39 protein-coding genes and 1 tRNA gene are annotated in these 40606 nt (G+C 75.5%); 15 read left to right on the top strand and 25 right to left on the bottom strand.

Annotated elements, in window-relative coordinates:
* Both AB6N23_RS04550 and AB6N23_RS04545 read right to left on the bottom strand, forming a co-directional pair.
* On the bottom strand, positions 1-1217 hold a 1217-nt coding region (locus AB6N23_RS04550), incomplete at its 3' end, for an AI-2E family transporter (protein ID WP_412864907.1).
* An 86-nt stretch (positions 1218-1303) separates the two neighbouring features.
* Positions 1304-2545 (bottom strand): cystathionine gamma-synthase, encoded by a 1242-nt coding sequence (locus AB6N23_RS04545; RefSeq protein ID WP_412864906.1) that lies wholly within the window; start codon positions 2543-2545, stop codon positions 1304-1306.
* Between the two features lie 97 nt (positions 2546-2642).
* Here AB6N23_RS04545 and msrA point away from each other — a divergent pair, with 97 nt between their 5' ends.
* Both msrA and AB6N23_RS04535 read left to right on the top strand, forming a co-directional pair.
* A complete protein-coding gene (gene msrA, locus AB6N23_RS04540) occupies positions 2643-3320 on the top strand; it encodes a peptide-methionine (S)-S-oxide reductase MsrA (protein WP_412864905.1) in 678 nt (225 codons plus the stop codon).
* A 260-nt stretch (positions 3321-3580) separates the two neighbouring features.
* Positions 3581-5140 (top strand): ATP-dependent DNA ligase, encoded by a 1560-nt coding sequence (locus AB6N23_RS04535; RefSeq protein ID WP_412864904.1) that lies wholly within the window; start codon positions 3581-3583, stop codon positions 5138-5140.
* 25 nt (positions 5141-5165) lie between these two features.
* On the opposite strand, the gene AB6N23_RS04530 is transcribed toward AB6N23_RS04535, so the two are convergent.
* Genes AB6N23_RS04530 through AB6N23_RS04515 form a run of 4 tightly spaced genes read right to left on the bottom strand, consistent with a single transcriptional unit; the run spans position 5166 to position 8294 of the window.
* The gene (locus AB6N23_RS04530) at positions 5166-5708 is read right to left on the bottom strand and encodes a hypothetical protein (RefSeq protein WP_412864903.1); all 543 of its coding nucleotides are present in this window, start codon (positions 5706-5708) and stop codon (positions 5166-5168) included.
* The gene (locus AB6N23_RS04525; RefSeq protein WP_412864902.1) at positions 5702-7471 is read right to left on the bottom strand and encodes an alpha/beta hydrolase; all 1770 of its coding nucleotides are present in this window, start codon (positions 7469-7471) and stop codon (positions 5702-5704) included. The genes AB6N23_RS04530 and AB6N23_RS04525 overlap by 7 nt, the downstream gene beginning before the upstream one ends.
* The gene (locus AB6N23_RS04520; protein ID WP_412864901.1) at positions 7468-7770 is read right to left on the bottom strand and encodes a DUF6317 family protein; all 303 of its coding nucleotides are present in this window, start codon (positions 7768-7770) and stop codon (positions 7468-7470) included. The genes AB6N23_RS04525 and AB6N23_RS04520 overlap by 4 nt, the downstream gene beginning before the upstream one ends.
* On the bottom strand, positions 7767-8294 hold the full coding sequence (locus tag AB6N23_RS04515; protein ID WP_412864900.1) for a hypothetical protein: 528 nt from the start codon (positions 8292-8294) through the stop codon (positions 7767-7769). The genes AB6N23_RS04520 and AB6N23_RS04515 overlap by 4 nt, the downstream gene beginning before the upstream one ends.
* A 184-nt stretch (positions 8295-8478) precedes the next feature.
* On the opposite strand from AB6N23_RS04515, the gene AB6N23_RS04510 reads away from it, so the two are divergent.
* From AB6N23_RS04510 to AB6N23_RS04500, 3 genes are all read left to right on the top strand, one after another.
* Positions 8479-9228: a CPBP family glutamic-type intramembrane protease gene (locus tag AB6N23_RS04510; protein WP_412864909.1), complete on the top strand. Its 750-nt coding sequence runs from the start codon at positions 8479-8481 to the stop codon at positions 9226-9228.
* 62 nt (positions 9229-9290) lie between these two features.
* Positions 9291-10553: an FAD-binding protein gene (locus tag AB6N23_RS04505; protein WP_412864899.1), complete on the top strand. Its 1263-nt coding sequence runs from the start codon at positions 9291-9293 to the stop codon at positions 10551-10553.
* A 74-nt stretch (positions 10554-10627) separates the two neighbouring features.
* Complete coding sequence (locus AB6N23_RS04500; RefSeq protein ID WP_412864898.1) at positions 10628-11338, top strand: aspartate/glutamate racemase family protein; 711 nt, start codon at positions 10628-10630, stop codon at positions 11336-11338.
* Between the two features lie 32 nt (positions 11339-11370).
* On the opposite strand, the gene AB6N23_RS04495 is transcribed toward AB6N23_RS04500, so the two are convergent.
* The 4 genes from AB6N23_RS04495 to AB6N23_RS04480 all read right to left on the bottom strand — a co-directional run bounded on the left by AB6N23_RS04495 (position 11371) and on the right by AB6N23_RS04480 (position 13512).
* On the bottom strand, positions 11371-11541 hold the full coding sequence (locus AB6N23_RS04495; protein WP_412864897.1) for a hypothetical protein: 171 nt from the start codon (positions 11539-11541) through the stop codon (positions 11371-11373).
* Between the two features lie 57 nt (positions 11542-11598).
* Positions 11599-12030 carry a hypothetical protein gene (locus AB6N23_RS04490; protein WP_412864896.1) on the bottom strand — a complete coding sequence of 144 codons (432 nt, stop codon included), beginning with the start codon at positions 12028-12030 and terminating at the stop codon, positions 11599-11601.
* Positions 12031-12063: 33 nt separating this feature from the next.
* Positions 12064-12996, bottom strand: coding sequence for a transglutaminase-like domain-containing protein (locus AB6N23_RS04485; RefSeq protein ID WP_412864895.1), 933 nt, complete (start codon positions 12994-12996; stop codon positions 12064-12066).
* Between the two features lie 111 nt (positions 12997-13107).
* The gene (locus AB6N23_RS04480; protein WP_378204669.1) at positions 13108-13512 is read right to left on the bottom strand and encodes an FKBP-type peptidyl-prolyl cis-trans isomerase; all 405 of its coding nucleotides are present in this window, start codon (positions 13510-13512) and stop codon (positions 13108-13110) included.
* A gap of 102 nt (positions 13513-13614) precedes the next feature.
* Here AB6N23_RS04480 and AB6N23_RS04475 point away from each other — a divergent pair, with 102 nt between their 5' ends.
* The gene (locus tag AB6N23_RS04475) at positions 13615-14475 is read left to right on the top strand and encodes an alpha/beta fold hydrolase (RefSeq protein ID WP_412864894.1); all 861 of its coding nucleotides are present in this window, start codon (positions 13615-13617) and stop codon (positions 14473-14475) included.
* Positions 14476-15063, top strand: a complete 588-nt coding sequence (locus AB6N23_RS04470) for a TetR-like C-terminal domain-containing protein (RefSeq protein WP_412864893.1) — start codon at positions 14476-14478, stop codon at positions 15061-15063.
* Between the two features lie 42 nt (positions 15064-15105).
* Here AB6N23_RS04470 and AB6N23_RS04465 read toward each other — a convergent pair whose 3' ends face one another.
* From AB6N23_RS04465 to AB6N23_RS04455, 3 genes are all read right to left on the bottom strand, one after another.
* A complete protein-coding gene (locus tag AB6N23_RS04465) occupies positions 15106-16101 on the bottom strand; it encodes an acetylxylan esterase (RefSeq protein WP_412864892.1) in 996 nt (331 codons plus the stop codon).
* Between the two features lie 97 nt (positions 16102-16198).
* The gene (locus AB6N23_RS04460; RefSeq protein ID WP_412864891.1) at positions 16199-17605 is read right to left on the bottom strand and encodes a cystathionine beta-synthase; all 1407 of its coding nucleotides are present in this window, start codon (positions 17603-17605) and stop codon (positions 16199-16201) included.
* Between the two features lie 139 nt (positions 17606-17744).
* Complete coding sequence (locus AB6N23_RS04455) at positions 17745-18584, bottom strand: Bax inhibitor-1/YccA family protein (protein ID WP_412864890.1); 840 nt, start codon at positions 18582-18584, stop codon at positions 17745-17747.
* A gap of 219 nt (positions 18585-18803) precedes the next feature.
* Between AB6N23_RS04455 and AB6N23_RS04450 the strand changes: the two genes are divergently transcribed.
* Together AB6N23_RS04450 and AB6N23_RS04445 are read left to right on the top strand one after the other, a co-directional pair.
* Positions 18804-19748 (top strand): ABC transporter ATP-binding protein, encoded by a 945-nt coding sequence (locus AB6N23_RS04450; RefSeq protein WP_412864889.1) that lies wholly within the window; start codon positions 18804-18806, stop codon positions 19746-19748.
* Positions 19745-20614, top strand: a complete 870-nt coding sequence (locus AB6N23_RS04445) for an ABC transporter permease subunit (RefSeq protein ID WP_412864888.1) — start codon at positions 19745-19747, stop codon at positions 20612-20614. Before AB6N23_RS04450 ends, AB6N23_RS04445 begins: the two co-directional genes overlap by 4 nt.
* A 141-nt stretch (positions 20615-20755) precedes the next feature.
* Here AB6N23_RS04445 and AB6N23_RS04440 read toward each other — a convergent pair whose 3' ends face one another.
* The gene (locus AB6N23_RS04440) at positions 20756-23920 is read right to left on the bottom strand and encodes an efflux RND transporter permease subunit (protein WP_412864887.1); all 3165 of its coding nucleotides are present in this window, start codon (positions 23918-23920) and stop codon (positions 20756-20758) included.
* Between the two features lie 189 nt (positions 23921-24109).
* Here AB6N23_RS04440 and AB6N23_RS04435 point away from each other — a divergent pair, with 189 nt between their 5' ends.
* From AB6N23_RS04435 to AB6N23_RS04425, 3 genes are all read left to right on the top strand, one after another.
* The gene (locus AB6N23_RS04435) at positions 24110-24988 is read left to right on the top strand and encodes a siderophore-interacting protein (protein WP_412864908.1); all 879 of its coding nucleotides are present in this window, start codon (positions 24110-24112) and stop codon (positions 24986-24988) included.
* A 142-nt stretch (positions 24989-25130) separates the two neighbouring features.
* A complete protein-coding gene (locus AB6N23_RS04430; RefSeq protein ID WP_412864886.1) occupies positions 25131-25538 on the top strand; it encodes a PLD nuclease N-terminal domain-containing protein in 408 nt (135 codons plus the stop codon).
* A gap of 94 nt (positions 25539-25632) precedes the next feature.
* Positions 25633-26079 carry a nuclear transport factor 2 family protein gene (locus AB6N23_RS04425; RefSeq protein WP_412864885.1) on the top strand — a complete coding sequence of 149 codons (447 nt, stop codon included), beginning with the start codon at positions 25633-25635 and terminating at the stop codon, positions 26077-26079.
* Here AB6N23_RS04425 and AB6N23_RS04420 read toward each other — a convergent pair.
* A complete protein-coding gene (locus tag AB6N23_RS04420; protein ID WP_412864884.1) occupies positions 26027-26878 on the bottom strand; it encodes a cupin domain-containing protein in 852 nt (283 codons plus the stop codon). The genes AB6N23_RS04425 and AB6N23_RS04420 overlap by 53 nt on opposite strands.
* A gap of 138 nt (positions 26879-27016) precedes the next feature.
* Between AB6N23_RS04420 and AB6N23_RS04415 the strand changes: the two genes are divergently transcribed.
* Together AB6N23_RS04415 and AB6N23_RS04410 are read left to right on the top strand one after the other, a co-directional pair.
* Positions 27017-27562 (top strand): carboxymuconolactone decarboxylase family protein, encoded by a 546-nt coding sequence (locus AB6N23_RS04415; protein WP_412864883.1) that lies wholly within the window; start codon positions 27017-27019, stop codon positions 27560-27562.
* Between the two features lie 56 nt (positions 27563-27618).
* Positions 27619-27831 (top strand): hypothetical protein, encoded by a 213-nt coding sequence (locus tag AB6N23_RS04410; protein ID WP_412864882.1) that lies wholly within the window; start codon positions 27619-27621, stop codon positions 27829-27831.
* Positions 27832-27834: 3 nt separating this feature from the next.
* Here the strand turns inward: AB6N23_RS04410 and AB6N23_RS04405 are convergent.
* The 7 genes from AB6N23_RS04405 to eno form a co-directional block, all read right to left on the bottom strand.
* Positions 27835-27908 (bottom strand) — tRNA-Leu (locus AB6N23_RS04405).
* A gap of 123 nt (positions 27909-28031) precedes the next feature.
* Entirely contained in the window at positions 28032-29561 is a 1530-nt protein-coding gene (locus tag AB6N23_RS04400) for an NAD(P)/FAD-dependent oxidoreductase (RefSeq protein WP_412864881.1), read from the bottom strand.
* Between the two features lie 112 nt (positions 29562-29673).
* Complete coding sequence (locus tag AB6N23_RS04395; RefSeq protein WP_412864880.1) at positions 29674-31260, bottom strand: hemolysin family protein; 1587 nt, start codon at positions 31258-31260, stop codon at positions 29674-29676.
* Positions 31261-31635: 375 nt separating this feature from the next.
* Positions 31636-32589 carry a Ppx/GppA phosphatase family protein gene (locus AB6N23_RS04390; protein WP_412864879.1) on the bottom strand — a complete coding sequence of 318 codons (954 nt, stop codon included), beginning with the start codon at positions 32587-32589 and terminating at the stop codon, positions 31636-31638.
* 72 nt (positions 32590-32661) lie between these two features.
* A complete protein-coding gene (locus AB6N23_RS04385) occupies positions 32662-33243 on the bottom strand; it encodes a DUF501 domain-containing protein (protein ID WP_412864878.1) in 582 nt (193 codons plus the stop codon).
* 164 nt (positions 33244-33407) lie between these two features.
* Positions 33408-33881 (bottom strand): FtsB family cell division protein, encoded by a 474-nt coding sequence (locus AB6N23_RS04380; protein ID WP_412864877.1) that lies wholly within the window; start codon positions 33879-33881, stop codon positions 33408-33410.
* Between the two features lie 512 nt (positions 33882-34393).
* A complete protein-coding gene (gene eno, locus AB6N23_RS04375; protein ID WP_412864876.1) occupies positions 34394-35674 on the bottom strand; it encodes a phosphopyruvate hydratase in 1281 nt (426 codons plus the stop codon).
* 148 nt (positions 35675-35822) lie between these two features.
* On the opposite strand from eno, the gene AB6N23_RS04370 reads away from it, so the two are divergent.
* A complete protein-coding gene (locus AB6N23_RS04370; protein ID WP_412864875.1) occupies positions 35823-36635 on the top strand; it encodes a putative protein N(5)-glutamine methyltransferase in 813 nt (270 codons plus the stop codon).
* A 25-nt stretch (positions 36636-36660) separates the two neighbouring features.
* On the opposite strand, the gene AB6N23_RS04365 is transcribed toward AB6N23_RS04370, so the two are convergent.
* From AB6N23_RS04365 to AB6N23_RS04355, 3 genes are all read right to left on the bottom strand, one after another.
* A complete protein-coding gene (locus AB6N23_RS04365; protein WP_412864874.1) occupies positions 36661-38742 on the bottom strand; it encodes an endo-1,4-beta-xylanase in 2082 nt (693 codons plus the stop codon).
* Between the two features lie 96 nt (positions 38743-38838).
* On the bottom strand, positions 38839-40233 hold the full coding sequence (pntB, locus tag AB6N23_RS04360) for a Re/Si-specific NAD(P)(+) transhydrogenase subunit beta (RefSeq protein WP_412864873.1): 1395 nt from the start codon (positions 40231-40233) through the stop codon (positions 38839-38841).
* Between the two features lie 4 nt (positions 40234-40237).
* Positions 40238-40606: proton-translocating transhydrogenase family protein (locus AB6N23_RS04355; protein WP_412864872.1), on the bottom strand; the 369-nt coding region annotated here is incomplete at its 5' end.

Genomic DNA, 40606 nt, shown 5'->3' with positions numbered 1-40606 from the left:
GCGCGCGCCTCGGCGCGCTCGGCCTGCGTCGCGGACTCGGCCTCCGCCGCCGCGGCGAGCGCCCGCGCGAGCACGGGGTGCGCGCGGGGCCGGATGGGTACGTGGTCGCCCGTGCCGAGCTGCGGGAACTTGTCGTGCCCGTGCAGGTACAGCACGACGGTGTTGAGCACCGCGGCCACCGGCACGGCGAACAGCGCACCCACGATGCCGGCGGCGAACGAGCCCGACGCGACGACGAGCAGCACCGCGACCGGGTGCAGCGACACCGCGTGCCCCATGAGGAACGGCTGCAGCACGTGCCCCTCGAGCTGCTGCACGAACAGCACGACGAGCAGCATGATCAGGGCCGACACCCAGCCCTGCGTCACGAGCGCGACGAGCACCGCGATGGTGCCCGTGACGATCGCGCCGACGAACGGGATGAAGGAGCCGAAGAACACGAGCACCGCGAGCGGCACCGCCAGCGGCAGCTGCAGCAGCACGGCGCCGAGCCCGATGCCGACGGCGTCGACGCCCGCGACGAGGATCTGCGTGCGCGTGTACGCGCCCAGCGTCACCCAGCCACGCCGCCCCGCCTGGTGCACCCGCTCGCGCGAGCCGCGCGGCAGGAGGCCGACGACCCACGCCCAGATGCGCCGGCCGTCGATGAGGAAGAAGAGGGTGCAGAACAGGGCGACGAGCGTGCCGGCGAGGACGTGCCCGACCGTCACCGTCACCGACAGGGCACCCGTGGCGATCTGCTCGCTGCTGCCCGCGAGCGCGTCCTGCAGCTGGTCGACGTACCCGTCGAGGTCCGACGACCCGAGCTGCAGCGGCCCGTCCGACAGCCACGCGAGCAGGGTGTCGACGCCCTCCTGGGCCTGGTCCCACAGGTCGACGATGCCGCGCGCGATCGAGCGCCCGGCGAGCGTGAGCAGCCCGCCGACGACCCCGAGCAGCAGCACGAGCGCGACGCCCGCGGCCGCGCCGCGGGGCAGCCGCACCCGGCGCTGCAGGAACGTCGCGAGCGGCGAGAGCAGCACGGTGAGGAGCAGCGCGACGACGACCGGGACGACGATGACCTTGAGCACGGCCAGCAGCCACACGCCCGCCGCGACGGCGGCGAGGATGACGAGCACGCGCCACGACCACGACGCGGCGGCCTGGACCGACGGCGGCACCGGGTGCGGCGGGCGGTCGGCGAGGACGACGGCCGGGGCGGCGGGCCCGGACGACACGGGGCCGGACGGCACGTCCGCGGGCGACGGGGCCGGCGACGCCGCGTCGGGACGGACGTCGGGACCGGCGCCGGGACCGGCGTCGGTCACGCCGCGCGCCCCAGGCCCGCCGCCTCCAGCGCCTGCGCGAGGTCCGCGAGCAGGTCGTCGACGTCCTCGATGCCGACCGACAGGCGCACGAGGTCGTCCGGGACCTCCAGCGCGGTCGCCGCGACGGACGCGTGCGTCATCCGGGCCGGGTGCTCGATGAGCGACTCGACGCCGCCGAGCGACTCCGCGAGCGTGAACACCCGCGTGTGGCCGCACACCGCGACCGACTTCTCGGCGTCGCCCGTGCGGAACGCGACCATGCCGCCGAACCCGGTCATCTGCCGGGCGGCGACGTCGTGGCCGGGGTGGTCGGGCAGGCCCGGGTAGAGCACCTCGGTGACGCCGGGGTGGTCGAGCAGGAACCGGGTGATGCGCTCGGCGTTGGCCTGGTGCCGGTCCATCCGGACCGCGAGCGTCTTGAGGCCGCGCAGCGTGAGCCACGCGTCGAACGGGCTGGCGACGGCACCGGACGCGTTCTGCAGGAACCCGACGGCGTCGCGCAGGGACGTCGTGCCGGTCGGCCCCTCGAGCCCGGCGGGCAGCTGGGCGCCGTCCGCGACGACGACCGCACCGCCGACCACGTCGGAGTGCCCGCCGATGTACTTGGTCGTCGAGTGCACGACCGCGTCCGCGCCGAGCGCGAGCGGCTGCTGCAGGTACGGCGTCGCGAACGTGTTGTCGACGACGAGCACCGCGCCCGCCGAGCGCGCGTGCACGGCGATCGCCTCGACGTCGGCGATGCCGAGCAGCGGGTTGGTCGGCGTCTCCGCCCAGAGCACCTTCGTGCGGCCGGGCTGGATCGCCGCGAGCACCGCGTCGGGGTCGAGCATGTCGACCGGCGTGTGCTCGATCCCCCACGGCTCGAGGACCCGCGCGATGAGCCGGTAGGTGCCGCCGTACGCGTCGTTCCCGATCACCATGTGGTCGCCGGGCCGCAGCACCGAGCGCAGCAGCGTGTCCTCCGCCGCGAGCCCGGACGCGAAGGCGAACGCCGCCGCACCGCCCTCCGCGGCCGCGAGCGCCTCCTGGAGGGCGTCCCGCGTCGGGTTGCCCGAGCGCGAGTACTCGTAGCCGTCGCGCAGGCCGCCGACGCCGTCCTGCTTGTACGTCGACACCTGGTGGATGGGCGGCACGACGGCGCCCGTCCGTGCCTCGGGGTCCTGGCCCGCGTGGATGGCGCGGGTCGAGAAGCCGGTGGTCGACCAGTCGTGGGGCTCGGAGGCGGGGTGGCTCGTCACGGTCCCAGGCTAGGCCGTGCGCCGGGGCCCCGGGGGAACACGCACGGGCCCGTGCGGGTTCTACGTGGCGGACACCTGGGGAGAAGGAGAGACGCTCATGGCCTCGCTGTTCGAGACGCTGCTCGGCACCTCGCTGCGCACGCAGATGGTCGAGCCCGACAAGGCGCTGAAGGGCCGCGACGGCTACCCGTACGCGATCCCCGAGACGCACACCGTGCTGGGCACGCCCCTGCAGGGCCCGTGGCCGGAGGGCACCCGCGTGCTGTACCTGGCCTCCGGGTGCTTCTGGGGCGCCGAGAAGGAGGCCTGGCAGCTGCCGGGCGTCGTCACCACCGCCGTCGGGTACATGGGCGGCTACACGCCCTACCCGACGTACGAGGAGACCTGCACGGCCCGCACCGGCCACACCGAGACGGTGATGGTCGCGTACGACCCGGCGCAGCTGTCCGACGTCGACCTCATGCGGCACTTCTGGGAGGAGCACGACCCCACCCAGGGCTTCCGCCAGGGCAACGACGTCGGCACGCAGTACCGCTCGGCGGTGTTCTTCACGACGCCCGAGCAGGGCGAGGCGGCCCGCGCGACCGCCGCCGAGTACGGCCCGCGCCTCAAGGCGAACGGCTACGGCGACATCACGACGGAGATCCGGTCCGCCGAGGACGCCGGCCCGTTCTACTACGCCGAGGGGTACCACCAGCAGTACCTGCAGAAGAACCCGGGCGGCTACTGCCCGGTCAACTCGACGGGCGTCGCCTGCCCGGTGCCGACGGCCTGACGCCGCCGCTGCACCTGACCACGAGCCCGTCGTCCCGAGGTACACCATCCGGGAACGACGGGCTCGTGCGCTGCCACCCCCGTGGTCGCGTCGCGCCCCGGGGCGTGAAGCGTTGTGGACGCAGGGTGTCCGCAACGCTTCACGTGACGTCGGCGCGACGCAGGAGACCGCATCTCTGCGAGACGTCAGGCGGGGTGCCGACGGCCCGACAGCCCTGCCGCCCTCGTGCGGGTGTCGGTGGGGGCGGACAGGATGGCGGCATGCTGCTCGCCGACGTCGCCGCCGCGTCCACTGCCGTCGCCGCGACGCGCTCGCGGCTCGCCAAGCGGGCCGTGCTGGTGGACGTGCTGCGGCGGGCCGCGGCCGACGGGCCGGACGACGTCGCGATCGTGTCGCGGTACCTCGGCGGGGAGCTGCGGCAGCGGCGGACCGGGCTCGGGTGGCGGTCGCTCACGTCGCTGCCGGGCCCCGCGGACACGCCGTCGCTCACGGTGACCGACGTGGACGCCGCGTTCGCGGCGATGGCGGAGATGTCCGGGCCCGGCTCGACCGGGGCGCGGACGGCCGCCGCGGCGGACCTGTTCGGCGCTGCCACCGAGGACGAGCAGCGGCTGCTGCGCGGGCTCGTCACCGGCGAGCTGCGGCAGGGGGCGCTCGACGCGCTGCTGCTCGACGCGGTCGCGGAGGCGGCGGGCGTGCCGGCAGGCACCGTGCGGCGGGCGGCGATGCTCGCGGGCGAGACGGAGGCCGTCGCGGTCGCCGCGCTCGGCGCCGCGTCCGCCGAGGACGCCACCACCGCGCTCGACGCGTTCACGCTCACCGTCGGCCGGCCCGTGCGGCCGATGCTCGCGCAGTCCGCACCCGACGTGCCGACGGCGCTCGCCGGGCTCGCGGGCACCGGCGACGGGCCCGCGGGCGACGTCGTCGTCGACACCAAGCTCGACGGCATCCGCATCCAGGTGCACCGCGACGGCGACGAGGTCCGTGTCTACACCCGCAGCCTCGACGACATCACCGCGCGCGTGCCGGAGATCGTCGACGCCGTCCGGCTGCTCCCGGCGCAACGGCTCGTGCTCGACGGCGAGGCGCTCACCCTCGACGAGGCCGGCCGGCCCCGCCCGTTCCAGGAGACCGCGTCCCGCAGCGCCACGCGCGACGCCGAGCTGGCGTCCTCCGCGGCCCTGACCCCGTTCTTCTTCGACCTCCTGCACGTCGACGGCCGCGACCTCCTCGACGCCCCGCTGCGCGAGCGGCTCGCGGTGCTCGACCAGGTCGCGGCGCCGCACGTCGTCCGCCGCGTCGTCACGCGGGACCCCGCCGTGGCGACCGAGCACTTCCGCGCCGTCGTCGCGGACGGGCAGGAGGGTGTCGTCGTCAAGGCGTCCGACGCGCCGTACGAGGCGGGCCGCCGCGGCGCCGCGTGGGTCAAGGTGAAGCCCCGGCACACGCTCGACCTCGTCGTGCTCGCCGTCGAGTGGGGCTCCGGCCGTCGGTCGGGGACGCTGTCGAACATCCACCTCGGCGCCCGCGACCCCGAGGGCGGCTTCGTCATGCTCGGCAAGACGTTCAAGGGCATGACCGACGAGATGCTGGCGTGGCAGACCGAGCGGTTCCTCGCCCTGGCGGAGCGGCGCGAGCCGTGGGGCGTCGTCGTGCGGCCGGAGCAGGTCGTCGAGATCGCGTTCGACGGCCTGCAGCGCTCGACCCGGTACCCCGGCGGGCTGGCGTTGCGGTTCGCGCGCGTGCTGCGGTACCGCGACGACAAGCCGGCGTCCGAGGCGGACACCATCGGGAGCGCCCGCGCGCTGGCGGCCGGCTGACGCCCGGTCGGTCCTCGGCGTCCCGTCAGCCCTCGGCGTCGTCGGACGGCGAGGGGGTCGCCCCGGGCGACTCGTACGGCACGAACGTCGGGTAGGGCAGGCCGAGACCCTCCTGCCCGTTCCGCTCCGGCCGCTCGTCCCCGACGCCCAGGCGCGGGCCGTCCACCGAGAGCTGCACGTGGTCCTCGCGCACGGTCGCCCGCAGCGTCAGGTCGCCCCGCTCGCCCACCACCGACGGGCCGTCGCCGGCGTCGTCGTCCACGGTCCAGTCCAGGCCCGTGACCGCGGCGGCCACGTCGTCGCGCGTCGTCACCACGGTGATGTCGGCGTCGGCCTGGTACGCCAGGGTCAGGTCGTCCTTGAGGCCGTACGCCTCGTACTCGCCGCGTGCCCAGCGCACCTCGCCGCCGAGCGCGTCCGCGAGCGCGGGGATCACCTCGGCGGCCGCCGCGCGCACCTCCTCGCGGCTGCGCTCGTGCTCCTCGACGCTCGCCGCCGGCGTGCACGCGCCGAGCACCACCGGCGCGAGCAGCACGGCGAGCAGCGCGACCGCGCGGCGCCTCACCACTCCGGCTCCCGGTCGCCCTGCGTGGTCGGCTCGCGGTCGCGCTCCGGGTCGACCGGGTCCCACCACCACGGGTCGTACGTGTGCTCCGCGCGCAGCACCTCGTCGTAGTCGCCGACCACGATCTGCCCGATGTTGAAGATCGACTCGGTGTCCTGGTCGAAGTACTTCGTGTGGTCGGCGAACGGGTCCCAGCCGGTGCCGCGCGTCGTCGACTCGGCGCGGAAGCGGTTCGCGCCGAAGTCGTCCTCGGCCACGTCGTTGCCCATGCCGGCGCCGCCGAGCGTGCCGCCGCCGACCCAGCCGTTGTCGGCGAGCATCGCCACCGGGTCGTGGCTGTTGTTCCCCGACCACACGTGGTCCGCGCCGACGCCCAGGTCGGAGGCGTGGTCCACGCCGCCGCCCGCGCCCGGGCTGCCGACGAGCACGATGTCGTCGGCGGCGAGGCCGTGGTCGCTCGCCGCGTGCGCGGTGGTCGTCGATCCGTAGGAGTGGCCCACGACCGTGAGGTGCGCGGGGCTGCCCTCGCGCGACGCGCGCAGGCCCTCGACGTAGCGGGCGAGCCGCTCGCCGCCCTCGATCGCGCGCGTCTCCTGCGCGACCGTGAGCGAGTCCCAGTCGCTCGGCGCGTCGTAGCCGATCCACATGATCGACGCGACGGTCGAGCCCGGGTCGGAGTAGCGGGCCGACTCGTAGATGTGGAAGGCGGCGTCCGCGTTGCCCTCGGCCTTGGTGCCGTTGCTCGTCAGCCCGGGCACCATCACCGACACGTGGTCGGCGGTGTCCGGGTCGCCGAACGCGATCGCCACGCGCCCGTCCCCGCCGAACGCCCGCGCGTCGTACAGGTGCAGCAGGGGCACCATCGCCTCGCCCGTGACCGGGTCGACCTCCCGCGCTCCCGCGGTGAGCGCGGCGCGGGCGGCCCGGCCGTTCTCGAGCGCCGCGCGGTCGTCCGCCGGCAGGACCTCGCCGCGCTCCTCGCGCAGCTCGAGCGCGTCCAGGTCGGTCTCGAGCAGCAGCCGGTTGGCGCGGTCGCGCACGGTCGCGGGGATGCCGTCGGCACTGCCGACGACCTCCGGGTGCGCGGCGAGCACGGCGAGCTGCTCCTCCTCGGAGAGGCCGTCCCACCACGCGGCGACCTCCTCCGGCGACCCGCCGGACGACGGCGAACCGGGCCGGCCCAGCGCCGCGTCGGCGACGTCCCGCCCGCCCGTCACCGCCGCGCGCGCCTTGTCGAGCGTGGAGAAGGACGTCAGCGCGTCGAGCATCGACTGCTCGGCCGTCGTCACGTCACGGGCCAGCCGGTCGACGTCCTCGACGAGGGTCTGCCGGCGGGTCGCCAGGCCCGCCGCACGGTCCTGCAGGTCGCGGACGACCGCCTCGTCGGCGTCCGTCGCGGCACGGATGTCCGCCAGCAGGTCCGCGCGGGCGGCGTGGTAGCCGGTGCGGTCGCCGTCGAGCGTCTCGCGGCGGGCCTCGAGCTCGGTGAGCGCCTCGGCGTACTCCTCCCCGGCCCGGGCGACGCGGCGGACGGCGGCGGAGACGGCGTCCGCGTCCGCGGCGGCGCCGCGCACGTGGCGCCCGTAGGCGTCGGCGGCGTCGCCGGTCCAGCCCTCGAGCGTCGCGGAGTCGCGGGCGAACGTGTCGAGGTCGTCGACGTTCACGGCGGAGGCGAGCAGGTCGTCGACGAACACGCGCACCTGCGCGGGGTCGCCCTCGACCTCGGGGATCGCGTCGACCGTCGGGGGCACGGGGATCGTCGTCACGGCGCACCGTCCAGCCAGGTGTCGAAGCGGTCGTGGGCCTGCTGGTCGACGGTGCCGTACGCGATCGCGGCCGCGAGCAGCTCCTCGCCGACGGTGTCGGCGCCGGACGCGATCGTGCGGACCGTGCCGCCCCACGTCGCCGCCCAGGACGACGCGGCGGACGCGACGCGCGGGGAGAACCCGGCGGTCGAGACGTCGGCGAGCCGGTCGCCCGCCGTCCGCGCACGCGCCGCCTGGTCCCGCCACTCCTGCGCGGAGCGCGACAGCACGTCGGGCCGCACCTCGTACCGGCCGCTCACGACTCCTCCTCCACCACACCCATGAGGCGGTGCTGCGTGGCGGTCGCCACGGGCAGCGCCCGGCCGCGCACGGTCACCACGACGACGTCCTCCACAGTGACGACCCGCACGGACCGCTCGCCGCGTGCGCCCTCGAGGTAGCGGGCCGCACCCGACCGTCCGCTGCGCAGCGTCCAGCCGCCCCGCTCCAGGACCGCCGTGAGCGGGCCGGCCACCGTGCCGGGGCCCGCCTCGCCGAGCGGCAGGCGCGCCTCGGCGACCGGGACGACCGTGTCGTCCCCCCGGCCGGCGCGCCACACGGTGCGCACGACCGCCCGGGCCGCGTCGGGGCCCACCGCGTCGAGGAGCGTGGCGAGCGTGCCGTCCGTGCTCTCCCGCTCGGCGCCGAGCACGTCGTCGGGGACCGACGGCTCGGGAGGCTCGGTGCGCTCCGGGGGCAGCACCACGAGCGGCACCTCGGGGTGCAGCTCGTGGAAGCGGCGCAGGTGCGGTGCGGCCGCGAGGGCGTCGTCGGGCTCGTCCACGCCGGTCAGCGTAGGGCAGGGACCGGACATGTCCGGCGGAGCCCGTGCGGCGTCACCCGGTCGCGCCTGGCATCGTGTGCGGGTGACCCCGACCACCGACGCCGTCACCGAGCGCGCCGCCGCCCTCCTGCCACCGGTCTGGCGGGGCGTCGCCGCGGCGCTCGTGTGCGGGTCGGCTGTGCTCATGTTCGCGCTCCACGTGCGTCCGCTCGCGTACGTGCCGCTGCTGCTCGGCGTGGTCCTCGGCTGGGCGGCCGACCGCGTGCTGGGCCGCGACCTGCTGATCATCGCGGCCGGCATGGGCATCGTCAGCACGATCCCCCTGGCGGCGGACCTGTCCGACGCCGGCATGGTGCGGTTCACCATCGCCCTCGCGCTCGCGGTGGTCGTCCCCTACGTGCTGTCGCGGCACGTGCTCGGCGACGACGTCATCCGGTTCCCGTGGCGGACCCGCAGGCGCTGGACCCGCACGCAGTGGGCGTACCTGATCGGCGTGCAGACCGCCGGGTACCTGGTCCTGCCGTTCTACTTCCTCTCGTCCGGTGCGTACCGCAACTGGCCGACGGTCATCGAGGGGCAGGAGATCGCGCGCCTGTTCGTGGGCGTCAACGCCGTGGGCACGTGGGACGAGCTGTTCTTCGTCTGCACCGTCTTCGCCCTGCTGCTGCGCCACTTCCCGCTGTGGGCCGCGAACCTGCTCCAGGCGACCGTGTTCGTGTCGTTCCTGTGGGAGCTCGGCTACCGCGAGTGGGGTCCGCTGCTGACGATCCCGTTCGCGCTGATCCAGGGCTTCACGTTCTCGTTGACGAAGTCGCTGACGTACGTGCTCGTCGTGCACCTGCTGTTCGACGCCGTCGTCTTCATGGTGCTCGTGCACGCCCACACGCCCGAGCTGTTCGACGTCTTCGTCACCGCCCCCGCGCGCACCGGCTGACGCCCCGCCGCGCGCCCCACCGACCACCCGACGAGCAGCACCGACGAGCGAGGAGGCTCGACATGACCGACACCTTGACCACCTGGGCCGGCAGCCACACGTTCCGCGGCGGCCCGGTGGTGCGCCCGACGACGGTCGAGGAGGTCGCCGCGGTCGTCGCGGGCGCCCGGCACGTGCGCGCGCTCGGCTCGCGCCACTCGTTCCACGACCTCGCCGACGGCCCCGGCACGCTCGTCGCGCTGGACCGGCTCGACGTGCCGACGACCGTCGACCCCGACGCCCGCACGGTCACCGTCGGCGCCGGCGTGCGCTACGGCGAGCTCGCCCGGGACCTGCACGCGCAGGGCTGGGCCCTGCACACCATGGCGTCGCTGCCGCACATCGCCGTCGCGGGCACGGTGGCGACGGCCACGCACGGGTCCGGCGACCACGCGCCCAACCTGTCGGCGGCGGTGCGGGGGCTGGAGCTGGTCGGCGCGGACGGGCGGGTGCGCACGCTCGGCGCGGACGACGCCGAGCTCGCCGGCTCGGTCGTCGCACTCGGCGGGCTCGGCGTGGTGACGCGCGTGACCCTCGCGGTGGAGCCGGCGTTCGACGTCGCGCAGGAGGTCGTCGTCGACCTCCCGTGGGCGACGGCGCTGGACCACTTCGACGACCTCATGGGCTCGGCGTGGTCGGTGAGCCTCTTCACCGACTGGACCGGCGACACGGTCGGCCAGGTGTGGCGCAAGCACCGCGTCGACGCGGGCGTGCGCGCGCCCGGCCCCGAGCTGGCCGGCGCGCGACCCGCCGACGGCCCGATGCACCCCGTGCCCGGGCAGGACCCGGTCGCGTGCACCGAGCAGGGTGGCGTCCCCGGGCCGTGGCACGAGCGCCTCCCCCACTTCCGGCTCGAGTTCACCCCCAGCGCCGGCGCCGAGCTGCAGTCCGAGTGGCTGGTCCCGCGCGAGCACGCCGTCGCGGCGGTCGAGGCGCTGCGCGGGCTGCGCGACCTCGTCACCCCGCTGCTGCTGGTCAGCGAGATCCGGTCCGTCGCCGGCGACGACCTGTGGCTGTCGACCGCGCACGGCGGGGACCGCGTCGGCCTGCACTTCACGTGGAAGCCGCTGCGCGCCGAGGTCGACGCGGCGCTGCCCGTCATCGAGGCGGCGCTCGCGCCGTTCGCCGCCCGCCCGCACTGGGGCAAGCTCTTCTCGGGACCCGGCCCGGACCGCACGTGGCGGGACCTGTACCCGCGGTGGGACGACGCCCGCGCGCTGCTCGAGCGGCACGACCCCGAGGGCCGGTTCACGAACGACTTCCTGCGGCGGGTCGGGCTGCGCTGAGCGCGCGGGCCGCGTCCAGCCCCCGCTCAGGAATCCCGCTGCCGACACCCAGCAGTCCTCCCTAGGCTCGCCGCATGCGCACCCTCGGGATCATCGGCGGCATGAGCTGGTACTCGACCGCGGAGTACTACCGGGTCCTCAACACCGCGGTGCAGGAGCGCCTCGGCGGGCACCACAGCGCGCACGTGCTGCTGGAGTCCCTCGACTTCGCCGAGGTCCGCGAGCTGCAGCTCGCGGACGACTGGGCGGGCGCCGGCGAGGTCCTCGCCGCGGCCGGGCGAAGGCTCGAGGCGGCGGGAGCCGACGCCGTCCTGATCGCGACGAACCTCATGCACAAGGTCGCCGGCGCGGTCGAGGCGGCGGTCGACGTCCCGCTGCTGCACATCGCCGACGCCGTCGCGGACGTGGCCACGGCCGCCGGGCACCGCACGCTCGGGATCATGGGGACCCGCTGGGTGATGGCCGAGCCGTTCTACGCCGACCGCCTCGCGCGCCACGACATCGGGGCGCTCGTCCCCGACGCCGCCGCGCAGGAGGAGGTCGACCGGATCATCTTCGACGAGCTCACGCAGGGGCTGGTCACCGACGAGTCCCGCGCGCGGCTGCTCGCCGTCGTCGACGACCTGCGGTCCGCCGGTGCCGACGCGGTCGTCCTCGCGTGCACCGAGCTGGAGCTGGCGCTGCCGGCCGCGGGCGGGCCGGTGCCGCTCATCGACTCCGCACGCGTGCACGCGCTGGCGGCGGCCGAGCACGCGCTCGCGGGCGCGGAGGCCGTCACCGGCTGACCCGCCGGCCGTGCACCGTCCGACGCGGCGCCCTACGACCGCGAGCGCGTCCTGCCCTTCACCCAGCCGTAGACGACCGTGGCGGCCAGCAGGACCAGCCCGACCACCGTCAGCCAGAGCAGCCCCTCCACGACGGCACCCAGGATGGACAGGGCGAGCCAGACGAGCGCGAGCACGACGACGACGGTGAGGATCCGGTTCATCGCCCCACCGTGCCACGCCCGCGGTGCTGCGGCACCCGGGGCGCACACCGGTTCGCGTCACGCTCCGTCGCGACGCAGCGGGACGCCGAGGATCGTGTCGGGCGGCACGGGCAGCGTGTCGAGGTCCGGCGGTGCGGGCGGGAAGCCGTCCGCGGGCGCGGGGCCCACCCACAGCCGCCAGACGTCGCCGGACGGGTGCACGGCCCCGTCGGCCTCGAGCGTCGCCGGCAGGGCGGCGTCCACCTGCGCGGCGAGCAGGGTCACGTGGGACTCCGGCACGAAGCCGACCAGCACGTTGCGCCACGCCAGGACGACGCGCCCGTCGGCGCCGCGCGTCACCTCGACGCGGGCGGGCACCGGGTGCCGGGCGGCGCGCTCCGACGGGTGCAGCGCCGCGCGGAACGAGCGCTGCAGGGCGGGCGCCTCGGCGGCGAGGAACCCCTCCCCCACGTGCGCGGGCACGGGCGCGGGACGGCGGAACGGACGCACGGCACCAGGGTGCACCACGGCGCGCGTCGAGCGTCAGGCGTCCCACTCCGTCGTGCGGGCGCGCAGGTCCGTCCACCCGTCGCGGCCGAGCGGCGACAGGGTCCGCACCCGCGGCCCGGGGTGCAGGCGCGGGTCCTCGGCGTAGCGGCGGGCGAGCTCCTCCTCGGCGTCGCAGTCGTCGGCGTCGGCGCGCAGGAGCAGGCCGGCGACCTCGTCGGCCAGCGCGTCCGCCTCGTCGTCGGTCGCGTCGAGGCCCGCGCCCCAGACGTCCCAGAGCAGCAGCTCGTCGCGGCGGCGGTGCGCGACCTCGAGCAGCACGTAGTGCCGGACGAAGTCGCGGCCGCGCAGGTCGACGAGCTGCGGCGAGACGCCGTAGTCGTGCAGGTCGAGGCCGTCGCGCCGGTGCGCCGTCCACAGCTCGGCGGCGGTCGGGAACGGGCTGTCGAGGCCCGTCGGCATGTCGAAGGGGTCGAACGGCTCGCCGGCGGGCGGCGCCGTGCCGAAGGCGGCGTCGAGCTCCGGGTCGCTGCGCACCCAGCGGCGGCCGTCCCAGCGTTCGACGACGACGTGGTCGTGCGCGAAGCCCGGCGCGAAGTAGCGCGCGAAGCCGATGCGGGACCGCGCCGCGATCCCGTGCTGGCGCAGCAGGCCGACCGCGAGCAGCGTGTGGTCGCGGCAGCAGCCGGCGACGCGCTCGGCGTGCGGGCGGCCGGCGAGCGGCGCGGGCGACAGGTCGAGGCCGGCGCCGAGGACGGCCTCGAGCCAGCGCAGGTCGATCGTCGGCAGCCGTGCCTCGTCGAGCGTGTCGCGGTCGGCGCGGTAGTGCGCGATCATGCCGGTCGCGGCGGCGTGCACGTCCGCCGGGTCGGTGCCGAGCGCCGCGAGCACGTCGGCGTGCCCGCCGGGGTCGCTGTACGGCGAGTGCGTCGCCCAGTCGTCGAGGCCGCAGGGGTACGCGCGCGTCACGGGTCCTCCGTCAGGGGCCGTCGTGCCCGCGGTCCGCGCGACCGCGCCGCCGGCGCCCACAGGGGTCGACCGGCGGCGCGGCGCGGACTCATCGGGTCGTCGCGGACCGCGTCAGCTCACGCCGACGATGTCGACGACGAACACCAGCGTGTCGCCGCCCTTGATGCCGGCCTGCGGCACGCCGCGGTCGCCGTAGCCGAGGTGCGACGGGATCGACAGCAGGACGCGCGAGCCGACCTGCTGGCCGACGAGGCCCTCGTCCCAGCCGGCGATGACGGCGCCGACGCCGATCGGGAAGCTGATCGACGACCCGCGGTCGTAGGAGTTGTCGAAGACACCGCCCTGCCAGGACTGGCCGAGGTAGTGCACCTCGATGTCCTGGCCGGCCTCGACGAGGTCGCCGTCGCCGCGGCTGAGCACCACGACCTCGAGCTCCTCCGGCGCGGTGGCGTCCGGGAACGTGAGCGTGGGCTTGGTGCCGTAGGAGCCCGAGACCTCGGGCAGGGCTGCGGCCATGTCGTGCTCTCCTTCGTGGGATGACAGTGCCCGCCCATCCTGCCCTGCCCGCGGCGGGGCAACCTCTTGCCACGCGTGGCTAATGGCATTAGCTTTTGCGTCATGACGACGACACCGGACGTCCTGCACCTCCCCACCCCCGAGGGTCGGGTCGCCTACGAGGCCCTCGGCCCGCACGACGGCGCGCTCGTCGTGCTGGTGCCCGGCATGGGCGACCTGCGCGGCTCGTGGCGCGACCTCGCCGCACCGCTCGTCGCCGCCGGGCACCGGGTCGTCCTCACCGACGTGCGCGGCCACGGCGACAGCGACGCGACGTTCACCCGGCACGGGGTCGCCGCCACGGCCGAGGACGTCAGCGCCCTGCTGGACGCGCTCGGCGCGGACGCGGACCGGCCGGCGGTGCTCGTCGGCGCGTCGTTCGCGGCCGGGTCCGTCGCGCGGGTCGCGGCGCTGGAGCCGGAGCGCGTGCGGGCCGTCGTGCTCGTCGCCTACGCGTCGAACGCCGTCCGGGCGTCCCGCGCCGTGCACGCGCAGGTGGCGCTCCTGCTGCACCGCGCCTGGGGCGCGACGGCGTGGACGTGGTTCTACCGCTCCCTGCTGCGCGGCCGCCGTGCCCCGTGGACGGCCGAGCACCTGCGGGCGATGCGCACCGCGCTGCGTCGCCCGGGGTACCTCGACCAGCTGCGCTCCCTGACGCTCGCGCTCGTCGGCGGCGGCCACGAGACGCTGCTCGACCGCGTCACGTGCCCCGTCCTCGTCGTCACGGGCGCGCGGGACCCCGAGTCGGCCGACCCCGCCGCCGCCCACGCGGAGGCCCTCGCGACCCCGCGGTCCGCGCACGTCACCGGGCTCCTCGTGCCCGAGGCCGGCCACTACCCGCAGCACCAGCGCGCGGACGTCGTGGCGCCTGCGGTGCTCGAGCTCGTCGCGGGCCTGCCGGCCACGACCCGCGGAGAGGTCTGAGTGCCGCGCGCGGGGCTCGACCGAGCCTCCGTCACGGCGCTGGCCCTGGACGCGGTCGACGCCGGCGGCCCCGACGGCTTCCGCGGTCTGACGCTCGCCGCCGTGGCCGCCCGGGCCGGCGTCGCCGTCCCGAGCCTCTACAAGCACGTCGACGGCCTGCCGGGCCTGCGCCGCGAGGTGGCGCTGCGCTGCATCGCCGAGCTCGACGGCGTGGTGGCGGACGCCGTGGGCACCGCGACCGACCCTCGCGACCGCCTGCGGGCGTGCAGCCACGCGTTGCGCGGCTGGGCGCACGCCCGGCCGGGCCGCTACCAGGCCGTGCAGGACGACTGGCGCGGCCACCCGGACGCGGACGCGCTGCAGGCGGCGGCGACCTCCGTCGTCACCCGCCTCGCCGCCCTGGTGGCGGACGTGGGCGTCCCGGCCGCGCGGCACGTCGACGCCGTCCGCGCGGTCCGCGCCGCCGTGCACGGGTTCGTCGCCCTCGAGCTGGCGGGCGGCTTCGGCATGTCCGAGGACGTCGACGTCAGCTTCGCGTACCTCGTGGACGGGCTGGTCGACGGGCTGGCGGGGAGCGCCCCGCGCTGACCTCGCCGGGGCGCCCCCGCGGGGGCGCCGCCGTCCCGGTGCTCAGCCCAGCAGGTCCCCCAGCCAGTGCAGCTGCTTCTCGAGCTGCACCGCCTGCCCGCCCTCGTGCGTGTTGTACGCGTAGACCTCGATCTGCTTCGCCGGGTCCGCGCCGCCGAGCGTGCCGTAGTGGTGGTACGCGGCGTAGACGGTCGACGGCGGGCACGTCGCGTCGCGCAGCGCGACCGAGAACAGCGTCGGCGCGGTCGCGCGGCGCGCGAGGTGGACCGCGTCGAGGTACGACAGCGTGCGCATCGCGCGCGCCTCGTGGTCCCGGTGCACCGCGAGGTACCGGACGACCTCGTGGTACGGGTCGCTGTCGGTGATCGCGAGCGCGCGCGGGAAGTGGCACAGGAACGGCACGTCGGGCATGACGGCGACGAGCCCGTCGACGAGGCCGCCGACCGCGAGCGCGAGCCCGCCACCCTGGCTGATCCCCGCCACGGCGACCCGTGCGGGATCCACGCCGGGCAGCGCGCGCGTCGCCTCGACGGCGCGCACCGCGTCGGTGACGACCCGGCGGTAGAAGTGCTCGGCCGGGTCGAGGATGCCGCGCGTCATGAACCCGCTGGTCGCGGGGCCGCTGCCGACAGGGTCCGGGGTGTCGCCGCCCGTGCCCCAGCCGGAGCCCTGGCCGCGCGTGTCCATGAGCACGTGCACGTACCCGGCGGCGGCCCACGCGAGGTGCTCGTGCGGACGCCCCCGCCCGCCGCCGTACCCGACGTACTCGACGACCGCGGGCAGCGCGGACCCGTCCGTCGCCGACCCCGCGGGCCGCGTCACCCAGGCCCGCACCCGCTGCCCGCCGAACCCGGAGAACTCGAGGTCCTCGACGTCCACGAGCCGCAGCCGGGCGTCGTACGGGGTGCGGCGCACGTCGAGGTCGTGGGTGCGCGCCTCGGCCAGCGTCGACGACCAGAAGTCGTCGAGGTCGGCGGGCACGTCGAGCTCGGGCAGGTACCGCTCGAGCTCGGGCAGGGGCAGGTCGAACAACGCCATCGTCGGTCCTTCGTGCAGCGGCCGCCGGGCGGCCGGGCTGCCCGGCGGCGGACGTCGGCCGGCGGACCCGGCCGGGCGCGATGCTAACCGCGTCCGGTCAGCGCGCGAGGAACCCCAGCAAGTCGTGGCGCGTCAGCACGCCGACGGGCCGGCCGTCGTCGACGACCATGAGCGCGTCCGCCTTCTCGAGCGCGGCCCGCGCGGCCTCCACGGTCTCCCCCGAGCCGACGATGGGCAGCGCCGCGCCCATGTGCCGGTCGACGCGGTCCGCGAGCGACGCCGCCCCGGAGAACACCGCGTCGAGAAGCTCGCGCTCGCTGACGGCGCCCTGCACCTCGCCGATCATGACCGGCGGCTCGGCGCCGACGACCGGCATCTGCGAGACGCCGTACTCGCGCAGGATCTCGATCGCGTCGCGCACCGTCTCGTTGGGGTGCGTGTGCACGAGGGCGGGCAGCCCGCCGCCCTTGGTGCGCAGCACGTCGGCGACGGTCGCGCCCGTCTCGGACGCGAGGAACCCGTACGAGCGCATCCACGAGTCGTTGAAGATCTTCGACATGTAGCCGCGGCCGCTGTCGGGCAGCAGCACGACGTACACCGCGCGCGCCGCCGCCTCGGGGTCGCGCTCCTGCAGGGCGCGCGCGTGCCGCAGCGTCGCCTCGACGGCCATGCCGCACGAGCCGCCGACGAGCAGCCCCTCCTCGCGCGCCAGGCGCCGCGTCATCGCGAAGGAGTCCGCGTCGGAGACGGGGATGATCTCGTCCGGCACCGACGGGTCGTACGCGCGCGGCCAGAAGTCCTCGCCGACGCCCTCGACGAGGTACGGCCGCCCGTCGCCGCCCGAGTACACCGACCCGGCCGGGTCGGCGCCGACGACGACCACGCGCCCGCCCTCGGCCGCCGGCCGGTCCGCCGACGCGTCGTGCAGGTACCGGCCCGTCCCGGTGATGGTGCCGCCCGTGCCGACGCCGGTCACGAAGTGCGTGAGGCGCCCGTCGGTGTCCGCCCAGATCTCCGGCCCCGTGGTCGCGTAGTGGCTCGCGGGGCCGTTCGGGTTGGAGTACTGGTCCGGCTTCCACGCGCCCGGCGTCTCGCGCGCGATGCGGTCGGACACCGAGTAGTAGGAGTCGGGGTGGTCGGGCGGCACGGCGGTCGGCGTGACGACGACCTCGGCGCCGTACGCGCGCAGCACGTCGCGCTTGTCCTGGCTCACCTTGTCGGGGCAGACGAACACGCAGCGGTAGCCCTTGCGCTGCGCGACCAGCGCGAGGCCGACGCCGGTGTTGCCGGACGTGGGCTCGACGATCGTGCCGCCGGGCTGCAGGAAGCCGGCCTCCTCGGCCGCCTCCACCATCCGCAGCGCGATGCGGTCCTTCACGGACCCGCCGGGGTTCAGGTACTCGACCTTGGCGAGGATCGTGGCGGTCAGGCCCTCGGTCACGGACGACAGCCGGACGAGCGGGGTGCCGCCGACGAGCTCGGAGACGTGCTGCGCGTACTTCACTCCCCCATCGTCCCACCTGCCGGACGCCGACCCCGCACCGGCCTCGGTGGCCGGGGACGACGACGCCCCGCCGGCCGGGTGGCCGACGGGGCGTCGCGACGTGCGGTGCTGCGTGCCGTGCGGTGCAGCGGGACGTGCGTCAGTCGCTGCTGTTGAAGATCGCGAACAGGCGCAGGAACTCGAGGTACAGCCACACCAGCGTCACGATGAGGCCGAACGCGGCCGTCCACGCGAAGCTCTTCGGGGCGCCCTGCTCGACGCCGCGCTTGATGGCGTCGAAGTCGACGATGAGGCTGAAGGCCGCGAGGCCGACGGCGAACAGACCGACGATGATGCCGAGCCCGTCACTGCGCAGCGGGCCGAACATACCGGAGTCCGGCAGCACGAACATCAGGACGACGTTGAGCAGCGAGAAGAGTGCATACCCGACCATCGCGATCAGCAGAAAGCGCACGGACTTCGCGGTCACGCGCACGCGGCCGGAGCGGTAGAGCCACAGCGAGGCCACGAACGTGGCGACCGTGGCGAGCACCGCCTGCAGCACGATCGGCTGCGCCGACTGGCCCGCGACCATCAGGTTCTGGAACACGAAGCTGATGCCGCCGAGGAACACGCCCTCCGCGACGGTGTAGGCGACGATGAGCGCCGGCGACGGCTTGCGCTTGAAGGCGTTCACCAGGCCGAGCACGAGGCCGACGATCGCGCCGACGATGTACAGGCCGGGCGCGACGAACCACGTGACGGCGGCGACGGCGACGAGCAGCGCGAGCAGCCCGCCGGTCTTCATGATGACGTCGTCGTAGGTCAGGCGGCCGGTGTCGCGCGTGGTCGCGGTCGGGCCGTCGTACATCGCCTCGAGCGACGCCGCGTCGACGGCGGGGCCGCCGAACGTGGGTGCCGAGGGTGCGGGGCGGCCGCCGCGGCGCTGCTGACGCGGGTCCGCGAAGACGGGACTGCTGTTGAAGACGGGATTCGCCATGAGGGCTCCTGGTCGTGATCGGCCGGGGACGTGCTGGTCGACAACGTAACCAACGTCGGCGGTGCCCGCCGCGTTCCCCTCATCCCACCCTGAGTCCGGTGTCGTCCCCGGGGATGAGGCGAGGGCGCCCGAATGGTCCCCCGGACGGTGCCGGGCGCCCGGGCGCCGGGCCTACGTTCGAGACGTCCGCACGACCGTCGACCAGGGGAGCCCGGCGCCATGATCGAGGCGCAGTCACTCACGAAGCGCTACGGCCGCACCACGGCCGTGGACGACATCTCCTTCACCGTCCGCCCCGGCACCGTGACGGGCTTCCTCGGGCCCAACGGTGCCGGCAAGTCCACCACGATGCGCATGATCGTGGGGCTGGACAAGCCCAGCGCGGGGGCCGTCACGGTCTCCGGCACGCCGTACGGCCGCATGCGCGCGCCGCTCACCGAGGTGGGCGCGCTGCTCGACGCGAAGGCCGTGCACCCGAGCCGGACCGCCAAGCAGCACCTGCGCACGCTCGCCGCCACGCACGGCATCGGCGCGAAGCGCGTCAACGAGGTCATCGAGCTCACGGGCCTCGGCTCGGTCGCGAACAAGCGCGTCAAGGGCTTCTCGCTCGGCATGGGGCAGCGCCTGGGCATCGCCGCCGCGCTGCTCGGCGACCCGCACACCCTGATCCTCGACGAGCCGGTCAACGGGCTCGACCCCGAGGGGGTGCTCTGGGTGCGCGGCCTCGTGCAGCACCTCGCCCGCGAGGGACGCACCGTCTTCCTCTCCTCGCACCTCATGAGCGAGATGGCCGTCACGGCCGACCACCTGCTCGTCATCGGCCGCGGGCGGATCGTCGCGGACGGGACGGTGCGCGACGTGGTCGGCCGCTCGACGCGCACGACCGTGCGCGTGCGGACGCCGCACGCGGCCGAGCTGGCCGCCGTGCTCGCCGGCCCGGACGTCACCGTCGAGGCGGTGGAGCCCGGCCTGCTCGAGGTGCACGGTCCGACGGCCGCCGCCGTCGGCGAGGTCGCCGCCGCGGCCCGCCTCGTCCTGCACGAGCTGACGCCCGTCACGGGCTCGCTCGAGGACGCGTACATGTCCCTGACCGGTGACCTCGTCGAGTACCGCTCCGGCGGCACGGCCACCACCGGCACGACCGCCACGGAGGTGGCCCGATGACCGCCACGACCGCCCCCGCACCCACGGCGGGCACGCCCGCACCGGTGCACCGCGCCGCCGAGGGCGCACGCGTCACGTTCCCCCGCGTCGTGCACGCGGAGTGGCTCAAGCTGTGGACCCTGCGGTCGACGTACTGGACGCTCGGCGTCGCCGTCCTGCTCATGGCCGGGATCGCCGCGCTCGGCGCGGTCTCCCTCCGGTCGTTCCCCGAGCCCGTCGAGGGCATCCCGGCGGGCTCCGTCGAGATGGTGCAGATGTACCTGCAGCCCGGCATGCTGCTCGCGCCGCTGCCGCTCATCGTGCTGGCCGCGATGACGATCACGGGCGAGTACGCCACCGGGTCGGTCCGCTCGACGTTCGCCGCGGTCCCCGGGCGCCTGCCGGTGCTGGCCGCGAAGGTCGTCGTCGTCGCCACCGTCACGTTCGTGACCGTCGCGGTCGCGGTCGGCCTCTCGACCCTGCTCGCGGGCGCGATCGTGCCCGACCTGGCGCCGGACTGGGGTGCGCCGCACGTCGCCCGCGTCGTGCTCGGCGTCGTGCTCTACGCGACGGGCATCGCGCTCCTCGGCCTCGCCGTCGGGGCCCTGCTGCGCAACACCGCCGCCGCCATCACGACCGTGATCGGCCTGGTGCTCATCGTCGAGAACGTCCTGCTCATGATCAGCTGGAAGCCGCTGGAGTACGTGCGGCCGCTGCTGCCCTCGACCGCGGGCTCGGCCGTCACGCAGACGCCGGAGCAGCTCGCCGACGGCCAGTTCGGCATGGCGTTCACCCCGGGCCCGTGGGCGGGCTACGCGATCCTCCTGGGCTGGGTCGCCGTCCTGCTCGCCGTCGCCGCCGTGCGCCTGCGCACGCGCGACGCCTGACCCCTGATCGCCCGCGGGGCCGGTCGGAGGGGGCCGGCACCCGCGGGACCAGCACGACGCGCCGGCACCCCGGAGGGGGGTGCCGGCGCGTCGTCGTCGTGGGCGGCCTCGCCCGGTGGCGGCAGCGCCGCGCCCGAGGCGTCAGGCGGCGTGCTTCGCCGCGTGCCGCTCCGCCCGGCGCGCGGACCGCCGCTCGTCCCGCGCGACGCGCCGTGCCCGCCCCCGGTCCTGCGCCCGCACCAGCAGCGTGTAGAGCACCGGCACGAGCACGAGCGTCAGCAGCGTCGACGTGAACAGGCCGCCGATGACGACGATCGCGAGCGGCCGCGAGATGAACACGCCCCCGCCGGTGAGGCCCAGCGACATGGGCAGCAGCGCGAAGATCGTCGCCGCCGCCGTCATGACGATGGGCCGCAGCCGCTTGCGCGCGCCCTCCATCACCGCGTCGTCCAGGTCGCGCCCGCGGTCGCGGTACTGGTTGACGAGGTCGATGAGGACGATCGCGTTGGTCACGACGATGCCGATGAGCATCAGCACGCCGATGAGCGCGGGGACGCCCAGCGGCGTGCCGGTCAGCAGCAGGCCGACGAGCGCGCCGGTCGCCGCGAACGGCACGGACACCATGAGCACGACCGGCTGCAGCAGCGACCGGAACGTGGCGACCATGACGACGTAGACGATCGCGATCGCGATGAGCAGCGCGAGGCCGAGGTCGGCGAACGCGTCCTCCTGGTCGGCGGCGACGCCGCCGACCTCGACGCTCGCCCCGGCCGGCACGTCGACGTCCTCGAGGGCCGTGCGCAGCTCCGCGGTGAGCGCACCGAGGTCCTGCCCGGCGGGGGTCGCGGAGATCGTCGCCGCGCGCCGGCCGTCGATGCGGGTGACGGAGACGGGCACCTCGACGGTCTCGACGGACGCCACCGCGGTGAGCGGGACGACCCCGGCCGGCGTGGGCAGCACGAGCTGCTCGAGCTCGGCGACCGTGGCGGGCGCGGCGGTCGCGACGACCGTGACGTCGAGCGGCCCGGTGCCGAGGTCGACCGTGCCGACCGGCTGCGGGCTGAGCAGCCCGGCGACGGTGCCGACCACGGCGGTCTCGGTGAGGCCCGCGGCCGCGGCGGCGTCGCGGTCGACCGTGACGCGCACGGTCGGCTGGTCGGCGGCGAGGTTGTTCGTCACGTCGGTCGTGCCCTCGAGGCCGGCGACGACCTCCTGCACGCGCGACGCGAGGTCGGCGAGCTCGTCGGCGTCGTCCGCCTGCACGACGACGTCGACGGTGGACGAGCCGAACGCGGCGTCGGCGCCGGCGACGACGACCTCGCCGTGCGTGCCGTCGGTGAGGTCCGCGACGGCCTCCCGCACGTCGGCCTCGACCGCCGCGTTGTCGCCGTCGGGCGCCAGCGTCAGCGCATAGCTCGCGCGCGGTGCCCCGCCCCCGCCGCCGAAGGCCGCCTCGACACCGCCCGCGGAGCCGACGGTCGTCTGCACGGTCTCGACGCCCTCGACGCCGACGAGGCGCTCCTCGGTCTCGCGCGCCGCGGCGTCCTGCGCCTCGAGCGACGTGCCCGCGGGGAACGTCTCGGTGACGGTCAGGGTGTCCTGGCCGGCGTCGCCGAGGAAGTTCGTCTCCAGCCGCGTGGACAGGCCCACCGTGCCGACGAGCACCGCGACGGCGGCCAGGACGGTGAGGACGGGGTGCGCGAGCGAGCCGCGCAGCGTCGCGAGGTAGCCGCGCTGCATCCAGCCGCGCCGCTCCTTCTCCTCCGCGGCCGTGCGCAGCGCCTCCGCCTCGGCGGCGTCGCCGCCGTCGGCCTTCACGAACCAGTAGGCGAGCACCGGCACGATGGTCAGGGACACGACGAGCGACGCCGCGAGCGCGATGGCGGTCGTCACGGCGAACGGCCGGAACAGCTCCCCGACCATGCCGCCGACGAGCGCGATCGGCAGGAACACCGCCGCGGTGGCCACGGTGGCCGCGGTGATCGCGGACGCGACCTCGCGCACGGCCGTCGTGATGGCGTCGCGCTTGGCCTCGCCGTAGGACAGGTGCCGCTTGATGTTCTCGATGACGACGATGGAGTCGTCGACGACGCGGCCGATCGCGATGGTCATCGCGCCGAGCGTGAGGATGTTGAGCGAGTAGCCGCCGACGCGCAGCCCGATGAACGTGACGAGCAGCGACAGCGGGATGGAGATCGCGGACACGAGGGTCGAGCGGACGGAGCCGAGGAACAGCAGGATCACGAGCACCGCGAAGACCAGGCCCAGGCCGCCCTCGGTGGCGAGCCCCTCGATGGACTCCTCGATGAACGGCGCCTGGTCGAACACGACCTCGACGTCCACGCCCTCGCCGAGCTGCGCACGGACCTCGTCGACGGCCTCCTGCGCGCCGTGCGACACGTCGACCGTGTTGCCCGCGGGCGTCTTCGTCAGCGCGACCGCCAGCGCCGGGGCGCCGTCGAGCCGCGAGAACGACGTGGCGGGCACGGGGGCGACGACGACGTCCGCGACGTCGCCGAGCGCGACCGGCTGACCCGTCGCCGCGCCGAGCAGGGGCAGCCCCTCGAGGTCCTCGACCGAGGTGATCTCCGAGCCCGCCTGCACCGACAGCGTGAGGTCGCCGTCGCGCACCGTGCCCGTGGGCAGCACGAGGCCGTTGTCCTGCAGCACCGTCTGCACCGCGGTCGGGGACAGCCCGGCGGCGGTCAGCGCGGGCAGGTCGAGCGTGACCGTGACCGCCTGCTCGGCGACGCCGGAGACGCTCACGTCCCGGACCCCCTCGACCTGCTCGAGCCGCGGCACGAGCGTCTCCTCGACCGCGCGCGCGAGCGCCGCGTCGGGCTCCTCGCCGGCGGCGACGTCGTCGGGCGTGCCCGCGACGGCGAGCTGCACGACCGGCAGGTCGTCGATGGAGCCCGTGACGACGGTCGGCTCGACACCCTCCGGCAGCTGCGAGCGGATCCGGTCGACCGCGCGCTGCACGTCCTGCGCGGCGGCGTCGACGTCGATGCCGTAGGTGAGCTGGACGGTCGTCGTCGACACCGAGGTGGACGACGTCGACGTCACCGACTCCACGTCGTCGACGGCGGAGATCGCCTGCTCGATCGGCTCCGTCAGCTGCGTCTCGACCAGCTGGGGGGACGAGCCGGGGTCGACGGCGACCACGACGGCCGTGGGGATCTGCAGCGACGGGATGAGCTCGGACTTCAGCGATCCGAGGCTGATCCAGCCGAACACCGCGATCGCCACCGTGATCAGGGCGACGACGGACCGGTTGGCGAGGGACAGCCGGGCGAGCCGGGACATGGGTCCTCCGGGAGGCGGCCGGCACGCGCGCCGGTCCGGGCAGGGACGGGGTGGACGATCGCGGAACGAGTGCCTGTGGCAACGGGTTCCCGCCGGGGCGGTGTGACCTGCGTCGCCATCGTCGCACGGGCGTCCGCCGGCGGGCGGGCGGATTCCCGGCGCACCGAGGTTAGGCTTACCTGTGTGACCCTGCCCGGCGCCCAGCCCTCCCCCGCCGCACCGCCCGTCCGCCGCCGGCCGGCGCCCGTGCTGGGCCGCGTGGTGCGCACCGAGCGGCTCACGCCGCGGCTCGTGCGGGTCGTGCTCGGCGGGCCGGGCATGGCGCCGTTCGAGGAGCCCACCCATGCCGACTCCTACGTCAAGCTGGGCTTCGCCCCTCCCGGTCCCCGGCCCCTCGCGACCGACGGCCGTGTCGACGTGGAGGCGCTGCGGGCCGCCCTCGGCGACGTGGGCGACGTCCGTCTGCGTGCCTACACCGTCCGCGCGTGGGACGCGGCGACGCACGAGCTCACCGTCGACGTGGTGCTGCACGGGGACGAGGGGCTCGCCGGTCCCTGGGCGGCCGGCGCGCAGCCGGGCGACGACGTGCTCGTGCACGGCCCCGGTGGCGCGTGGTCGCCCGAGCCCGCCGCGGACGCGCACCTGCTCGTCGGCGACGCCAGCGCCCTGCCCGCCGTGGCGGTCGGGCTCGAGGCGCTGCCGGCCGACGCCCGGGGTCTCGCCGTGCTGGAGGTGCACGGGCCCGAGGACGAGATCCCCCTGACCGCCCCGGCGGGCGTCGAGGTGCGGTGGGTGCACACGGGCACCGGCGTGCCGGGCGTCGCGCTCGTCGACGCGGTGCGCGCGTGGCCGTGGCCGGCGGGGCGCGTGTGCGCGTTCGTGCACGGCGAGGCCGGTGCCGTGAAGGAGCTGCGCGCCTACCTGCGCGCGGAGCGCCGCGTGGCCCGCACGGACCTCTCCATCTCCGGCTACTGGCGCCTCGGCGCCGACGACGAGGGCTGGCGCGCCGCGAAGCGCGAGTGGGCCGCGCAGATCGAGGCGGCGGAGGCCGCGGCCGGCCTCGACTGACCCGGCGGTGGGCGGATCGGGTGACCGGGCCGCCCGGAGCGCACCTGCCGCGCCGAATCCGCCCCGCGGCAGCGCCCGGCTCGGTACGGTCCGTCGCGACGCGCACGTCAGGGGACGCGCGCGCGTGCGAAGGGGACCGAGGGTGCTGCGCTTCCTGCCGTTCGTCGTCGAGATGGCCCTGCTCGTGTACTGCCTGATCGACTGCGTGCAGTCGGACGGTGACCGGGTGCGGAACCTGTCCAAGGGCTGGTGGCTGGTCCTGATCGTCGTGCTGCCGATCGCCGGCGGGGTCGCGTGGCTGGTCGCCGGGCGGCCGCAGACCCCGCGGCGGGCCGTGCCCTGGCCGGCGACGGCGACGTCCGGCTTCCCGGAGCACGAGCGGCCCCGGCGGTACGCCGACCCGGCCGACGACGAGCAGCGGCGCGCCGAGGAGCGTCGCAGCGACGCGCTCCACGAGCAGATGCTGCGCGACTGGGAGGCGCAGCTGCGCGCCCGCGAGCAGGTGCGGGAGTCGCCGGAGGGGACGCCGGAGCCCCGCGACGGCGCCTGAGGCACGCCGCTGCGCCGGACCACGACGACGCGGACCGTCCGCCATCCGGACCCGCCCTCCCGCGCGCGCATCCGCACCCCCGACGCTGTCCGCCATGGACGCCGCCCGGGCCACCGACCTCGCCGAGCGCTGGGAGCGCGCCTGGAACGCGCACGACCTCGAGGCGGTGCTCGCGCTCGTCGCCGACGACGTGGTCTTCACCTCGCCCTTCGCCGCCCGGGTGCTGCCCGGGTCGGACGGCGTCCTGCGCGGCAAGGACGCCCTGCGCGGCTCCTGGGCGCGCGGCCTCGAGCTGCTGCCGGACCTGCACCACCGCGTGGAGAAGGTCTACGCCGGTGTCGGCACCGTCGTGCTCGCGTACCGCAACGAGCGCGGCGGTGAGGTCAGCGAGGTGCTCGAGCTGCGCGACGGCCTGGTCGTGCGGGGGCACGGCACGTACCTGGTCCGACCGTCGTCGCCCGCGGCACGCGCCCGCCCGCCGCCCCGGCTCAGCCCGCCGACGCCAGCCACGCCCGCGGGGAGGCACCCACGCGCTGCGTGAACACCCGCGTGAACGCCGACGGGTGCGCGTAGCCGAGCTCGGCCGACGTGGCCGCGACCGAGGCGCCCGCCCGCAGCCGGTCCTGCGCGACGGTCAGCCGCCACGCCGTCAGGTAGTCCGCCGGCGACTGCCCCACCGCCTCCTTGAACCGCGCGGCGAAGGCGCTGCGCGACATGCTCGCGCGGCGGGCCATCGCGTCGAGCGTCCACGGGTGGCCGGGCTCCTCGTGCAGCGCCACGAGCGCAGGCGCGAGCCGCTCGTCGGCCAGGCCGGGCAGCAGGCCGGCCGGCAGGGCGAGGTCGTCGGTGTGGTCGAGCACCCAGCGGAACAGCTGGATGAGCACGACCTCGAACAGCCGGTCCGCGAGCACGCGACGGCCGCACCGGACCTCGTCGACCTCGGCGAAGAGCAGGTCGAGCGCGGGGCGCAGGCCGGGGACCGCGGCGAGCGGCACGACGACCACCGACGGGAGGGTCCGCACGAGCGGGTGCGCGTCGCCGCCCTCCAGGTCGAGCGTCGCGCACGCGAAGTCGGCCCCCTCCACGGGGGCGTTGCGGAAGGCGTGCTCGAGCGGGCGCGGGTACAGCAGCAGCGACGGCTCGTCGACGTGCAGCGTCTCCAGGCCGCCTCCCGGCACCTGGTGGGTCACGTCCATCTCGCCGTCGCGGAGCACGTGCAGGAAGCCGCGCCCCGGGCGCGCGGCGAACGTCGTGACGCCGCACAGGGGGCCCGTGTGGAACAGCTGCGCGCGGACGCGGAAGCGCTCGAGCAGCGGCGAGAGCCGGTCGATGGTCGTCACCGCACCAGTGTGGTGGACGGATCGGTAGGAAGTCGAGACGGTACGCATCTTCTCGTCCCGCATCGGGCGGCAGTCTGGACCTGTCGCCGCCGGTCCGGCCGCGGCACGACCTCCGCAGCACCACGACAGGAGCACACCATGTCCCTCGTCCACCTCGTCGACCGCGACACCGCCACGGGCACCGTCAAGGACCAGCTCGACCAGATCCACGGCGCGTTCGGCACCGTGCCGGCCATGTTCCGCGCCGTCGCGAGCTCGCCGGCCGCGCTGCGCAGCATGTGGGGGTCGTTCGGCGCGCTCGGCGACGGCACGCTCGGCGCCGCCCTCGGCGAGCAGATCGCCGTCGCCGTCGCGAACCGCAACGCGTGCGCCTACTGCCTCGCGGCCCACACCGCGCTCGGCCGCAGGGCCGGCGTGCCGCGGGACGCCATGGCCGCCGCGCAGGAGGGACGGTCCGACGACCCGCGCACCGCCGCGGCACTGCGCTTCGCGCTCGCCCTCGTCGAGGAGCGCGGCCAGGTGCCGGCGGACGAGGTGCGGGCCGTGCGCGACGCCGGGTTCGGCGACGAGGAGATCGTCGAGATCGTCGCCCACGTCGCGCTCAACCTGTTCACGAACTACGTCAACGTCGCGCTCGACGTGCCGGTCGACTTCCCGACCGTCGCGCTGCGCCGCAGCGCCTGACCGCGTCGCCCGACCGTGCCGCGCGGGTGCATGCTGGACCCGACCGAGGGAGGACCATGAGCACATCCACGCCACCCGTCACGCCGGGTGCCGCGGCGGCCGCCGACCCGGACGACCCGCGCGAGCACATCGAGGTCGGCGTCCTGCTCCCGACCGGCCGCCTCGTCGGCCGGCGCTTCGCCTCCCGCGCCGAGGCCGAGGTCTGGGCGCGACCCGAGGACGGCGAGCAGGTCGTCGAGTACAACCTCGTGTGCGACTGCGAGATGTGACGGTGCCCCCGCCGGGGTTCGAACCCGGACTGGACCGGGTTTAAGCCGGTTGCCTCTGCCGGTTGGGCTACGGGGGCGCGTGCGTCATCGTGCCAGGCGCCGCCGCGGGCGACGCACCGCAGTCCTCGGCGCGACGGCGTCCGGACGCACGACGACCCCGGGACCGCTGGTCCCGGGGTCGTCGGCGCCTGCGGCGCAGGTCACTTCTTCTGGGCGTGCTCGTCCCGCTTCTCGGCCGGCGAGCCGGGCTCCGCCTTGTACGACGGCAGCGACTCCTGCGGCTTCGCGCCATCCGTCGGCGGCGTGTCCTGCGACGTCTGCTCGACCTTCGGCTTCGGCGGCACGGCGGCGCTGCGGAACTCCGCGCGCGGGTCGTGCAGCGAGCCGAGGGCGACGACCTCGCGGCGCAGCAGCAGCGAGCCCGTCCAGCCGGCCATGATGCGGATCTTGCGGTTCACGGTCGGCATGGCGAACACGTGGTACGTGCGGTGCAGGACCCACGCAGGGAAGCCGCGGACCTTGATCTTGCCGAACATCTGCGCGACGCCCTTGTACATGCCGAGCGACGCGACGGCGCCGACGTTCTTGTGCTTGTACGGCGTCGGCTCGCCCGAGCGGAGCACCACGGCGAGGTTGTCGCCGATGTGGTTGCCCTGCCGCAGCGCGTGCTGGGCGTTCGGGGGGCAGAACTTGCCGGGGTTGTACAGGTCGGGCACGGCCGCGCAGTCACCCGCGGCGTAGGCGTCGGCGACGACCGTGCCGTCCTCCGCCGTGACCTGCAGGTACTCGTTCGCGATGACGCGGCCCATCTTGTCGAGGGGCAGGTCCGAGTTCTGCAGCACCGGGTTCGCCTTGACGCCCGCGGTCCACACGATCGTCTCCGCGTCGAACTCCGTCTTGTTCGACAGCACGACGTGCCCGTCGACGCACGAGCTGAGGAACGTCGACAGGAAGATCTCGATGTTGCGCTTGCGCAGCTGCTCGAGCGTGTACCCGCCGAGCTCCTCGCTGACCTCGGGGAGGATGCGCGGGCTGCCCTCGACGAGGACGAAGCGCAGCTCCTCCGGCTCGATCTGCTTGTAGTGCTGGACGGCGTAGCGCGCCATGTCCTCGACCTCGGCGAGCGCCTCGATGCCGGCGAACCCGCCGCCGACGAAGACGAACGTCAGCATCTTGCGGCGCAGCTCGGGGTCCCAGGTGCTCGACGCCACGTCGATGCGGCCCAGCACGTGGTTGCGCAGCGCGATGGCCTCCTCGACGTTCTTGAAGCCGATGCCCTGCTCCGCCAGCCCCGGGATGGGCAGCGTGCGGGCGACCGAGCCCAGGCCGACGACGAGGTGGTCGTACGTCACCCAGTACGGCTCGCCCTCGACGGGCGTGATCTCCACGCGGCGGTTGGCGTGCTCGACGTGCGTGACGTGGCCCTGCAGCACGTCGATGCCCTTGAGGGCGCGACGGTGCGGGGCGACGACGTTGCGCGGGTCGATCGACCCGGCGGCCGCCTCGGGGAGGAACGGCGCGTACGTCATGTACGGGCGCGGGTCGACGACGACGATCGCCGCGTCCCGCCGGCCCAGCCGCTTGCGCAGGCGGCGGGCGGAGTACAGCCCGACCGTGCCCCCGCCGAGCACGACGACGCGCGGGACCTTGCGCGGCTTGCCCTGGGGCGCCGGCATCAGCTTGCCGGTCGCGGACGCCGCGCCGACCGCAGGAGTGGACGTCTGAGCCATAGGTCCCACGGTAGAGGTGCGAGCGCTCCCACGCGTGCCGGAGTCGCGGTGACGGTGCGCACACCCGCGCCCGCGCGCGTGCGACGACGCGCGCGGGGCGGGGACGTGCAGGTCAGCCGGCCGTGCCGTGCCCGGTGCCGGTGCCGGTGACGTTGCCGGTGACGTCGCCGGTGCCGGCGCCACGGCCGCGGCCGTCCGCCTCGGAACGGGCGACCGCCGAGTCGGCGAACAGCGCGGCGGTGCTGGCGCCGGCCTCCGCACCGCCCGCTCCCGCGCCACCCGGCTCCGCACCGTCCGACCCGGCGCCACCCGGTTCCGCGTCCCGCTCGACGCGCACGCGGGTGATCCGGCGGCGGTCGACCTCGACGACGACGAGCCGCGTCGGGGCCGGTCCCGCCGCGTCGTCGTCGCGCCGCTCGCCCGTGGCGGCCTGCGTGACCGTCACCACCGCGCCCGCGTCGGGGATGCGGCCGAGCTCGGCGAGCACGTACCCGGCGACCGTCTCGTACGCACCCTCGGGCAGGGTGACGCCCGTGCGCTCGGCGAACTCCTCGAGCGTCAGGCCGGCGTCGAGCGCCTCACCGCCGGCGGCGCGGGCCGGCACGGGGTCGTACTCGTCGACGATCTCGCCGACGAGCTCCTCGAGCAGGTCCTCGAGCGTGACGATGCCGTCCGTGCCGCCGTACTCGTCGACGACCACGGCCATGTGCGAGCCGGTGCGCCGCATGAGCGACAGCGTCGGCAGGACGGCGTTCGTGCCCGGCAGCGACTCGATGGGGCGCGTCACGTCGCCGACCGTCGTGGCCGCGACCTCGACGATCGCCTCCACGACGCCCTCGCGACCGTGCGCGTCCGGGTCCGCGTCCGCCTCGCGCACGGCCCGGGCGACCGGCGCCAGCAGGTCGCGCACGTGCACGAACCCGACGATGTCGTCGAAGTCCTCGCCCGTGACCGGGTACCGCGAGTACGGCAGCCCCTCGACGACGCGCGCGGCCTCCGCGATCGGCGACGACGCGGCGAGGAACTGCACGTCGGCGCGCGGACGCATCGCCTCGACGAGCGAGCGGTCCCCCGCGGAGAACACGTCGTCGATGAGGCGGCGCTCGTCCTCGGGGAGGTCGGGGTGCGTGCGGACGAGGTCGCGCAGCTCCTCGTCGGTGATCTGCTCCCCGGTGGCCTTCGGGTCGAGGCCGAAGAGCCGCACGACCGTGTCGGTGCTCTTGGACAGCAGCCACACCACGGGCGTCATGAGGATCGCGAAGCGGTCGAGCGGCGGCGCCACGGCCAGCGCGACGCGCTGGCTCTGCTGCATCGCGATGCGCTTGGGCACGAGCTCGCCGAGCACGAGCGACAGGTACGCGATGACGAGCGTGAGCACGACGAGCGCGACGCCCTCCGCCGTGCCGCGGTTCAGGCCCAGCGCCTCGAACAGCGGGGCGGCCGACGGCGCGAGCGTCGACGCGCCGAACGCCGCGGAGAAGAACCCCGCGACCGTCACGCCGATCTGCACCGCCGCGAGGAACCGGTTCGGGTTCCGCGCCACGGCGGCGACGCGTGCCCCACGCGCCGACTGCTTCTCGAGCTGGCCGAGCTGGGACTCGCGCAGCGAGACCAGGGCGAGCTCGGTGCCGGCGAAGACTCCGCCGACGAGGATGAACAGCAGGACGAGGCCGATGTCGGCCCAGGTGTCGGCGGTCATGGCCCTTTCCGGGTCAGCGCAGGGACGGGGGTTCCAGGCTAGGCAAACGGCCACGACCCGCATCCGGTTCCCGTCGGTCCGGACGCGATCCGGCGGCAGCCGTCGTCCGGACGCCGCCGGCTCCCCCGCCGGGCGCCGGGCCCGGCTCCCGCCTCGCACGCGCGCACGCCGAGATCGCCGGTCGGAGGCCGAGATCGCCTCCTCCGGGCGGCGACCTCACCGCGGAACCGGCGACCTCGACGCCGCGCGGGCGTGCGGGTGGAGGCGCGCGAGCTCGTCAGGTGTGGGTCGAGGTCGTCACGCAGGGGTGACGTGGTCGGCGCAGGGGGGACGTGGTCGGCGCAGTGGCCGGTCGGTGGGGAGCCGCCGGGCGCGTCAGCGCTCCGCGACGCTCCAGGCGATGCCGTCGAGGATGTCGTGCTCCGACGTGACCACGGAGGTCAGGGCACCGCCGGCGGCCGCGACCTCGTCGCGCACGCGCGTCACCACCTCGCGCCACACCAGCGCGCCGGCGCCGATGACGTCGACGCGCCCGGGGTGCAGGTACGGCAGCTGGGCCCGCTCGTCGTGCGAGCGGCGCAGCAGGTCGTCGCAGGCGGCGAGGACGTCCTCGACCGGCAGCTGCGTGCCGTCGATGCGGTCGCGCTGGTACGACGGCAGCCGCAGCGCGTGCGCGGTGAGGGTCGTGATCGAGCCGGCCAGGCCGACGAGCGTCACGGTCCGGCCGAGCGGGACGACCTCGGCGGCCGCGTCCAGCGCGGCGCGGACGTCGGCCGTCGCGGCCGCGACCTCGTCCTGCGTCGGCGGGTCGGTGTGCAGGTGGCGCTCGGTCATGCGGACCGACCCGACGTCCATCGAGAGAGCCGCGTCGGGGGCGTCGGTGCCGAGGACGAGCTCCGTGGAGCCGCCGCCCAGGTCGACCACGAGGAACGGCGCGTCGAACCGGCCCGCGAGCACGCCCGTCGCGCCGCGGAACGACAGCCGCGCCTCCTCGTCGCCACCGACGACCTCGGGCTCGACGCCGAGCGCCTCCTGCACGCCGGTCACGAAGTCGGCGCGGTTCTCGGCGTCGCGGGTCGCGGAGGTCGCCACGAACCGGACCGCCTCGACGCCGAGGTCGGTGCACACGTCGTGGTAGCGGCGCGCCGCGTCGAGCGTGCGCGCGAGCGCCTCCGGGGCGAGCCGGCCGGTGCGGTCGACCCCCTGGCCGAGCCGCACGACCTCGTTGCGGCGGTCGAGGTCGACGAGCGTGCCGGCCGCCGGGTCGACGTCCGCGACGAGCAGACGGATGGAGTTGGTCCCGCAGTCGATGGCAGCCACACGCGTCACGCGCACATCGTGTCATCCCCGCCGGTCCGGGTCCCGCCGGGCCGGCGCGTGGACGGCACCCGCCCGCCGCGGTCAGCAGGTGCAGCGGTCCGGGCTCCACCGGTCGGCGATCATGCCGAGCACCTCGTCGCCCACCGGGTTGACGCCCGGACCGGCGGCGAGCGCGTGCGCGACGAGCACGTGCAGGCACTTCACGCGGTGCGGCATGCCGCCCGCCGAGATGCCGGCGATCTCCGGCACGTGCGCGATGGCCTCGCGGTCGGCGAGGTACGCCTCGTGCGCACGCCGGTGGCCCGCCGCGAGCTCCTCGTCCTCCGCGAGCCGGGCGGTGAGCTCCTTCATGTACCCGCCGGCCTCGACCGTGCTCACGGCGGCGACGGCCTGCGGGCTCGTCAGGTAGTACGTCGTCGGGAACGGCGTCCCGTCGTCGAGCCGGGGTGCTGTGCGGACCACCAGCGGACGGCCGCACACGCAGCGCGCCGCGACGCCCACGACACCGCGGGGCGGGCGGCCGAGCTGCTCGGTGAGGACCTCGACGTCGCGCGGCGTGACGTCCGCAGCGACCGGGGCCGGCGCGGCGGGCGCGTCGCCGGCGGAGGGGCCGGGCGTGTCGCGGTGCGCGGTCGGGTCGGGCAGCGGGGTGTCAGCGGGCACGGCGGTTCCTGACGCAGGACGGGGACGGGGACGGGGACGGGCACGCAGGGGTGCGGGTCGCGGTGGCGACCGTCCATTGTCGCCGATGCGCGCGACGGTGACGACGGCCTCGGCGGCCGGTCGGTGCCAGGCGTCGGGGTCAGGGGCGCCGCCGGGCGTCGGCGTCAGGGGGTCGGCGCTGCCGGGTCGGGGGTGGGCACGCCCGCCGGGTCGGGCGTCGTGCCCGTGGCGGGCGTGCCCTCGGGGACGGCGTCGACGTCGGTCTCGCCGGCGGCGCGCACGGACTCCCACACGGTGCTGTACCACGGCCGGGTGGAGCCCTCGGCGGCGCCCGCCGCCGGCCCGTCCTCGACCACCGGCGCGTCCGGCACCGTCTCGGGGTCGACCACGCGGAACGCGGTCTCGCCCGGCATGACGAACGACAGCCGCTCCCGCGCCTGCGCCATCACGTACGCCGGGTCGTCCCAGCGGCGCAGCTCGGCCTCGAGGTCCTCGTTCTCCGCGACCGCCGCGTCGCGCTCGGCGCGCAGCTGGTCGACCTCCGCCCGGTGCTGCAGGAACGACGACAGCGTCGGGTAGACGAGCACGAACGCGAGCAGCACGACGAGCGAGAACACCATGGTGCGGACCGTGAACATGCGGGGCACGCGCGGCTGCGACGGCGTGGCGCGCGGCGTGCCGCGCGCGGGCGTCCCCGGACGGGCTCCCGCCCCCGACGACGCCGACGGCCGCCCGGCCGGACGGTTCGCCCCCGGTCGGCTCGCACCACCCGGGACGGGCGCGACCTTCGGCACCGGGCCGGACCGCGGCGCCGGGGCACGCCCCGGCCGCGGGCTGCCCGTGCGGCCGGCGGCGGGACGCGACGCACCCGTGCGGCCGGCGTGCGGGACCGGCCCCGACGGCGTCTGCTCGCGCGCGGGCCGACGGCCGGGGCCACCGGGCACGACGGGACGACGGGGCGCGGGCATGGCGACGATTCTGCCGTCGCACGCCGCGATCCGCGCGGACGCCGCGCCCGGCCGGGCGGGGTCCCCACCGAACCTCCACGACCCGCGCGCCCGGCGCGTCACGCCCCGGGGTTCCCCGCACGCGCCGACGCCCGGCCCGCCACGAGGGCGGACCGGGCGTCGGGCGGCTGCGTCGCGGGACGTCAGGCCGAGAAGCGCGGGAAGGCGCTGCGACCGGCGTAGATGCCCGCGTCGTCCAGCTCCTCCTCGATGCGGAGCAGCTGGTTGTACTTGTTGATGCGCTCGCCGCGGGCGGGCGCACCGGTCTTGATCTGGCCGGCGTTCGTCGCGACCGACAGGTCGGCGATCGTCGTGTCCTCGGTCTCGCCGGAGCGGTGCGAGGTCATCGTCGTGAAGCCGCTGCGCTGCGCGAGCGTCACCGCGTCGAGCGTCTCGGTGAGCGTGCCGATCTGGTTGAGCTTCACGAGCAGCGAGTTCGCCGCCTTGAGCTGGATGCCCTTGGCGAGGCGCTCCGGGTTGGTGACGAACAGGTCGTCGCCGACGATCTGCACGCGGTCGCCGACGTTGCCGACGAGCTCGACCCACGAGTCCCACTCGTCCTCGGAGAGCGGGTCCTCGATCGAGACCAGCGGGTAGTCCGCGACGAGCTGCTCGTAGAACGCGATCATCTCGGCGGGCGACTTGGCGGCACCCTCGAACTGGTACGCGCCGTCGCGGAAGAACTCCGTGGCGGCCACGTCGAGCGCGAGCGCGACGTCCTGGCCGGGCACGAAGCCGGCCTTCTCGATCGCGACGAGGATGAGGTCGAGCGCGGCGCGGTTGCTCTCGAGGTTCGGCGCGAAGCCGCCCTCGTCGCCGAGGCCCGTCGCCAGGCCCTTGCTCTTCAGCACGGACTTGAGCGAGTGGTACACCTCGGTGCCGGTGCGCAGCGCCTCGCGGAACGTCGTCGCGCCGATCGGGGCGACCATGAACTCCTGGATGTCGACGTTCGAGTCCGCGTGCGACCCGCCGTTGAGGATGTTCATCATCGGCACGGGCAGCACGTGCGCGTTCGGGCCGCCGACGTAGCGGAACAGCGGCAGGTCGGCCGAGTCGGCCGCGGCCTTCGCGACGGCGAGCGAGACGCCGAGGATCGCGTTGGCGCCGAGCTTGCCCTTGTTGGGCGTGCCGTCGAGCTCGATGAGCGCGGCGTCGACGAGCCGCTGCTCGCTCGCCTCGAACCCGATGAGCTCCGGCGCGATGTCGTCGATCACCGCGTTGACGGCACCCTCGACGCCCTTGCCGCCGTAGCGGGGGTCGTCGGAGTCGCGGCGCTCGACGGCCTCGAACGCACCCGTGGACGCGCCCGAGGGGACGGCCGCGCGGGCGATCGTGCCGTCGTCGAGGGCGACCTCGACCTCGACAGTGGGGTTGCCGCGCGAGTCCAGGATCTCGCGGGCGCCGACGGCCTCGATGCTGGCCATGGTGCTCCTTCGACAGACGGATGGGTATGCGACGTCAGCCTAGTCGTGCGACGCGGCGGCACCCGGAGGACCTTCGGCTGGTGGACGCCGCCCACCGGCGATGGCGATGGCGATGACCGGCCCCGGCGCGCGGTGCGACGATCCCGGGGTGACGGACTCGCCCGCGACGGACGCCGCCGACGCCGCCCTCGTCGCGCGCCTGCGTGCCGCGGGCTGCGTGTTCGCCGAGGAGGAGGCCGCGCTGCTGCGCGCGGCCGCGTCCGACCCGCGGCGGCTCGCGGACCTGACGGACCGCCGCGTCGCGGGCGAGCCGCTGGAGACCGTCCTCGGCTGGGTGGCGTTCGCCGGGCGGCGCGTCGCCGTCGGCCCGGGCGTGTTCGTGCCGCGGCGCCGCACCGAGCTGCTCGCGCGGGCCGCCGTGGACCTCGCGCGCGCCGCCGCGGGGACGCCGCCCGCCGGGGGTCCCGTCGTCGTCGAGCTGTGCTGCGGCGTCGCCGCCGTCGCGACGGTCGTCGCCCAGGACGTCCCCGGGGCGCGCGTGCACGCCGCCGACGTCGACCCCGTGGCCGTCCGGTGGGCCGCGCACAACCTCGGCGACCTCGGCGCCGCGACGGCCGGCGACCTGTTCGACGCGCTGCCGGCGGACCTGCGCGGGCGCGTCGACGTGCTCGTCGCGAACGCGCCCTACGTCCCGACGCACGCGGTCGCGACGATGCCCGTCGAGTCACGTGCGCACGAGCCGCGCGTCGCGGTGGACGGCGGGGCCGACGGCGTGGACGTCCAGCGCCGGCTGCTCGCGGGCGTCGACGCCTGGGTGCGTCCGGGCGGGCACGTGGCCGTCGAGACGGGCGAGCGGCAGGCACCCGTGACGGCCGCCGCCTTCCCGGCGGGCTGGGTCACGCAGGTGCTGCGCGACGACGACCTCGACGGGACCGTGGTGGTCGGCCGACGCCCGGCCTGAGCGGCCGGCACCGGTGCCGCGCCGGTCAGGCGTTCTCGCAGGGCAGCCCGTTGAGGAGGACGACCGACGGGCGGTCGACCCGGCCGCCGTGCGTGCCGTTGAAGCCGAGGTCGACGGACCGGCCCGGCGCGATCCGCGCGTTCCAGCCGGCGTCGCGCGCGTGCACGTCGAAGCCCGTCTGCCACCACGTGGCGTTCCACCCCTGGGTGAGCCGCTGGTCGCTGCTCGTCGTGGAGAAGCGCAGGGTCCAGCCGTCGACCGCGGCGCCGAGCGCCGTGACGCGCAGGGTGGCCGTGTACCCGGTCGGCCAGGTGTGCGCCGTCCACGCGACACGGCACGTCGGGTGCGGCGGCAGCGTCGGCGGCGGGGTGACCGACGGGCTCGGCGGCGGCGGGACCGGCGTCGTCGTCGCGGTGGGCGTGGGGGTCGCCGTCGGCGTGGGGGGCACCGTCGGCGTGGGTGGCACCGTCGGCGTGGTCGTCGCCGTGGGCGTGGGCGTCGGGGTGGTGCCGATCCGCGTGGGGTCGACCAGGCCCCAGTACGCCGGCTTGGCCTGCAGCGCACCGTCGAACAGCAGCGGCGCCGCGCCCGCGCGCAGCCACGTGCGGCTGTCCTCGAGGCCCCACACGGTGAGCGACTCCAGGCTCGCCGCGTGCCGGCGCAGCATGGCCAGCAGGTCGCGGTAGTAGCGGCCCTGCTCGAGCAGGCGGTCGGCGGGCGGCACGGCCCACGACTCGCCGGCGTCCCGGTAGGTGGAGACGTCGAGCTCGGTGACCGCCTGCCGCACCGGCAGCGCCTCGAACGCGGTGATGGTCGCCTCCGCCATGGCGATCGGCCGCCCCACCTCGACGTGCAGCTGGTGGCCGACGCCGTCGACGGGGACGCCCTGGGCGAGCAGGTCCGTGACGAGGCGCAGGTACGGCGCGCGCTTGTCCGGGTACTCGGTGTTGTAGTCGTTGACGAACAGCTGCACCTCGGGCCCGAACGCGTCGCGCGCGTAGCGGAACGCGTCGGCGACGTACGACGGGCCGAGCACCCGGTACCACTCGCTGCGGCGCATGCCGTCGGGCTGCGACTCGTCGACCACCTCGTTGACGACGTCGAACGCGAACACCGGGTTGCCCGGGGTGCCGAACTCGCCGTACCGCTCGCGCAGGTGGTCGGCGACGGCCTCGACGTGGGTGCGCAGCCGCGCGCGCAGCAGCGCCTGGTCGGCCGCGGACGTGGTGAGCGGCGTGCCGTCGGGCCGCTGGAAGAACCACGCGGGTGTCTGCTGGTGCCACAGCAGCGTGTGCCCGTACACGCGCACGCCGTGCGCGACGGCCCAGTCGAGCATCGTGTCGGCGGCGTCGAACGTGAAGGTCCCCTCGGTGGGCTGCACCGCGTCGGGCTTGAGCTGGTTGCCCGGCGTGATCTGCGCGGCGTGGTGCGCGAGGAGCTCGCCGCGGCCGCCGAGCAGGTCGACCGGCTCGACCGCGAGGCCGAACGGGAAGTCGTCCGCGAGCGCGTCCGCCACGGGCGGCAGCGACAGGTCCGGCGTGTACCGGACGCCGCTGACGAGGACGTCGTCGACGAGCACGTCCGTGAGCGAGGACGTCGACTCCACGTACAGCGACGCGGTGTCGAACGCGCCGGGCACGTACGTGCCGAGCACCTGCGTCCACGCGTCGGCGCCGACGCCGGCGACGGTGGTGACCGTGTCGTACGACGACGTGCCGTCGAGGTCGCGCTGCACGGACACCCGCAGGTCGGCGGGCGGGGACCCGGCCGGCAGGCGCAGCCACAGGCCGATCCGGTACGAGGTGCCGGGCTCGAACGCGTCGGTGACGTCGACCGCCGCGCCGTCCCAGGGGGCCGTGCGGCCGGTGACGAGCAGGCTGTGCGTGCCCCGCGGGCCGTGGTCGGCGGTGCGCGTGACGCCCGCGGCGCCCCGCGCACCCCACCCGCCGAGGTCGGACTCGAAGCCCGTGCTCAGCACGACGGCCGGCGAGAGCGCCCGCGACGGCTGCGCGAGGGGTGCGACGAGCGCGAGCGCCGCGACGCAGACGGCGGCGAGGACCGCCGCGACGGCGGCACGGGCGCGTGCGGACGGGGAGACGGACGGCATGCCGCGGACGCTAGGCGCCCCCGCCCGGCCCGGACCAGGCCCGAACCGTTTCCGTCCCGCCCGCGGTCGTGCGGGGACGCCCCGGACGTGGCCCGCTCAGGCCGTGGTCAGCGGCGCCAGGATGCGCTCCACCTGGTCCTTCGCGTCGCCGAACAGCATGACGGTGTTCTCGCGGAAGAACAGCGGGTTCTGCACGCCCGCGTACCCGGTGGCCATCGACCGCTTGAAGACGACCACCTGCTTGGCCCGCCACACCTCGAGCACCGGCATGCCGGCGATCGGCGACGACGGGTCGTCGAGGGCCGCGGGGTTCACCGTGTCGTTGGCGCCGATGACGAGGACGACGTCCGTGCGCGCCAGGTCGTCGGCGATCTCGTCCATCTCGAGCACGATGTCGTACGGCACCCTGGCCTCGGCGAGCAGCACGTTCATGTGCCCGGGCAGCCGCCCGGCGACGGGGTGCACGGCGAACCGCACGTCCACCCCCTGCGCGCGCAGGCGCGCCGTCAGCTCGGCGACCGGGTACTGCGCCTTGGCGACGGCCATGCCGTACCCGGGCGTGATGACGACCGTCCTCGCCTCCCGCAGCATCGCGGCGACGTCCGCCGCCGTCGTCTCGCGGTGCTCGCCGTACTCGTCGGCGCCGCCCGCGACGACCGTGCCGCCCTCGGCGCCGTACCCGCCGAGGATCACCGAGACGAACGACCGGTTCATCGCCCGGCACATCAGGTACGACAGGATCGCGCCGGACGAGCCGACGAGGGCGCCGACGACGACGAGCAGGTCGTTGCCGAGCATGAAGCCGGCCGCGGCCGCCGCCCACCCGGAGTACGAGTTGAGCATCGACACGACGACGGGCATGTCACCGCCGCCGATCGCCGCGACGAGGTGCCAGCCGAGGGCGAGCGCGACGAGCGTCATGAGCGCGAGCGGCGGCACGGACGGCTCCGCGAGGAACCACGCGAGCAGCGCGCCGGACGCCACGAGCGCCGCGAGGTTGAGCAGGTTGCGGCCCGGCAGCGTGAGCGGCGCCGACCTGATCCGCCCCGACAGCTTGAGGTACGCGACGACCGAGCCGGTGAACGTCACCGCACCGATGAGCACGCCGAGGAACACCTCGACGAGGTGCACCGCGTCCGGCTCCTCGGTGAGGAACGAGTTGTAGCCGACGAGCACGGCCGCGAGCCCGACGAACGAGTGCAGGACCGCGATCATCTCCGGCATCTGCGTCATCTCGACGCGGCGCGCGCGCCACGTCCCGACGACCGCGCCGATCGCCAGCGCCATCGCGATGAGCAGCAGCGTGACGGCGACCGGCCGCTCGGAGACGTCGGCCGCGAGCAGCACGGTCGCGAGCAGGGCCAGGGCCATGCCCGCCATGCCGAGCAGGTTGCCGCGCCGGGCCGTCTCCTGCCGGCTCAGCCCCGCGAGGCTCAGCACGAACAGCAGCGCGGCGACCAGGTACACGGCCTGCGCCAGGGACGTCAGCACGGCGTCAGGCCTCCTTGCGGAACATGGTGATCATGCGGTTCGCGACGAGGAAGCCGCCGAAGATGTTGATCGCCGCCACGGTCGCGGCCACGAAGGCGAGGGTCGTGACGACCCACGAGTCGTCCCCGATCTGCAGCAGCGCGCCGACGAGGATGATGCCGCTGATCGCGTTGGTCGTGGCCATGAGCGGCGTGTGCAGCGAGTGGCTCACGTGCGAGATGACGTAGTAGCCGACGACGACCGCGAGCGCGAAGACGGTGGCGTGGCCGACGAACGACGCGGGGGCGAGCGTCAGGGCGACCGTGGCGAGCACCGCGCCGAGGGCGGACAGCACCGCGCGGCGCTGCGCGCGGCGGCGGGCGTCGGCCCGCGC

The sequence above is a fragment of the Cellulomonas pasadenensis genome (assembly GCF_047229365.1).
Lineage (GTDB): Bacteria > Actinomycetota > Actinomycetes > Actinomycetales > Cellulomonadaceae > Cellulomonas.
Note: the sequence above shows the minus strand (reverse complement) of the source record. Positions and strands in the feature narration are given on the sequence as shown.

Excerpts from the sequence above, each read along its gene's own strand:
- AB6N23_RS04495 (WP_412864897.1), bottom strand. The coding sequence starts at position 11,541 with ATGAACCGGATCCTCACCGTCGTCGTCGTGCTCGCGCTCGTCTGGCTC.
- AB6N23_RS04500 (WP_412864898.1), top strand. The coding sequence starts at position 10,628 with ATGCGCACCCTCGGGATCATCGGCGGCATGAGCTGGTACTCGACCGCG.
- AB6N23_RS04480 (WP_378204669.1), bottom strand. The coding sequence starts at position 13,512 with ATGGCCGCAGCCCTGCCCGAGGTCTCGGGCTCCTACGGCACCAAGCCC.
- AB6N23_RS04510 (WP_412864909.1), top strand. The coding sequence starts at position 8,479 with ATGTTCGCGCTCCACGTGCGTCCGCTCGCGTACGTGCCGCTGCTGCTC.
- AB6N23_RS04465 (WP_412864892.1), bottom strand. The coding sequence starts at position 16,101 with ATGGCGTTGTTCGACCTGCCCCTGCCCGAGCTCGAGCGGTACCTGCCC.
- AB6N23_RS04365 (WP_412864874.1), bottom strand. The coding sequence starts at position 38,742 with ATGCCGTCCGTCTCCCCGTCCGCACGCGCCCGTGCCGCCGTCGCGGCG.
- AB6N23_RS04535 (WP_412864904.1), top strand. The coding sequence starts at position 3,581 with ATGCTGCTCGCCGACGTCGCCGCCGCGTCCACTGCCGTCGCCGCGACG.
- AB6N23_RS04455 (WP_412864890.1), bottom strand. The coding sequence starts at position 18,584 with ATGGCGAATCCCGTCTTCAACAGCAGTCCCGTCTTCGCGGACCCGCGT.
- AB6N23_RS04395 (WP_412864880.1), bottom strand. The coding sequence starts at position 31,260 with ATGACCGCCGACACCTGGGCCGACATCGGCCTCGTCCTGCTGTTCATC.
- eno (WP_412864876.1), bottom strand. The coding sequence starts at position 35,674 with ATGGCCAGCATCGAGGCCGTCGGCGCCCGCGAGATCCTGGACTCGCGC.
- AB6N23_RS04445 (WP_412864888.1), top strand. The coding sequence starts at position 19,745 with ATGACCGCCACGACCGCCCCCGCACCCACGGCGGGCACGCCCGCACCG.
- AB6N23_RS04380 (WP_412864877.1), bottom strand. The coding sequence starts at position 33,881 with ATGTTCACGGTCCGCACCATGGTGTTCTCGCTCGTCGTGCTGCTCGCG.
- AB6N23_RS04410 (WP_412864882.1), top strand. The coding sequence starts at position 27,619 with ATGAGCACATCCACGCCACCCGTCACGCCGGGTGCCGCGGCGGCCGCC.
- AB6N23_RS04415 (WP_412864883.1), top strand. The coding sequence starts at position 27,017 with ATGTCCCTCGTCCACCTCGTCGACCGCGACACCGCCACGGGCACCGTC.
- AB6N23_RS04400 (WP_412864881.1), bottom strand. The coding sequence starts at position 29,561 with ATGGCTCAGACGTCCACTCCTGCGGTCGGCGCGGCGTCCGCGACCGGC.
- msrA (WP_412864905.1), top strand. The coding sequence starts at position 2,643 with ATGGCCTCGCTGTTCGAGACGCTGCTCGGCACCTCGCTGCGCACGCAG.
- AB6N23_RS04425 (WP_412864885.1), top strand. The coding sequence starts at position 25,633 with ATGGACGCCGCCCGGGCCACCGACCTCGCCGAGCGCTGGGAGCGCGCC.
- AB6N23_RS04450 (WP_412864889.1), top strand. The coding sequence starts at position 18,804 with ATGATCGAGGCGCAGTCACTCACGAAGCGCTACGGCCGCACCACGGCC.
- AB6N23_RS04505 (WP_412864899.1), top strand. The coding sequence starts at position 9,291 with ATGACCGACACCTTGACCACCTGGGCCGGCAGCCACACGTTCCGCGGC.
- AB6N23_RS04440 (WP_412864887.1), bottom strand. The coding sequence starts at position 23,920 with ATGTCCCGGCTCGCCCGGCTGTCCCTCGCCAACCGGTCCGTCGTCGCC.
- AB6N23_RS04475 (WP_412864894.1), top strand. The coding sequence starts at position 13,615 with ATGACGACGACACCGGACGTCCTGCACCTCCCCACCCCCGAGGGTCGG.